Origin of the sequence: Bradyrhizobium cajani, assembly GCF_009759665.1 — a bacterium.
In the GTDB taxonomy this organism is placed as follows: Bacteria; Pseudomonadota; Alphaproteobacteria; order Rhizobiales; family Xanthobacteraceae; genus Bradyrhizobium; species Bradyrhizobium cajani.
This window is the reverse complement of sequence record NZ_WQNE01000018.1, coordinates 115,343-166,722: the sequence shown is the minus strand read 5'-3', so window position 1 is coordinate 166,722 and position 51,380 is coordinate 115,343. Positions and strand designations below refer to the sequence as shown.

Genomic DNA, 51,380 nt, shown 5'->3' with positions numbered 1-51,380 from the left:
TGCCGCCGGCGGCGTTCTCGCCGTTGCCGTAGCTGTTGGTGTTCGTGTTGAAGCCGCCACCAGCACCGCCGCCTCCGCCGAAGCCGCCCTGTGCACCGGTGGTTCCGGCTTTCCGGGAGGCGAGATAGGCGTTACCGCCGCCGCCACCACCGCCAAAGGTGCCGGAGGCCGGGGACGATCCGCGATACGACGTCGCCCCTGCCCCGCCTCCGCCCGGAAGATTCGACAGGCCGAGGCCACCGCCCGCGCCGCCCGCATAGCCCCAGCCGGTGTAGCCTTGGATCCCCCCCCGGCTATAGAAATGTTGCACCCCGGTCGTGGAGCCAAGGGCTCCGTCGGTGCCCATGCCGCCGCCGCCGGCACCGCCTTGAAATGTCCAGGCGGACGGGTTCACGCCGCCGCCGTCGCCGCCATGGGCCGCGTTATCGACGAAGGTCACGTTCGCGATCGTCGCCGTGGCACCCGCCGCGACGAACAGGCCGCCGCCAAGTCCGGCGCCGCCGCCGCCACCGCCGATGCCGCCGGCACCACCCTGCGCCAGCGTGTGCGCAATCGTCATGTCCTTGAACGTGACGGTGCCGGCATATTCGAAGAAGCCACGATGGGTATTGGCGCCGTCGAGCGTGAAGCCAGCACCATCGACCGTCAGTTTGCTGCCGCTGGCGAGATTGATGGCGGCAAGGTCCGAGCTCAGCGACGCCAGCGAAATATTGCCAGCGAAATGGATAACGTAGTTGAGATTCGCGCCATAGGCGTTGCCGCCCGAGCTCATTGCCGTCAGTGCGGCGTTGAGCTCGGCCGCGGTGCTCACCGTGAAGCTGGTCTGCGCCAGGCGGATGTTGGTGCCGCCATTGCCGTCCGCGACCACAGCAAGGTTGAGATCGAAATGCTGGGCCGGATCGAAATGCAGTGTCGCCACTGCGGTGCCGCTGACATTCTTCAGCGTCACGAGATTGTTCGCATCGATCGTGTAGGAGGTCGCGACAACCGATCTGAGATCGATGGTGTCGCCGACATCGAAGCCCTTGATGGTGACCGTGGGCACCCCGGTGTCGAACACGGCGGTGATCGCGTGACCCTGGGCGAAATTGAACGTTCCTGTGCCAGTGACCGCGGCCCGGAACTCGAAAATGCCATCGTTGGCGATGGTCATCGCGCCATTGTCCGCGATCGCGTTGACGATGGTGCCGGGCGCCTCGAACTTCAGCGTGCCGTTGTCGACGATGGCGCCGGTGCCGACGCTGCCGCCAGCCTCGACCTCGAGCGTGCTGCCGCTGTCGATGGTGGTGCCGCCGACGTAGCTGTTGGCGCCGGCGAAGTGCACGGTGCCACTGCCTGCGATCTCGACGTGGCCGCTGCCGCCATTGCCGCCCTGGTCGGCGATCGTATCGGCAATGACGGTATCCTCGCCTGCAGTCGGCGCGAACGTGATGCTCTGGTTGCCCTGGATGAAGATGCCGGAGCCGAGCGCCTGTCCGTCGCCTCCGCCGCGGTTGCCCAGCCCGCCCGTGACTGAGTTGCCCGAGACCGAGCTGCCCGCAATCGTCAGCGAACCGCCTTCCTGCACGAACACCGCGCCGCCAGCACCAAGGCCGCCACCGCCGCCGGCATTGCCGAAGCCAGGGCCTCCACCATCACCGCCGCCGAACCCGCCAGCGCCCCCCGGGTTGCCGCCGGAACTGCGCCCGCCGCCGCCACCGAAGCCGCCGGCACCGCCTGTCGTTCCCGACCCATTACCGAAAGAGCCCGCGGCTCCGCCACCGCCGCCGAAACCGCCGTCGCCGCCGACGCTGAAGGCTCTTCCCATGGTGCTGCTCAGGTAGGCCTTCGCACCGCCACCGCCGCCCGCGCCGAAGCCGCCATGCGCACCCGGAGTGAGGCTGCCGCTGCCTGGCCATGAGCCGCCGGCAGCGGCCTGCGAATAGCCCGCATGCCCCGGGACGTTGATACCGAGCGTACCGCCCGGGTCCCCTTGGGTGACGTTGTAGAAGCCGCCGCCCATGCTGTAGCTGTGATTGACGAAAGCGCCGCCGCCGTTGGTGCCCATGCCACCACCGCCGCCACCTTGGCCTGAGCTCGAACCACCCCCCCAGTAACCTCCGGCGCCACCCTTGGCCGCGCCGCCCGTGAACGTCACGGCATCGATCGCGACGGCTGCGCCCGCCGCCACGAACAGGCCGCCACCGAGGCCCGCACCACCGCCGCCGCCTTCGGTACCGCCGGCGCCGCCCTGGGCCAGCGTGTGCGCGATGTTCAGATTGTTGATCGAGACGTTGCCACCGAACACGAACAGGCCGCGATAAGCATTTCCGCCGTCTAGCGAATAGCCCGCGCCATTGATGACGAGATGGCTGCCGCTGGCCAGATTGATCGCGGTCAAATTGGCACCGAGCGAGGCAATGGAGATGTTGCCTGCGAACTCGATCGAATAGTTGGTGTTGGTGGCAGCAGCTCCGCCACCCACGCTGATGGCGAGCAGCGTCGCGTTGAGCTCCGCCGCGTTGTGGACGGTATAGACGTTGGACGGCTTGATCACGGTGCCGCCGGAGCCGTCGGCCGAGAATGCGAAGCCGTAGGTCGGTCCGCTGAAATGCAGATCGACGCTATGGGTACCGTCGGTGACGTGCAGAACGCCGGTCGACGAATTGAACGACTGGGAAAACTGGCCGGAATTGTAGTTGATCCCGACCAGATTGATCGCGTCGGTCGCGCCGCTGAAGCCCCCGATGGTGCCGGCAAAGCTCGCCGGCGCATCGATCTTGAGCGTGGCGAGAGCGCCGTTGAAAGTGATGGTCTGATTGGATCCGACGCCCGCGCCGAATTCGACCGTGCCGCCATTGCCAATGGTGACCGCCCCGGTGCCGGTGACATTGCCCGCAACCAGCAGCTTGCCGCCGCCATCCGCCTGCAGCGTGCCGGTGTTGGTGACGTTGCCGGCGAGATCGAGCGTACCCGCCTTGGCGTCGATGACGCCGCTGTTGTTGACCGCCGTGCTGACGATCGTGGTGCCGCTGCCGGTCTTGTCGTAGTTGCCGGCGACGTTGAGGGTTCCGCTTCCGGCGCTCGATGCGATGTTGAAGGCGCTCCCGCCGGTCGTCGCATCGGTGAAGGTGACGCCGGCATCGATCTTGAAGGCCGCACCGTTGTTCAGTTGAAGCGTATCGCCGGAGAAGGCGCCGGTCTGGCCGGATCCGCGCAGCTCGAGCGTCCTGCCGTCGAGCGTGAAGGTCTCGTTATTGGCATCGAAGAAGGTTGCGAGCCCATTGACGATCGTCGTGCCGCTGCCGCTCTCGGTGCCGCCCGTGAAGGTCGCCCCGTTGGCGTCGATCAGCGTGCCGGTGCCGGACAGAGTGCCGCCGGACTGGGTCAGGCTGTTGATGGTTTCCGAGACGGCGCCGAGGTTGATGTTGCCCGGCAGCACGAAATCATTGGTGACGGCGACATTGACCAGCACCGGCACGCTGGTCACGCTGCCGTCGGTCGCGGACACGGTGAAGCTCGCGGCCGGGTTCAGCGTGCCGTCACTGACGAAGATCACCTGGCCCGCGGCGAGCTGTGCCTGGGTGAAGCTCGTGATCGCAACGCCGGGCGCATTCGACAGCGCCACGTAGCCGCGTTGCGTGCTGCTGACGTTGAAGATGAGCTGGCTCGCGCTGTTGTCGACATCGCTGACGCCGAGGTCGGCCGTGGTGATGGTCGTCGCCAAGCCTTGCAGCAGCGCCGCCGCATTGTCGCCGGATAGCACCGGCGCATCGTTGGCTCCGGTGATCGTGATGGTGATGACCTGCGCGCTGCCGTCGCTTCCCCTCACGGAGAAGGTGTCGGTCATCGTCGCGCCGGCGGCGAGCGCCTGCACCGTGGAATTGTTGTTGTCGAGCGTGTACCTCCAAACGCCGGCCGAGGACACGGTGTAGGTGCCGTAGCCACCGGTGCTGGCGGTCTGCGCGGCGACGGCCACGAAGGTGACGGAGGACGTGTCGGGATCGAACAGCGTCAGCGAGCCGGTCGCGGTCGGCGTCCCCGGCACCGCGTTGGCGACGCCGCCCGCCTCGATGACCGAACCGGTCGTCGTCCCACTCATCGTGGCCGGATCGTCGGTACCGAGGATGTTGATGGTAACGGACGAGGTGGTGCCGTCCGAACTCGCGACGGAGAAAACGTCGGTGTAGGTTTGCCCGCCCACGAACTCGTCATGTGCCGAACTCGCGACGTAGCTCCAGGTGCCATCCGTGGCGAGCGTGAAGGTGCCGTACTGCCCGGCCGTGCCGGCCTGCGCGACGAAGGATTGCGGACTGTCGGGGTCCAGGATCGTCAGCGTGCCGCCGGTCGACAGCGGCGCATTGGTTTCAGCCAGATTGCGCGTCACCGCCGATATCACGGCGGCATCGTCGGTGCCGTTGATCGTGACCGTGACGACCTGCGGCGTGCCGTCGATGGACGTGACCGTGAACGTATCCCTCAGCGTGCCGCCAGCATTGAGCGCCTGAACCGCGGCATTGCTGTTGTCGAGTGTGTAGGTCCAGACCCCGGCCGACGTGACGGTGTAGATGCCGAAACCGCCGAGGCTGGCTGTCTGTGTCGTGACCGGCGTGAAGGTGTTGGCGGGATTGTCGACGTCGGTGTCGGTCAGCGTGCCACTCGCGCTCGGCGTCCCCGGCAGCGCGTTGTTGAGGCCGCCTGCTTCGGTCACCGAACCGGTGGTGGTGCCGGATATCGAAGCCGCGTCGTTGCTGCCGAGGATATTGATCGTGACGGACGAGGCCGTGCCGTCCGAGCTCACGACGGAGAACGTGTCGGTGTAGGTCTGCCCGGCCACGAACTCGTCATGTGCCGAACTCGCGACATAGGCCCACACACCGTCCTGAGCAACGGTGAAGGTGCCGTAGTGCCCGACCGTGCCCGCCTGCACCACGAAGGTTTCGGGATTGTCGACGTCCTGGATCGTCAGCGTACCGCTGGTCGACAGCACAGAATCGGTTTCGGTCAGGTTGACCGTATCGGCAGACAGCACCGCCGCATCATTGGTCCCGTTGATCGTGATCGTGACCTGTTGCGCGGTGCCATCGATGGTCGTGACCGTGAACGTGTCGGTCAGCGTCCCGCCGGCATTGAGTGCCTGAACCGCACTGTTGCTGTTGTCGAGATTGTAGGTCCAGACGCCGCCCGACGTCATGGTGAAGGTGCCGTAACCGTGGTCGCTCGGCGTGGCGGTCCCGACCGCCGTGAAGGTGTTGGCGGGATTGTCGACATCGCTGTCCGTCAGCGTGCCGGTCGCGTTCGGTGTTCCCGCCACCGCGTTGTTGACGCCGCCCGCTTCCGTCACCGTGCCGGTGCTGGTGCCCGAGACCACGGCCGGATCGTTGACCGCCTGCACGGTGATATTGACGGTCGCCACGTTGGAATCGGCGAGACCGTCATTGACCTTGTAGGTGAAGCTGTCGGTGCCGTTGTAGTCGGCAATCGGCGCGTAGCTGAACGAGCCGTCGGCATTCAGCGTCAGCGTGCCGTGGGCCGGACCGTTGACGAGGATCGCGTGGAGCGCATCGCCGTCGAGGTCACTCGCCCCGGCGAGCATGCCCGCGCTCGGCACCACCAGCGCATGGTCCTCGTCGGTCGTGTAGCTGTGCGCAACCGCCACCGGCGCATCATTGGCGCCGTTGATCGTGATCGTCACATATTGCGTGGAGCTGGTCGCGGTGCCGTCGTTGACAACGACCGCATAGGTCAGCGTGAGCGTCTGGCCCTGCTTCAGGAAATCGAGGTCTGCCGCGCCCGGCTGGTAGGTCCAGCCAAACGTCGTGGCGGAGCCGGTCGACAGGTGACCAGTGGAGTCGATCGCAAAGGCGGCATTGTCGGTGAGCGCCAGCGCGCCGGTCGGCAGATTGAAGGCGTGCCCGTCGAGGCTCACCACGGGTGCGCCGACCACCGAAGCTGTCAGCGTGTCGCCAACGTCGCGGTCGCTAGCCGAGATCGAGCCCGCCAGCGAAATGACCTGCGCGTGAGCATCGGCCGCCTCGTTGACGGCCGCGGTGTCGCCCGTCACCACGGGCACGTCGTTGGTGCCGGCGATGGTGATGGTCAGGGTCTGCTGGTTGCTGGTGATGAGCCCGTCGCTGACTTCGACCGTGTAGGTCAGGACCAAGCTCTGCCCTTCGCGCAGGAAATCCAGGTTGGCCGCGGACGCATCATAAGTCCAGCCGATGCCCGCAGTGCCGCCGTTCGAGGTGCCCGCATGGAATGACAGTGCGTTGTTGATCAGCGACGCCGCCCCTGCCGGCAGGGCGAAGGCGTGGCCGTCCGGAGTCACGACCGGCGGGCCGGCGATCGAAGCCGTCAACGTATCGCCGACATCGGGATCGGTCACCGGCAGCGTGCCCGTCAGCGTGATGTGCTGCGCGGAGGCGTCAGCGGCTTCCCTGGTGCTTCGCGATGCATCGGCCAGAATCGGTGCATCTTCGTCGCCGGTGATCGTGATGGTGACGTTCCGGCTCGCCAGTCCGCCATGACCGTCGCTGACGGTCACGGCATAGGTTTCCGTGACCGTCTGCCCGGCCCGCAGGAATTGGACGTCCGCGTTGTCGACGAGATATTGCCACGTCGCCTGCCCGCCGAGGCCATTGACGGTATCGGCAGTCAGGTGCGCGCTCATGGTCCCGAGCGCCAGTCCGCCAGCGCGGGTCGAGCTGACGAAGGTGGCCGAGACGACATGTGCATCCGCCAGATCGACGTCTGTGAACGCGATCGCACCGCCGGCGTGCAGCCGCCCCTGGGGATCGAGCGCCGTATCCTCCTGCATCGCGCCCGTCGTCTGCGCAGCGTGGATAACCGGCGCGTCGTTGACCGCACCGACCGTCAGCTCGCGGGTGGCGACGGCCAAATCGTGCCCGCCGTGATCGGTGCCGTCCGGGTCCTGCACCGTTACCGTCAGCGTTCGAGTCAGTGGCGACGGATTGTCGCTGATATCGGCGTAGAAGACCGCACGCAACGCAACCGCAAAATCCGCGATCGACGGCTGCTGGCCGGCTCTGGCCGTCAGCGTCAGCGTGCCGGTCGCCGCATCGAACCTGCCCTCGATCAACGCCGTGTTCGCAAACGTCAGGATGTCTTCGCCCGGCCGATAGTTGCCGGTGATCTGGATCGTCGCCCGGAGCAAAGTGTGGCTGTCCGGATCGGACAGCGTCAGCGCCGGTGCAACCGCGACCGGCGTTTGCTCGAGCGCAACCAGCGCCGATCCGGCATTGAGAGCCAGCGACGGCGCATCATTGACCGGCGGTCCGGCGTTCGATTCATTTTCGGGACCGGCTCCGCCGTTTCCACCGCCGGGCGGATGGAAGGCGATCTCTGCACCAGTGTTCACCGGCGTGCCGTGAACAGAAGCTCCATTCGGCTGAGACGACGGCAGGTCAGGCCCCGGACCGTACGAGCCGAGCGGCGACGACGAACCGCGCGTACCGGCGCCGCCGGGCGCGACGCTGCTGTAGCGCTCCGCAAGGTTCTTGATCTGCAGAATGCTGGTCAACGCGTCCAGCTCGCCTGCCCTGTCGGCGTCCGTCTTCGCCTGCTCGCTCGCGGCAATTTGAGTTGGACCGGTCGGCTTCAGCTCCAGCTTGCCACCTTCGCTGCTGATCGTCGCGATGGCGTTGCCGTTCCGATCGTACGCCGTCGCCTGATGCTGCCCGTCATTCTGATGAAAGATGGACAACGTGACCGATCCATCATCCGGCGAGATCTCGCCGCCGCCGGCCGAACCTGCAATCTTCGCCGAGCCGACCGGCGTCCCGACCCGCATGTCACCCGACTGGGCAATCTTGCCGGAGGCGAAAGTGAACGATCCCTGGACGAGATCGAAAACCTCGAGATTGACGCTTCCATGCGGGTCGAACTTGAATTCACTCAATACGAGGCGCGAACCATGGCCGATATGAAATGCGCTGCCGTCGTTGAAAACCAGTCCAGCCGAGCCGCGGCTGTCGGTCTGAACCACATCTCCCTTGAGCAGCACGTCGCCATTGTTGAGCGCCACGACAACGCCGTTGCGCAGAACCGTCACCTGGCCTTCGACACGTACCGCGTGTCCGATCACCTGCATCGCCGGCGAGGGAGCATCCTTGGCTGCGTATTGTCCGGGTGCGACAGGCCCTGCCAGGGCAGCGACGATTTCGCCGCTCAGCGTCGCACCATCGGGCGACCGCAGCGCGTGCAGATTCTCCGATTTGAAATAGCCGGCAACGACATGGATCTTTCCGTCGGTCCCGATCAGCCTCAGGTCATCGCCGGCACGCTTTAAATCGGCTCCGAGGAGATGCGTATCCTGAATCGTGACGGCTGATGCGTCCGGCGCGCTTTCGACTGAAAGCTCCTGCGAAATAGAGAGCGAAAAATGCCGATCGTCACTGCCGACATGCAGCATTATTCATTCCATCCGAAAATAGGCCACGTAAAACGGTTGAGGGTCACCGCCGAAGAAATTCGATCGACGCTGTCGTCGCGCCTTCCATCTAGCGATGGATGAAAGCAATGCTCTTCGTGAAATTCCCAGGACGATCACCGAGAGTTTCCGACGCCATTCTCTAGCGGCGGGACTCTCGACCGCCATTGGTATGGTATTCGGCTCCCGAAGGCTGCGAACGGGCATTCACATGCGCCCTTTTTCATCAGTTGTGATTACCGCCCGAGGCGTACGAAACGCCGAAGAGCCGTTCATCACAAATCGCGATATGAATGAATTCTCGTTGCGCGCACGAAATTCAGCTATGAAATTCGAAGCATGCAGCGATATGATTCGCCGGGCGTTTTCCGTCGCGGGTATTAACGGCCCTCGTTTCTCCCGAGTTCGGGAATTGCGGCTGGAGGCGTCTTCTCATGAATTTCGTGGCACCGATCGCAGACGGAACGCGGCGCGCGCTTCCTAAACACCTCAAGAGCCTCGAAGCTCAATCGATCGAGATCATGCGCGAAGTCATCGCCGAATTCAGGCGGCCGGTGATGCTCTATTCGATCGGCAAGGACTCCAGCGTCATGCTTCATTTGGCGCTCAAGGCGTTCTACCCCGCAAAGCTGCCGTTTCCACTGTTGCACGTCGATACGACATGGAAGTTTCAGGAGATGATCGCGTTTCGGGACGAGACCACGCGCCGCCTCGGCATCGAGTTGCTCGTCTACGTCAACCAAGACGGTCTTGCACGCGGCATTTCGCCGGTTACCTCAGGTTCGTCGGTCCACACTCAGGTGATGAAGACCCATGCACTCAAGCAGGCGCTCGACCTCTACGGCTTCGATGCGGCTTTTGGTGGCGCTCGCAGGGACGAAGAAAAGAGCCGGGCCAAGGAACGTATCTTCTCCTTTCGCTCGCGCGGACACGTCTGGGATCCCCGCAACCAACGTCCCGAACTGTGGAATCTGTTCAACACCCGTATCGGGCCCGGCGAAACCGTTCGCGTCTTCCCACTCTCGAACTGGACCGAACTGGATGTCTGGCACTACATCCAGCTGGAGAACATTCCCGTGGTGCCGCTCTATTTCGCCAAACACCGGCCGGTCGTGGCACGCGGCGGCTCCTGGATCATGGTCGATGACGAGAGACTGCCCCTTGTTGCGGACGAGCAGCCGGAATCGCGGCGAGTTCGATTTCGAACGCTGGGTTGCTATCCCCTGACCGGAGCGATCGAGTCCAGCGCCACAACATTGGAAGATATCGTGTCGGAGATGAGGGCGACGCGAACTTCGGAGCGGCAGAATCGCCTGATAGACGGCGATGAACCCGCATCAATGGAGCGTAAGAAGCGCGAAGGCTATTTTTGATGGAGAGCCGCGAGTTTCCGGCTGAGGCGCCGAGCAAGGACCTGCTTCGTTTCCTCACCTGCGGATCGGTCGATGACGGAAAGTCTACGCTGATCGGCCGCCTCCTCCACGACTCCAGGCTGATCTTTGAGGATCAGCTCTCCGCACTGGCGGCGGATTCGAAACGACACGGCACCACCGGAGACGACATCGACCTCGCACTTCTCATGGATGGACTGGAGGCCGAACGGGAGCAAGGGATCACGATCGACGTTGCATATCGCATCTTCTCCACACAGCGGCGTTCCTTCATTGTCGCGGATACGCCTGGCCATGAGCAATACACGCGGAACATGGCCACCGGCGCATCGACAGCGGATCTCGCCGTCCTCCTGGTCGATGCGCGCAAAGGTGTTTTGGCTCAAACCCGGCGACACTCCCTGATCTGTTCGCTGCTCGGCATACGCCATGTGGTCCTGGCCGTGAACAAGATCGATCTGGTCTCCTATCAAAGCGACGTCTTCGTTCGCATCGTCGACAAATACCGGGCCTTCGCCGAAGAGCTCGGCTTTTCGTCGATCGTGTCGATTCCGATCTCGGCCCGACACGGCGATAACGTTGCGAACGTGTCGGACAACACGCCCTGGTATCGCGGGCCGAGCCTGCTCGACCATCTCGAAACCATTGATGTGACCGGTGATACGGTCGACGACCCGTTCCGCTTCCCCGTGCAATGGGTCAACAGACCCAATCTGGATTTCAGAGGCTACGCCGGCACGGTAGCATCCGGGACGATCAATGTCGGTGATCCCGTCGCCGTGGCCAACTCCAGCAAAATCTCAAGAGTGAAGGAACTTCTGACCGCAGACGGCGCTCGGACCTGCGTCCACACCGGCGACGCGATCACGATCACGCTCGCGGACGAGTTGGACATCGCCCGCGGCGATCTGCTGGCCAGTCCGGACTCTCCCCCCGAAGTCTCGGATCAGTTCGCTGCACATGTCATCTGGATGAGCGACCAGCAACTCATGCCAGGCCGATCCTATTTGGTCCGCATTGGCACCCGGACGACGCCTGTTACTGTCACCGGGATCAAGTACAAGATCGACGTCAACACGCGCGAACATCTGGCCGCGCGTACGCTCGGCCTCAACGATATCGCGTTCTGCAATCTGTCGACTGACACCCCAGTCGCGTTCGACCCGTACCGGCAGAACCGCAAGACCGGATCATTTATCGTCATCGACCGCACGACCAATCATACCCTCGGTGCGGGCATGATCGCGTTTGGCCTGCGGCGCGCTTCCAATGTCCACTGGCAGGCCACACTGATAGGAAAGTCGGAGCGCGCTGCGCAAAAGCACCAGAAGCCAGCCATCATATGGCTTACCGGCCTGTCGGGTGCCGGCAAGTCGACGATAGCCAACATCGTCGAACGACGCCTTCACAGCGACGGCCACCACACCATGATGCTGGACGGCGACAATCTGCGCCATGGCCTCAGCCGGGACCTCGGCTTCACGGAAGTGGACCGGGTTGAGAATATCCGTCGCGCCGGAGAGGCGGCAAAGCTCCTGGTGGATGCAGGCCTGATCGTGCTCTGCTCGTTCATTTCTCCGTACCGCACTGAGCGGGACATGGTGCGACGTCTCGTGTGCGACGGAGAATTCATCGAGGTCTTTGTCGACACACCTGTCGACGAATGTGCACGGCGTGATCCAAAAGGCCTCTACGCCAAAGCGAAAGCCGGCCAGATCAAGAACTTTACCGGCTTCGATGCCCCATACGAACCACCGGTAACCCCCGAAATCCACTTGCAAACGATTGGTCATCAGCCCGAGCAATTGGCAGACCTGATCGTGAAGAAGCTGGCCGCGCTCGGAATCGTATAGGCGACGAGTTGATGCGACGTCCGAACAGCGAGTTCAGATCGCGACATCATCATGTCAGTGTACCAATGCTTGCTGCTCTCTTGAAGCGGCTCGCTCGCATCATTCGCCCGAATACGCCCTGCCATGCAACGACAATAAAGATGGCGGCGAGCCAGGAAGGTCAATGCCGAGCATGAATGTGCTAACGAGATGGATCTAGCGTCGGCACGGATGGTCCACCCCACAACAGAGTGTGAACGACCGCATCAAATTGGACAAACCTTCGGATCGAGCTGACCGGAAGCCGTCAAACAAGACATTGAAGCACAGATCGCCCGCACGAGAAGTTCATCGTCCCTAAAAAGTCTCTCTAGCATATCGTCCCCCTCAATACCCCACCACGAATTTCGCCTTCAGCAGAAGCGCGCGTCACTGCGTTGCTACGCTTCGCTCGAAGGGCTTATTTTCAGTGATGAACCTCGCGGCCAGCACCAGAGCGCCCATAGAAAACTCCTTTCCATGCGCGGCGATCATGCGCTCCGAAAGTTCCGCCAGCTCCTTGAAAAATTGATCCTTGCTTTCGGCTTCGTTGAGCGATCGGGTAGCGGTCATAACGTGTCTCCTTGTGAGGCTTGCAAGGCCCTCTGGCTTGGTACCGGATCAACTTACTTGAAAATGTACGGGGGAAACGTCACGATCGCCGCCTCCCCGTCGCTTGTTCCAAATGCAAGATGCTGGCCATCGCTAGACCAACGCAGGGTCTGGACGGCACCTCGACCAGGCGACCTGACGATCAATTCGTCGGATTGTCCGATCCTTGCGACCGCGACCGTGCCATCGGCGTAACCTGCCGCAACCAGGCGACGCTCTGGGTGAATATCCGCCGTCTCGACGAGAACGAACCGGGCGCGACCCGTAGCGAGATTCGTCGGCTGATCGCTTTCATCTTCAAGGCTGAGAACGTCCCATGCGATCATCCGATAGGCCCCGCTCGTAACAAGGACGCGTGAGTCCGCACTCCACGAAAGAGATGCAACAGCTGCGGGATAGGTCGGAATCCTGACGGTTCGCGCATCGGCGAGACGCACCAAAACAATACCTGTTTTCCCGGCTGATACGGCCAACCAGCTCCCATCAGGGCTCCACGACAAGGCCGAGACTGAGCCCAACTCAAATGAGGTGGAGGGCTCGGGTCGTGGCCCGAAGCTCCGGACGAGCAGACGACCGTCGGCTGCAATCGCAAAGTGCCGACCATCCGGCACTACAGCCATTGCCGAGGCATGCCCTCCGACCCGCTCTTGCAGCCAGGCGACTTCGCCATTGGAATCGTAAAATATGATTGACCCGCCGGAAGCGGTCAGGATGCCTCCCGCCGGTACCGGAGCAAGGAGATCGATAGGCGCCTCGTGGCTCGACACCACCCGCGTGACGCCGGACGCCGACACGCGAAGCAGTCTGCCGTGATCCGTGGCAATAAAGTCCGAGGTCCCGAGTGCAGAAAGATGTAGCGGAGCATCGCTGATTATCACTTTCGTCAATGGCGGCACCGGCTTCCGCCGCGGTGAAATCGTCGCCCGCCCCTCATCGAGCGCCACGCGACAGCGATCTTGCGCCGGCTCGGCGTCAGTCAACGGAGCTATCGCCAGGGCGCCATCGGCGAGCGCGAACGCAACACCCTGTCCCGCGGGATCGAAGACCGTATTCGTAACGGCCGTACCCACGGTCCAATGCCGCCCAAGCAATTCATAGAGCGTCGCGCTCTCTGCTTCCATCGTATCCATCGGTCGCCTCACGTTCGGGTCGTCTCATTTACCGGCGGCAATCCGCCTGTCTAATTCTTCAAGGCGTTGCTCTAGCGCGGCGCATTGAGCGTCACATTCTGCCATTCCGGTGTTTGCTTTTTGCAAGCGCTCACGCGCGTCGGCGAGCGCCTTGGCCAGTTCATGCGAACCGCCGGAGGTCGCAATCTCTTGCTCGATGCCCTGAATCTCGAATTCCGCGCCGCCGCTAAGCTGACAGTTGAGCAGATTGCGCGATTGAACGGCCGACATCTCCTGAACGACCTGCAGCCGCCAGGTCAGCATTTCGACAACGGTCAGGGGACCGGCGCTCATACACCACTCTCGATCTGGCGCAGGATCCGCTGCAAGCCACCCACGCCCGATACGAAGTGTTGCTGCGCATCATTGATGTGACATTGCAGCGAGTCCCATAGATCGACCCTCAACAACCGCGATGGATCGCCGGCCATGGTCTCGAGCGCCTGCAGACCGAACTGATGCCGCAAACCGATGCCCTGCAAGACGAAGTCCGTCAGTTCGCGTGCATGCGTTTCGATAAATGGACGCAATAACGGATGCGCGCCATAGTTGATGCCGCGCTTCGCAAGTTCGGTCTCGATGAACACCACGAAATGCCTGACCAGTAGATTTTGGCTTTCGCCAACCAGGTGCACCATGAAGGTTACGTCGCGGTCCGCACGCGAAAGGATCTGTGACGCGAGCGCCGCCGCAGCAGACTCCTCGCCCCCTTCTGCCCGTCCCAGAGCGTCGCCATGCCGGATCCCGTCCTCAGCTCCGCGAACGATACTGATGCAATTTGCGATACAGCGTGGCACGTGAAAGCCCCAGCTTCTCGGCGGCGGCCGCAATGTTGCCGCCGGCGTTTGCGACGGCCCTCTCGATGGCGCGACGCTCCATGTCGTCGAAGCGCGCGATCTCGTCACCTTCCGGCGTTGAGCCATGGCCCGTCGGCGAGGGCATCGAGGGTGGCTGAGCTGCCGCCTCCACGAAATCCTCGGGCAAGTCCCTGGGCGTAACCACGCCGGTGAGCGTCATCAACACGAGGTTCTCGATCAGGTTGCGCAGTTCGCGTACATTCCCGGGCCAGCTATAGCGCCGCAACAGTTCCTTCGTAGCTGCCTCGAAGCGCAGCGGTTGGGTGCTATAGGTGTCCGCAAATTGTCGATTGAAGTGATCGATCAGGACTTCGACGTCGCCCAGGCGCTCCCGGAGCGGGGGAATGGTGATCTTGACGACGCCGATCCGGAAATAGAGGTCCTTCCGAAAACGTCCCTCCACCACTTCCTGCTTTAAATTCCGATTGGTCGACGCCACGAGCCGGACGTCTACCGGACGCGGCTTGTTGTCGCCGAGGCGGTACACCGCACGCTCTTCCAGCACCCGGAGCAGGTACGGCTGAAGATCCAGCGGCATCTCGCCGATCTCGTCGAGGCTCAACACGCCACCATTGGCAAATTCAAAGCGGCCGGGCTTCCCCTCTCGTGTGGCGCCGGTGTAGGCGCCCGGCGCATGTCCGAACAGTTCACCGCCAAGAAGCTCTTTCGAGACCGCACCGCAATTGAAGGCGACGAAAGGCTCCTTGCCGGTCTTCTGGCTGGCGGCATGAACGAGACGAGCAAACAGCTCCTTGCCAACTCCCGTCTCGCCCTCGAGCAGAATAGCCGTCCGGCCGAGTGCCGCCCGTTCAACCTTTTCGACGACATCCTGCAATGCTTCGCTGCATCCGATAATCGCTTCCTTCGCCGACAAGAGGGCTGCGCGCGCAATCGGCGAAACTTGGGACGCGGGTGAATTCATCCGCGGCCTCGATGCGAGCACGAGCATTGCCCCCTTCACAATACCGTCGACGAGCAATGGCTCAATCCGCTGTTCGCGCAATTCCTCCGGCAGCCCATTGGCCAGGTCTTGAGCCAAGCGACCATCGCTGCTCGGAAGAATCCGATTTCCGATGCTCAAGTCGCCGGACTGCGCGATCCGTCGCCAGCGAACCGACGCCATGTCATTGTGATGAACGACCCTGCCAAACCGGTCGAGAATCACGACTCCGTCGCTGCTGCCCATCCCCGGCATCCGCGAAATGCTGGCCTCGAGCAGCCGTATTCTTTCAAGGCGAATCTTTTCCGAGAGCGCGAGCTCGATGTGATTGGCCGCGATTACCGCCAGTGCGACGTTGTGCCGGTGAAAGATCGCCTGAGGTCCGGAAAAATCAATGATGCCTATGATGCTGCCGTCGATCGGGCTGCGAATGGGGCTACCGACGCAAGTCCAGGCTTTGATGCCTTCGGAAAAATGCTCGGCAGCATGGACATGGACCGGTTTTCCCGTGATGAGCGCAGTGCCGATGCCGTTAGTGCCGGTCACCGTCTCACCCCAGGCGGCGCCAACCTCGAGGCGAATATCGTGCCCTGCATCAATCGTCCGCTGATCGCCGCCCACATCGAGCACGACGCCGTTCCTGTCGGTGATGACCAGCATGGTCGCGGCGTCGCCGAGCACTTCGGCGACGCGGCGAAAGGTCTGAGCGCTCGAACCCAGCAAGTCATCGTTCTTCAGACGCAACTCGTAGAGATCGTCCGGCGAGGCCACGAGATTGCTGCCCTTGCAATGCGCATTGACCCCGGACTTGACGCTGCGCTGCCATGATTCCTCGATGACGCCGCGCACCAGCGCGTTCTCGCGCCTGAGGTCGCCGGACGTCAGAAAGTTTTCCCACGCCCTGTTGGTTTCTCGCTCATCGTACGGCTGCCCCTGCTCGACATCCGTGACGCCCGGAACCTTGTAGCCTTCCAGGGAAAACGGCGGCTTAGCCATGAGCGTTTCCGTCAGCATTGGAGCACCATACGTAAGTTGGCAAACAACCCGATCGGCAGAAACGACCTGAACCGGCCCTGATCGGGATCGTCACCCCCACAGGCCCGGCTCGCGGAGATCATTCGGCGCTCTTAGCGACGGCATCCAATCCGAGACGGCCCGAGATGACTTGTTCCAGGCGCTGCTCGGACGTCTCGTCGGGCACGCTCGCGCCCTCAAGATCGGCGAGGACTTTCCGGATTTCCTCGTCCAGCGGTTCGAAGAGCCCGTTCTCCCGCGTTGCCAGGGCGAAGTATCGCGATTGGCCCTTTCCACGCAATTCGCCGACAAAATGGAGTTGCCGTCCCGACGCGAGATCTGCGATCACGACACGGCCGTTGAGGCTGATCCGCACATAGGGTTCCGCCTCTCTCGGACGGCCCGGCGGCGTGTACCACAGCTTGCCTGATGGCTGGGGCTGAGGAGGAGGCGTGGGATTGCGCAACTCCTGCCAGCGCCCACCAGTGAGATGATTGGCGACTGCGTCGATCTTCGTGCGGTTCTTCTGAATGAAGTCCTTTGCCGCGGTCTCCTCGCGGTGCGGGCCATCGCGCTTTGAAATGATGTGGACCATGGTCTCCTCCTCACCCGATCAGTCGGTTGGCCGTGGAGGCTTGTTGTACCGCCTCCTTTCGGCCATGCCGGAGCTTGCAAGATTGTAGCCCGATCTAGATCATTGTCACCGTCCAATCGCGCGATCACGGAGCTCAAGCTGTCGCCACCATCTCGCGCGTCACTCTGGCCACGGTATCCGGCGCGGCGGAATACGGCGCGGCGGAATACGGACCGCCTACACATGCCTCATGCGCGCCCAAGCTTCTCTGCCCCGCCGCCCAGTGCTGGTCCCTGTGTCGGATCGACGTACTCCGGCACGTCTGCAACCAGCGTGTTTGTAGTCAGCACCAGGTTGGCGACCGAAGCCGCGTTCCGAAGCGCCGTGTATGTCACTCGGACAGGGTCGACGATGCCGGCCGAGACCATGTCGAGGAACTTGCCGTTGGCAGCATCGAAGCCGACACCCGTCGGCGCGCACTGCAAGTCGGCCACGACCTTTGCCGCATCGTGGCCCGCGTTCCGGGCAATGAACGCGGCGGGGCGGGACAATGTCTCACGCACCAGCTTGATGCCTTCGCCCAGATCGCCATTGATGTTGCCGAGCGTGCGGGCGACCACAGGCGCGCATTGTGCCAATGCGGTGCCACCACCCGGCACGATGCCCTCCTCGGCTGCCGCACGCGCCGCACTGAGTGCATCGTCGATCAACTGGATCGTCCGCTTCTGCTCCACAGGCGTGACACCCCCGGCGAAAATCACGGCTGTCCCGCCCGAGAGCTTCGCCAGCCGCTCCTTGAGCTTGTCCTGTTCGATGTTCGGTGGTGCCAGATCGTATTGCTTGGCGACCTGCTGGCGCCGCGCGGCGATCGCCGCATTGTCACCCCCGCCGCGAATGATCACGGTTTCGCGGGCACTGGCCCGAACCTGGCGGGCGGTGCCGAGATCGCCAAGGCCGGCCTCTTCCAGCCTGCCGCCAAGCTCGCGGGCGATCACCCGTCCCCCCGTTATGATGGCGAGATCGTCCATCATCGCCTTGCGCCAGTGGCCGTAGTCGGGCGGATTGACTACCAGCACCCTCCCGCGGTTGCCGTCACCAAGCAGCGTCGGCACGACTTCCGGCGCTATCTCTTCAGCGACGATGACGAGCGGCCGCCCGGTCGAAGCGACCGCTGCGCGCACCGCCGACAGCTCGCCCGGCGTCCTGATCTTCAGATCCGTCAGAAGAATGTAAGGCTGATCGAGCACCACCTCCATTTTCTCGACATCGGTCACCATATGGTGCGAAATGTAACCACGGTCAAACGACATGCCTTCGACGACCTCGAGCGTCGTATTCGTCGTCAGCCCGTAATCGGAACTGATGATGCCATCCTTGCCGACGCGCTCCACGGCCTCCGCAATCAGCCCGCCGAGATGTGCATCGGTCGACGCAATTGTCGCTACCGCTTGGAGCGTCTTGCAGTCTGAGACGGCAATTGCCGCGCTCTTCAGGGTCTCGACAACGACCTCGACGGCCCGGTCAATACCTTTGCAGAGATCTACAGCCTTGGCGCCGCGCTCCAGGGCAGCAACGCCTCCTTGAATGAGACCATTTGCAAGCACCATCGCGGTCGTCGTACCATCCCCGGCGACTTCGTTGGTCTGCATCGAGACCTCGCGCACCACCTGGGCGCCCATGTTCTCGAAGCGATCGGGCAACTCGATCTCGGACGCGATGGTGACGCCATCGCGTGACACGATCGGTGTACCGATCGGCCTGTCGACCATCGCATTCATGCCCTTGGGCCCGAGCGTCGACTCGACGGCAGCGGCGAGCTTCTGGACTCCACGCGCAAGGGCGCGACGGGCCTCTACGTCATGCAGCAGAACTTTTGGCATTGCGTTCACTCCCCACGTGGTCTCGTGTTTGTCAGGTCGGGCGGACTTGCTGACCGCTCCGTTGTCGGCAGTCGCAGACGCGTCTCACGCGGGCGCGACAGTATGTTTTTCGGCGGCGGCCTCCAGTCCGATGGTCGGGCCGGCACAACCACTGCCACACGCACCGCAGGTGGATGCCCGTTCCGGACTACCACCATCGAATTCGCGATAGCGGGAGGCTAGAAGGCCCCTGCAAAGCGAGCTGTTGAACTCCATATTGATCCGCACCCCCCGCAACCGCTGGAGATACGAGACCAGCTCGTGACGCCTGATGGCCAAGCCCTCGTAAGTAACGAAGGCGCGATCGTCTGGAAGATGGGCCAGATGGCGCTCAACCAACAGCTCACGGTAGCGCAACTTCCGGCGCGCGACTTCTCCCGACCCAAAGTCGACCTCATCGTAAGCGCCTAGAGTCATCCGGCAGATCGCCGAATCCTCATAACCCAGTCCGCGCAACGCCAGCATCATGAACTCCTGGCGCCGCTCGAACGCCTTCCGGCGGAATTTCTCGCGCAAGTCGTCAAGAGATCCTCCAGGCGCAAAGTCCTTGAGGGCTTCGGCGAATGACTTTCCCCCGCTGACGCCGCGATTGATCTCCTGGGCGACCATGTGATCCCGGAGCTGCGGTCGCGCTTCCCGAACCCACGGCAACGCTGACACCGCTTGACGCATGTCGTCGGCCATGAGGAAGGCGAAGTTCGCCGAACACCAGTAGGTCGGCAGGCGAAAGACGATGTCGACTCCGCCATCGTCATGGACATTGACGAGCTCGACGAATCCGAGGTCGGTCACGGACTCGTCAAGTTCAGGATCCGTGACCGTTGCGAGGCGTGTCCACACCTCGCTGGTTCTCCGGTCGCGATGTGGAAGGACCTCGTCCATCCTCGTCACTCCGCCGCGACCGCGTGAGCTTTTGTCCCCAGCTTCGCCTTCTGCGCTTCGACGTCGACGCCATAGAGGCGCGCGGCGTTGAGGCCCAGGATCTTCTTTTTTGCCTGCGGAGTTAGATCGACGCCGTGCTCCTGCTTCAGATCCTCCGGCAGCTCGAAGTTCCAGAACTTTTCGACCAGCCAGCGGGGCGTCCAGATCGCGTAGTCGCTGCCGAACAGAAGCTTGTCTTCGCCGACCCAGAACAGGAGTTCGCTGCTCACTTCGGCGAAATAGCGCGGGCGCCCATGGATGAACGGCAGCGCCACTGCCAGGCCACCGTAGACATTGGTCTCCTGAACCGCGATCCAGCAGAAATCGTCAAGCCGCGGCAGCCCACAATGCTCGATGATGAAATTGAGGCCCTGGAGGTCGGTCGCCGCGTGATCGACGTCGTGAACGTCGAACGCATCCTTGTCCAGCGGGATGATCGTTGGGCCCTTGTGGACATGAATGTTCTTGATTCCGAGCTTCTCGCAGAGCTCGAAGCAGCGATAGGCGTTGGGGTCGGTGAGCTTCCAGCCGCGCGAGTCGCCTTTCCACTCGGCCGTATAGAGCTTGACGCCCTTGATACCGAACGTCTCCTTCATATAGTGAATGTATTCAAGCGCCCGTTCACCATCGCGCGGGTCGAACGCGCCATTGACGATGAAGCGATCCTTGTACTTCTTCGCCATCTCGGCGTTGCGGTCGATGGTGTTGAAGCCGTTCTTGTAGAATTCCGTCAGGTACGTCGACTGCACGATGGCCATGTCGTCCGGTCCATCGATGAACAGATCGCGATACATCTGTTCGGCGCTGTATTTTTCGAACTGCTCCTTGGGCCAAAGCTTGTCCTTCGGACTGAGCGACGTGTGGTAGGCATAGAAGCAATCAATGAACTGCTTGCCGTGGATGTTGAGCTGGTTCGCCGGGCTGCCGTCCCAGAAATGGGTGTGACCGTCGATGACGAACACTTCCTCGCCAGTGGGGGTTATGAACATGAAAGTCTCCAAGGTTTATAGATGCTTTTTCATCGATGTCGGGAACGGCCGACCGCGCGAGAAAATGGTGGAGCTGCAATCCGGGTGGACGCAGCCCCACCCAGTCTCGGGAGAAAGGTTCACTCGATATATTCGAAGACCTCGTCCATATTGCCGAACAGCGTCACCGTATTGTCATCGATACGCACCATCCGGCCATAGTGCGTTGAGGTATTCACCTCGAAAATCTCGGCCGTCATTTCCTTGCCGAGAATCTCGCTGATTTCATCCATCTTGAAGATCAGCTTGCCCTCCCCGTCGATGCGGATCAGAGCGGGTTGATAGGTCACGGTCACGTTCGGCTTCTTCCCCATGAATTCGGCGATGGCGCGCGCTTCAACGCTGTCGTTCATGGTCACACCGCACTGATGGGAGATCGTCTGTTCGAAACGAAGGTCTCCCATCTTCTGGAAGATGTTTTGGTTGGTGGCAGATCTGGAAGCAACGGACATTGCAATTTACTCCTTGGGAAAAGTGAGGCCGAGTTCGCCGAGAATCTTCTTGATGCGTTCGACCGACTGCGCGCGGGCATCGGCGTACTGCACCGGCTTCGAATGCGGCTGCGACCAGATCGGCTGCAGACCAGCGGCCGCCTTGTTGGCGAGCGCCACATGCTTGTTCACCCAGCCCTGGAACAGCTTCTTGTTGTGGGCTGCGTGCTGATTGTCGGTGACCAACAGATGCATCAGGTCGATCGTGTTCGCGAGATTGCGCTCATAGTCGGCCTCCGCCGCCGAGATGACGGGCGGCGTGATGAAGTCGCCATTCGACGAGGCCGTCTGCATGAGGAAGCCACTGCGGAACAGCTCGCCGACGAGCGGCTCGAACACGATGTTGGTGGCAAAGTACTGCTCGAGATAGTCAGGCGATCCCATGATCGACTCAATCGCTTCCCGCGTGCCTTGCCACCCCTTGTCTTCGAGCCAGGTGCGTTTGCCCGCCGCATCGTCGAAGCCCTGAATGTCCATTCCGATCTCGGCGAGATAGAGCGTGATGTCCTGGGCCAGGCGAAGCTTGTAGGACGAGTTTGTCAGCGTCGCGTTGTTGATCATCTGGGTATAGCCGTAGCGCTGGGCCTGCATCAGCGACGTGCCAAGCCCGAATTCGACGTGCTTCCACGCACCGAGATGATTTTGCAGGATCTTGATCCATGCTTTGTCGAACGACTTCGGGGCGCCTGACTTGCGGCCATTAGCGATCACCGCCTGAACCATCGCCTCGATCTTCGACTGGCGCTGGTAGTGCGTGCGCTCCCATTCCTGGTCCGGAGCACGGAAGGCATGCCAGTTCGCGCTCAGCGCCTCCGTGTTGTCCTTGGTATAGGCGCCCTTCCCGTTCGGGAAAGAAATGATCCAGTCCTGCAGCAGATAGCGCTCCGGATCAGGCTGGACGTCAACAGTCACGTCCTCGTAGTGCGTCGCCCGCTTGCTGCGTGGCTCGAAATACCGGTACTTGCGGCTGTCCGAGTCAGGAAATATTGCAGCGCCGGCTGCGCCGGATCCGACTGAAACACTTGGAACGGCAGTCATAGCCTCTCTCCTCCCATTGGTGGCTTTGCATTCGCTAGGTCGACACGCAGAACGTCTCAGTTGGTGGCCGGTGTGAACTTGTCGAAGAAGACGCGGTCCGATTCGACATCATTCATCTGCAAGACTGGCGTCAGTGCCTCGATCATCGGCGATGGCCCGCAGGCATAGACGTCGACGTCTTCGCCATAGCCCGAGCTGCGCAGGTGTGCTCCGACCGCCTCGTGCACGAAGCCTTTTTCGCCGTGCCAAGTCGCGTCGTCGGCCGAATGAGAGAGTACCGGTACGAACTTGAACTCCGGATGCTTCTCGGACAGACCGGCTAAGCGATCGAGATAGAACAGGTCGTTTTTCGTGCGGGCCCCGTAGAAGAAATGTACGGGACGCACTTCGCCGGAGTTGAGGTGATCGTGCAGGATCGACCACAGCGGCGACATTCCCGAGCCGCCGCCAACCAGGATCATGGCTCCGGTTTTGTTTTCTCGTCTGAAACAGGTGCCGTAAGGTCCCTTGATCCCGACCCTGGTTCCGACGGCGAGGTCTCCGTCGAGCCGGGAGGAGAAACGTCCGTTCGGGTACTTCTTGATGATGAATGCGAGTTCTTGGCTTTCGCCCGGCGAATTTGCCATGGAAAACGAGCGCGTAATCGTCTCTGCCCCCGGGAGCGTGATGTCGACATATTGACCCGCCCAGAACTTCAGAGGTTGCTCCAGCGAGATTTCGAGCCGCCGAATATCGTGGGTCAGCGCGGAGATGCTCGTCACTGTGCCGGTGAAGTCCTTGACGGGGATCGACTTCGAAAGCACCTCCTCGTCATAGTTGAGGAGCTCCACCTCAAGATCCGAGTAGGCTAAGGTTCGGCACAGCAGGATATAGTCCTGACCACGCTCCATTTCGTTGAGGGCAAAGGTCGAATATTTCTTGAGCTCGACATCACCGCCGGTGAGTACGCATTTGCACGCCGAGCATTGTCCCTCCTTGCAACCGTGCGGCAGCGCTATGCCCTGGCGGAACGCGGCGTCGAGAACGGTTTCGTTCTCCTCGACCTCGAATTCTATGCCTACCGGTTGCAGGCGAACGACATTAGCGGGCGCGCCCATAGGGGCCTCCTCAAACCAAGGCTTGCGAAATTTCCGGTGATTGACAGGGAAGGAGCCAGCCGGAGCCGGCTCCTTCCGTCTCGCTTAGTTGCAGGGATTGATGGTGAATCCCTTGCGATAGTCTGCGAGATGCGCCTCTCGGTCGGCCGGGCTCATCTCCCGCAGGGTGAGCAGCGGGCTCTTGAGAATGTGGCCGCGGACATCGTCGAGCGTCCACATCTCTTTCTCGTCGAAGCGCAGGTGCGGTTGGGCGACCAGGGTCTTGCCGTCCGTACGCACGAAGCCCAGATCCTTGATGGCGTCGGCGATATCCACATTGTGATAGACGCTTTCCCACTCGCGGCGGCCACTGAACCGTCCCATCGCCGGGGTCGGACGACCCTGATACTCGCCGGCGAAAGCTTCGACCGCCGTCCAGCGATCGATCTCGTGGGCGAAGGTGTAGAGCTTGCCGTCGATCTCATCCGTGACGATGTCCTCTCGGATCAGGCAAGGCACCAGGCACGACCAGCAACGATGCGGATAGACATAGCCGACATCGCTGTTGAAGAGGATGTTGGTCTGCCCGCGATGCGACAGCTTCTCGTACCACTTCCAGAACTCGCCGAACTGAGCGTACCAGCCCGGGTACTTGTGCTCGAACCACTCGAAGTCCTTGTCGGTCTGAGCCTCGATGCGCCAGAAGTTCGCCGACCAACCGACTGCGAAGAACTGCGCGACCTTGTGGACGTAGTGCTTCTCGGTCAGCCGTTTCCAGGCGGTCTGCACGTCGTCATGATGGATCTTGATGCCGTACTTCTCGAGCGGCAGCATGTAGGTCCGATAGTAGTCCTCGAAGATCCAGCGGTGCCACATCTCCGCGTAGGACTCCTTGGTCTTGTCGCGGTTGGTGGTGCCGTACTCGATGAAGGTTCCGATCGCGGCGTCGACGATGGCGTGGTTCTGCCAGAAGGCATAACGCATGTCGCGCTCGAGCAGCAGATGGTTCTCCGGCTCCTTCAGCATCGACATCAGCATCGAGTGGCCGTTGCCGATATGGCGGCTCTCGTCCGACTGAACCGAGAGGAAGACGGTCGGCAGCGCGTAGTCGCCGTTGCGGGCGGCTTCCGACGGCATCGCGACGAACAGCGTATTGGTGAACGCGGTCTCGGCAACCACGGTCAGGTAAACGTTCGCTGACGTGATCGCGTCACCGGTGATGAAGCCTTCACCGAACTGACGGCCGATGGTGGTGGCGTAGCACTTGCCGAACGCCTCTTCGGTGATGTCGAACCCGGCCGGGTCGATGTAGTTCTCCATGTACCATTTCTTCAGGTTCATCTGGATCGTCGAGTGGCGAAACTCGTCGACCATCTGCATGGTGAAGCCAGTGCGGAGATCCTCGCCGGGCGCAAGACGTCCAACCATGGCCATCGACCGTGCAGCGGAGATTTCCGGGAACGGGATGATCGCCAGGAACAGCTTCATCCACTCGACCCATCGCGGCTCGACGTTGCGGAACATGTCGCCGCGCAGGGCAGCATCGAGCGCGCCATAGACGCGGTTGTCCTTTTCCTCCTGCATCGGGAAATAGGAGCGAAGGACCTGCTTCATCGGATCCTTCGGCGCCTTCGCGATCTTGTAGTCCGTGGGGAAGGTCATCGCTTCCTGGACGTAGGAAGGATTCCACCCGAGGTCCGCAATCTTCTTTGCAGCCTCGCCGACGGAAATGCCGCGCTGGGCGGTGATCTTGTTGAGTGTTAACGTTCCAGACATCTAGTCTATCCTCCTGATCGGGTCAGAGACCACTTCGATATTCCGCCTGCCCAGGACCTCGACGGGCCGGGCAGTGCTTACCCGTGCGTTACGGGCCACCTCGCGGCCGCTCGCGCGACCGGACGTTTGATATCGGCAAGGGTCTAGGATGACTGCGGAGCACCCCGGGGATGACAGGGGCGATCTTCGGACCCAGCGGCCCCGATCGCAAATGTCCCATCCCGCCTGAAGTGCGCCTTCAGCTGAGCATCCCCTTCCCTCGTTCTTTTCGCGGCTCGCCCCAGACGGAGCAGTCTGCGTTGTTGTGCCCAGGAGCTTTGCAATGGGCGTGCCAGCACGTCTTGGGGCCCGGCCAAGTGATTTCCAATTGGGTAAGTGGGAAAATGAGCGAAGGCAGAGACGTCGCAATGCTTCGGTCGCAACTGACCGAGATGCAATTTGCGACATGAATTGCAAAATGAGAATCTCAGCCGCGCATGATTGCGCCGCAACATTTGCGTCGCAATATCGATCGGTCGGCTTGTTTGGATACTGAAATTACTTTGTTCGCCGTTAATCGAAGCGTGTTTCGGGACAGGCAACCATGCAGCTTCGCACTTGGCGATCGCCGTTCTTGCGAGCTGGTTCGTTGTGGACCCGCTTGAACTAGCGATAATCGTCCACAGCGGCTGAGTTCTTTGGTTGCCCAACTCTCGACATCCAGCGTCCGGAGTAGAGGGCGTAACAATCATGATCGCAAAAGGGCAATCCGGTACTAAATTCTCTCAGATAGTTTGCGTGAATTGGCTCGCAGCAAAGCATGCAAAACGTTTTTTGACATGGCGTCCTGCCGTTCACCAGGATGAACCTCACGTGGCGCCTCCCAATGCGAAGCATGACAATGCCACCATGTCGTCGTTGAAAACCTAGACGGCTCGCAACCAGCGGAGCCATCTATGGTCACCCTCCCTACGTACTCTGAACCGGTCGACGCACTTACTGGAGCAAAGCGCCGTTCGCCAGCAGTAGTAACGGATAAGGCCAAACTTTCCGCCGCAGACGGCGCAGCAACTCGCTGAGCCGTGGTGAGGATTCTTCGAGCTCTTGCCCATTCTGGCCTCCTGTCGATATCAATCATTCTCCGAACTTCCACACAGCACCGCGATCACACGCGAAGTGCGGCGTCGGCGATGGTGCTGGCTTGCCAAGTCTCGCGGCGGATACGGACGCCAGGCGCAAGAGTTTGTCGCTGATGTGCGCCTGAAGGCGAAGCGGCTCGTTCTTGGCCGTATCGGTGTGCTTCGCCAGGGAGTACCTGCACAGGAGGTGTGCAACGGGCGTGCCAGATCGATCGAAGGCCTCTTTCGGATCGTCTCCCGAGCAGCGGAAGACGGAGCTGGGCAACATGGGGTATTGGCGATATCGCCCTGAGACCGGTCGCGTTGCAAATTGCGACGACGATGCAAAATGAGACGCTGTGCGACCCGCGCGAGTATTCGTCAGCCCGCGGCGTTTGCGCTGCAACATGGGCAGTCCGCGCGGATATCTGGGCGCAGACGGAGAGACGTCAGATCCATCGCGAGGAACGCATTCTCGCGATGGATGACGCTGTCCTGAATCAAGGAATTAAAACAGCACGTCCATGAATCTTGCCGGCGTTGAGATCGTGCAACGCCTTGTTTGCATCCGCCAGACGATATTCGGCGGTTGCGAGCTCGACCAAGCCTCGATCCGCGAGTGCCATCAACTCCGTTAGCTCGGCCCACGTGCCGACCAGATTTCCGATGATGTTCTTCTCGGTAATCACCATGTCGACGGTCGGAACACGGATGTCCTCACCATAGCCGACAACGTAATAGCTGCCCATCGGGCGGGTCATCGCCAGACCTTTGGATGTCGTGCCCTTTTCGCCGACGAAATCGATCACCGCTTCCGCGCCGTTTCCGGCAGTCAGAGCCAGCACTGCTGCCACTTCGTTGCCGTCAGCCTTCACCAGATGATCGGCGCCTGACTTTTCTGCCAATTTCAGCGACTCTTCGGACTTGTCGACGACGATAACGTCGGCCGCACACATCGCCTTGAGACACTGGATTCCGATGTGGCCCAATCCACCAGCCCCGATAACGACGCAGGATTCGCCCGGCAGAAGGTGGCGCGTGGCCTTCTTGATTGCGCGATAGGCCGTAAGGCCCGCATCCGCGTAGGGCGCCACATCCTTCGGAGCAAGCGTCCGCGGCAGCGGCACGATGTTGCGTTCCGAGGTGCAAAGGAATTCTGCGTAGCCACCGTTGCAGTCGAGACCTGGAAAAGTGCCGGGACCGTGCATGTCGAAGCCACGGCGACAGGCCAGACAGGTGCCGCCGGTGATCTTCGGATGAACGATGACCGGGTCGCCTCTCTTCAGGCCGTCAACTTCCTTGCCAACCTCTTCGATCCAGCCCGCATTTTCGTGTCCCATGATGATGGGTAGCAGTTTATCGCCGGTCGGATCCATGTGCGGCTTCCAGACGCCCTCGATGATATGAAGATCGGTCCTGCATACGCCAGCGCCGCCGATACGGACGATGACGTCCGTCGATTTTGTCAGCTTGGGATCAGGCACTTCTTCTTCGCTGACCCACCGGTCGTTGGACAGCTTTTCGTCATACGCTCTCAATACTTGGGCTCTCATCATCTCCTCCGTCTCCCAGCGAACTTCGCTTCGCTGTGGGCGATCGGGGCCTCAGCATTTTTCGTGCCAATAGACTTTACTGGGTGCTCGACTAGGCGCCTTTGAGGCGGGCGCAGCTTCGTTGCATCGCACCACAAGTATCATCACTCACCGAGGTACAGCCGGTGACATTTAATCGGCGCGGTTGAAGCTGAAGGTGGTTCGCGGAATTTGCATTCTGGAGTGCGAAAGCCGCCATGTCCTCTCGATCAATCGGGACATCGGCGACCCCTTGAGCATCGCGCGGTGAGGCCGGGCGGGAAATTTCGCAACTACTCGGTTTCCAAACCAAGGACCTTACGGCGGATGAGCGGAGGCACGCTGCAACGATGAAGCCGCAATCGCGCGCGCGCCGCTCGTTTTGATCGGAACGATCTCGCTCTTCCGCCCCGCCGAGTCCGGCGCGAGCTGCCGACCGAAGACGAGAGAGTTCCGTCCAGGCCAACGCGGCCCGGATCCATCTTAGCCTTTCGGCACCATCGACTTTGGCGGCGACCTTCATCGCCGCTGCGGCCTGGCGCTCGGGATCGTACTCGATGTCCACGGCCGCAAGGATAGTCACCGATCGTAAACGATCACGCCTCGATGGGACCCGTAAGAGTCCGGGTTACAGACGCGGCAGCGTTTACGTCATCCGAACCCAGGCGCCCTTGGATGCCGAGGACTTCACCGCGGCATCGATGAACTTCACGCCTGCCAGGCCATCCTCAACCGTTGGGAAGACGACCTCGGGACCCGGCATTTCGCCGACTCGTGCCGCGCGGATGGCGCGCGCTGCCTCGGCATAGATTGTCGCAAAACCTTCCAGGTAACCCTCGGGATGGCCGGAGGGGATGCGGGTGACGCGGCTCGCCTCGCCCGAAGCGCCGGCGCCACCGCGCGTCAGGAGCTGCTTGGCCTGGCCGTAGGGCGTGAACCAAAGCTGGTTCGGATTCTCCTGCGCCCATTTGAGACCGCCCTTGCTGCCATGGACGCGCAGCGTGAGGCCGTTCTCATTGCCGACGGCGACCTGACTCGCCCATAGCATGCCCTTGGCGCCGCCCTTCCATTTGAGAAGGATCTGGACATCATCGTCGAGACGCCGCCCCTCGACAAAGGTCGAGAGTTGGGCGAGCAGTTCGTCGAGCTCGAGCCCGGTGACGAAGCAGGCAAGATTGTAGGCGTGAGTGCCGATGTCGCCGATGCACCCGCCCGCGCCAGACCGCGCCGGATCCGTGCGCCACGCCGCCTGCTTGTGGTCGCTTGCTTCCAATCGCTCCGTCAGCCAATCCTGGAGATATTCGGCCTGCACCAGCCGGATCTCGCCGAGCTCGCCATTCGCGATCATGGCGCGGGCTTGTCGGATCATGGGATAGCCGGTGTAGTTGTGGGTTACCACGAACACCCTGCCCGTCTTCCTGACCAGCGCCACCAGCTCCTCGGCCTCGGCAACGGTCGTCGTCAGTGGCTTGTCGCAGATGACGTGGATCCCGGCTTCAAGAAAAGCCTTAGCGACCGGGCTGTGCATGTGGTTCGGTGTCACGATCGAGACCGCCTCGATGCAGTCCGCTCGGGCGGATTCAGCCTTCACCATCTCTTCGAAAGAGCCATAGGCCCGATCATCGGCGATGCCGAGCTCCTTCGCCGATGTCCTGGCGCGAGCTGGATCGGACGCGAGCGCGCCGGCGACCAGCTCGAACTGGTCGTCGATGCGAGCGGCAATGCGGTGGACGGCCCCGATGAAGGCGCCCTGTCCGCCCCCGACCATGCCGAGCCGAATTCGAGCATGACGACCGGTCTCGTTGCTTGCCTTAATTGTCATTTGCTCCTCCCGCTCAGCACAGGCCCAGCATTTTGCGGTTCGCTGCGTCGTCAGTGCTGGAGCCAGCGAAATCGTCGAAGGTCTTCTCGGTTACGTGGATAATATGGCGCTTGATGAACTCCGCGCCCTCGCGCGCGCCTTGCTCGGGATGCTTCAGAGCACACTCCCACTCGAGCACCGCCCAGCTCGCGTAATCATGTTGCGTGAGTTTCGAGAAGATGGCGCCGAAATCGACTTGGCCATCGCCGAGCGAACGGAAGCGACCGGCACGGTCGACCCAGCTCTGGAATCCGCCATAGACGCCTTGGCGGCCCGTCGGATTGAACTCGGCGTCCTTGACATGGAAGGCCTTGATGCGCTGGTGATAGATGTCGATGTAGTCGAGATAGTCGAGCTGCTGCAGCACAAAGTGCGAGGGATCGTAGAGCAGGTTCGCGCGATTGTGGCCTTTTACTCGATCGAGAAACATCTCATAGGAGACGCCATCGTGAAGGTCCTCGCCGGGATGAATCTCATAAGCGAGATCGATACCGTGCTCGTCCGCATAGTCTAGGATCGGCTGCCAACGCTTGGCGAGCTCGTCGAAGGCCGCTTCGATCAGGCCGGCCGGGCGCTGCGGCCATGGATAGACGTACGGCCAGGCCAGCGCGCCGGAAAAGGTCGCCTGCACGGCAAGGCCGAGCCGCCTCGAGGCCAGGATCGCGCGCTTGACCTGGTCGACGGCCCATTCCGTGCGGGCCTTGGCATTGCCACGCACCTCGGGCGTCGCGAAACCGTCGAACGCCGCATCATAGGCCGGGTGAACGGCAACGAGCTGGCCCTGGAGATGGGTCGAGAGCTCGGAGATCGCGAGCCCGTGGCGCGCTGCGATCCCTTTCACCTCATCGGCATAGTCCTGCGACTCCGAAGCTTCTTTCAGGTTAAAGAGCCGACCATCCCAAGTCGGAATCTGGACCCCCTCGTAGCCGAGCGAGGCGGCCCATGCGCACATCGAGTCGAGGGAGTTGAACGGCGCCGCGTCGGCAGCGAACTGGGCGAGGAATATCGCCGGTCCCTTGATCATCTTCATCGAATGTTCCTTCTCCCTGCTTCGGCAGGGCAAGTCGGCCAAGCACGATACTCAACCAGACCTTGCCTCCCCTGACCAGTCCCAGGCGTGAGATGGAACGGTCCACAGCAGCCATTCCCAATCGGCCGGGTCGTCCGTCTCAGAACATCTCCTCGGCCAGTGCGTCATGGCGTCGGTGTGGCGGTAGACCGGCTTCCCGCAGTCGCCCGAAGATGCTGCTCGCGATCAACAGAACGTGCGCGATCGGTTTTAGACCAGGTCGCCGAAGCCGATCGTTCAGCTGCGCAAGGCTGATGCGCAGCGCCCGTGCCGCCGCCGAGACATTGCCGCAAACCCGCACCAGGGTCGCGTCATCTGGGAGCTCCTGAAGAGATGGCCGACATCGATCGCACCGCCCTCGTCGGCATCGACACGCCCGTGCCCGATCAGGCTCTGCAATTCACCGATGCTCCGAGGAGAGGTTCCCGCTTAAATTGAATACCTCCATATGGGAATCATTAGCTTGCGAAACAGCGTTCACAGCTCCAATCCATTGTTGGAAGGATCGGACACCCGTCATCTGAAACTGCCTCATCGACCGCAACGACCTCCTCTCCCGGATCGACGCACACCCGACAAGGTCGTAGCTATACACCCCGAAGTCCAACAAACAGCGTTTCGAATTCGGTATCTGCCCGATAGAAAACCGCGGGCCGCCCCAGCGGCGCCTCGATCGATATTTCTTGGCCGCCGGCAAATGACTGGCCCGTCCAGACGTGAATCCAGTCGGCCCCCGCCGGAAGATAGAGCTTCCGCTCATCTTGTGATGCCTGCCAGACGGGTGCGACCAGCACGTCCCGACCATAGAGATAGCAATCCTGAACGCCGTAGGTCCGCCGGTCTTCCTCATGATGCAGGAACAACGGGCGCTGGACCGGGAGGCCCCGGCGAGTTGCTTCCAGCGACAAACTCCTGAGATAAGGCGCGAGGTGAACGTAGATCGCGGTCATCCGAGCGAAATGCGAAAGGACCGCCGGGTCGCCATCGATCTGCAAATTGTCATGGGGCCTATTGCCTTCGTGGCTACGCATCACCGGCGTGAATGCCGCCATCTCGGCCCAGCGCATGAGGAGTTCGGGCGTGCGGACATTTCCGAACAGGCTCGTATAGCCGCCGATATCGGAATGGTGAAACGAATTGCCGAGCAATCCTGATGACAGGGCGGCGCAGATGACCGTGACCAGCCCGTCATGCCGCGAAAAGTCAACCGATTGATCGCCGGCCCAGAGCAACGGGCACGACTTCTGTATACCCGTGAAGCCAGCCCGCATGAAGAACACTGCCTCACCGGTCCGGCCGCGACTCGCCACCGCCTTCGCGTTGACTTCAGCCCATAGCGTTGGCCAATGGTTGTGTGCAAGCCTTGCGTCGGTCCCGTTGGCGAGACGCACATCAACCGGTAGATACTCGCCGAAATCGGCCATCCAGCCGGACAAGCCATAATCGAGCATCCTCGCGCCGATGATCTCTTCGGAAAACCACGCCGCAGCGTCTGGATTGGTGAAATCAACGATACCGCAGAGAAATTCTCCGAAATCGATCAGGGCAATTCGCCCTGAAGCATCCTTGACGAAGTAATCCGCAGCCTCAGCCTCCTTGAACAGGACGCCATCCTCGCAGAGATACGGATTCACATAACCGAGGAAGTGGATGCCCTCGCTGTTTAATTCAGCGATGTGCTGTCGCAGGCCGGGATACCGCATCTCATTTGCCTGCCAGTCCCAGAACAGTCGCGCGCCGAAGGCAGTCGGCCGAATCCCGACCCAATCCTCGCACCACAGACCGGCAACCTTGACGCCCTCTTCACGTATCTTTGTGAGGCGATTGAATGAGTTTGCTCCATCCTTCAGGCCGATTATCGCACCGTTGTAGATCCACTCCGGAAGTGGTGGCTGGCGCCCAAAACGGCTGGACAGGATCTCTACCAGTTCGACGAACGATGGCGCCGCAAACAACTCGATGCGCTCCGGAACAGCCCAGACCTCGATCTCGTGAAACGAATTATCGCGAAAGTCGAAAGCGCTGAAGGCGAATGTTCCGACGTGAAGCGCATAGCGCGCCGAGGAGACATAAGTCGGCTGGGGATAGTACGTGTGATAGTAGTCGCCGCCCGCTTGGCCCGCCGCGTCCGCCTTGAATGTGATCTCGGTGGTCTTGTCGCGCCCGACGCCTGGTTCCGAGCTCCACAACGGAAACCGCCGCCCGCGCAGGTCAAAGTAGGAAAATTGCTCGCCTCCGCCCCAGACGTTCTCGTCCCGGTCGGCAACAAGCCGCAGCCAAAATCGATTTACGGACGGATCAAGGGCCCGTAGCACCAGTGCATTGCCCTCGAGCGTAACGCCAAGGCGCGGGGGGTGCCCCTTGGCGGCGGCAAGCACGATCGTTTCTCCATCTATCTCGGCATGCGCTAGCGGACAGCGTTCGGCGAGGCGATCCTCAATCTCGAAGTGACCGCGATGCATCGTGATGCCATCGTTCCCCTGGCCGACAAAGAAGCATGGCGCTGCGGCACTGTGTGTGAGAACCCGGCGGCCACAAATGGAAACCGCGAAGCCGGATTGAGTCGTCTCAAGTTTCAAGTCCATTGCTCTTCGCCCCTTCAGGTCAGGCCAGCATCGACGACGAAGTTTGCTCCTGTGCAGCCCGCACTCTCGTCGGAGGCGAGGAACAGCGCTACGCGCGCAACGTGCGTGGCATCGAGTCGAAATTTGAGCGCCTGGCTCTCAATGAACTTCTGATTACTTTCGGGCGTTGCCCATAGCCGCAATTGACGTTCGGTCACGATCGCGCCCGGCACGATGCAATTGACGCGAATGCCCGCTGGGCCCAATTCGCGGGCAAGCGTCTTGGTCATGCCGTTGATTGCGGCCTTCGCCGCTGTATAGCCGACCATTCCCGCGACCCCGCGCATCCACGAGACTGATCCGAACATGATGATCGCTCCGCGGCCGGCCTCGATCATCCGCCTGCTCACGGCCTGGCTGGCAAAAAACTGATGATCGAGGTTTAACGCCAGCGTCCTCCGCCAAGCCTCAGGGCCAACGTCGGCCATCGCGTGACGATCATCGCGGGCGGCATTGTTGATGAGCACTGCGACCGGTCCATACTTGTCCTCTACGCGCACGATCGCGGAGCGGAGCGCCGCTATGTCGGTGATGTCGCAAGCAATGAACTCCGCTCCCGTGGCGGCAGCGGTCGCCGGCCCCGCCTCCTGGTCGATGTCGACGAAAGAGACGATCGCACCTTGGGACGTAAAGGCCCTTACCATTTCGGCGCCGATTCCAGACGCCCCACCAGTAATCAGCACGCTGCGACCAGCCAATGAGGCATAACGAACCGAATCGTAAACTGTCATTCCGGGAACCTTGTTCAGCCTTGGACATCAGAATCGAACGCGGCTTTTCGATACCCGGACCATCGACACGCATCGCGAACAAACCGCTGCTCAGTGGATACCAGCGCAGCAGTTCTTCGCATTCGATGGCCGCGATCGAGCATCGTTGCTGGACCTCATCCCTTGAGGCCGCCCGCGGTCAGCCCCGAAACTACGCGCTCCTGGAAGATCACAATCAGGATGGCGACAGGCACGATACCAACGACGAGCGCTGCGGATATGACCGGCCACGGAAACGCAAACTCTCCCTGATAGAGCTGGATTCCGACAGGCAGCGTCCGCAGCCCCGGATTGGAGTTGAACGATAGGGCGAGCAGGAATTCGTCCCAGGAGTTGACAAAGGCAAGGATTCCGGCGGTGAACACGCCGGGTGCCGAGAGTGGAACCACCACCTTGAAAAGCGCGCCAAATCGCGTACAGCCATCAATCATGGCAGCATTCTCCAAATCGCGCGGAATCGCTTCGAAGAAAGACGTCAGCACTAGGGTGCAGACCGGCAGGCTCAGGACGGTGTAGGGCAATATCAGCGCCGTCCAGGTGTTGAGCAGATTAAGTGCACGCATCGTCTCGAACAAGGGCACCAGCAGCGTCACCAGCGGAAAGGTTGAGACCGCGATGATGACAGACATGATCAATCCCCTGAACCGGAGATTCAGCCGCGCAAGCGCATAGGCCGCCAGAACCGAGATCAACAGGGTCAACACGGTCGAGAGCAGCGCGACCATGACGCTATTGAACAGGAACGTGAGCAGCGGTTGATCGGAGAACGCCTGGCTGTAGTTCCGCAGCGTCGCCGCGTGCGGCAGCCAGGTGATCGGCTTCAGCGTGAGCTCCGCCTCGGTCTTGAACGAGGTCAGCAGAATCCACAGCGCCGGGAACAGGCCGTTCACGACGAGAATGAGCGCGGCGATGGCCCGCAGCGGTTTGCCGGACAAGACCGAGCCGGGAGCGGAGAAGACAGACGTGCTCATGATGCGGACTCGCTGCCGCGGATCATGCGCAGATAGAGCGCCGTGACACACATCGAAAGGCCGAACATCACCACCGCAAGCGCCGATCCGTAACCGAGGTCGAGAAACGACACGGTGTTCTGATGGATGTACATAGCCAACGTCGCAGTTGCGGTGCCCGGCCCGCCCCCCGTCATCATGTACGGAATATCGAAGGTCTGCAGGGCAGTAATCGTGCGGAAGATCAGCGCCACCACGATCGTGGGCTTTAGCAACGGCAACGTGATCTCGAAGAACTGCCGCACACGCCCTGCCCCATCGACGTCCGCGGCCTCGTAAAGCGAACGCGGAATGGTCTGCAATCCCGCGAGAATGATCATTGCCATGAAAGAGGAAGCCTTCCAGATGATGGCGAGGCAGATCGCGGCGAAAGCGAGACGCGGCGAATTGAACCAGATCACGCCCGGCAGGCCGATCCGATTGAGCACGTCGTTGACCACGCCGTATTCCGAATGGAAGAACCATGCGAAGATCAGCCCCGCGAACGCAAGCGGCAGCGCCCACGGAATCAGGAGCGAGAGCCTCACCGGCCATCGCATCTGGAACGGCAGATTTGCGAGCAGCGCAAGTCCGAGCCCGACCAGTAGCGCGCCGGGCACCGTGATCAGCGTGATCAGGATCGTGTTCCAGGTCGCCTGCCAAAAGACGGGATCGTCCAGCATCTGCTGAAAGTTCGCGAGTCCGGCGAAGCGCGCCGGCAGGCCCGACGTCAGCGACAGGTCGAGGAAGCTCGTGTAGATCAGCCGGCCCACCGGGTAGACGATCATCACGCTGAGCAGGATCGCGGCGGGCGCCAGGAGCAATACGGCAAGCGTCGTTTCGTCCGGATCGAGCCAGCGCGACAACCTCGCACGTCGCGCATCGACGCGACCGGCTGCGTTCTTGGACGTGGATGTCATCGCCGTTAAGTCCGATCCGGATTGCACACAAGACGACGCAGCAGTTCGCGACCGCGAGCGGGATGCGAAACACACCCGCTCGTCGCCGGATCATGCCTTAGCGGAGGATCCGCTTCAGACGAGCCTCGATCTGGGCTGCGCCGTCCGCCGGCGTGGTCACGCCCGCAAGCACAGCGTTGACCGTGGTCCGGATCGCTTCACTGACCTCGTTGTAACGCGGCGTCACCGGACGTGGCTTCGCGGTCTCAACAATCGGCTGAGCGTCGGCGAACCACGGCACCGCCTTGATCACGTCCGCGTCCTTGTAGAGCTTGCCGTAAGTCGGCAGCAACGAGCCCTTGATGGCCATGATTTTGGAGACTTCGGGACTCGACAGATATTCGACGAGCTTCTTCGCCTCCTCCTGATGCTTGGAAAAGGCAGAAACGCCCCACTCCCAACCTCCGAGGCAAGTCGCCTGTTCGCCGCCGGTGACCGCCGGGAGCCGCGCGACGCCGACCTTGCCGACCACGGCAGAGTCCGCGCCCTGCGTCATGGCCCAGGCGTAGGCCCAGTTCACCGCGAAGACGACGTTGCCAGCCTGGAATTCCTTGCGCGTATCGTCGGTCGCAACCTCGGCAATGTTCTTCTTGGCGACACCACTATCGGCGAAGTTCTTCCAAAGCGCGAGCGATTTCGCAGCGGCCTCACGATCGAAATCGAACTTGCCGTCCTTCACGACCACCTTGCCCTGGCTCCAGTATGGTACGAGGAATGTGCAGACCGCACCTTCGATCGCCTTGCCCTGGAACGAGAGACCCTGCAGACTCGGATTCTGCTCACCATCCGCGATCTTCTTAGCGGCGGCAGCGAGCTCGTCCCAGGTCGTTGGCGGCTGGAGCCCGTATTTGTCGAGCAGGTCCTTGCGATAATAGAGGAACATGGAATCCGCAAAGGCGGGGAGCGCCACCACCTTGCCGTCAACGGTGTTCGCCTCGGCATAAGCGCGGAGATAAGACGACATGTTTTCGCTTGCGATCGGGCTGGTCCAGCCCGCAGCCGCAAATTGCGCCGGCCGTATGACGTCGAGCATCAGCACATCGAGCGAAGAGTCCTTCGCCGTGAGGACCGTGTTGAGATATTGCGCCTGCAGATCCGAGGTCGCGCCGCCCAGTTCGATAGCAACTTTGACGCCCGGATTGCGCGCTTCGTATTGATCGAGCACAGTGCGCCAGATGCCGGGCTGCCCCTGGCTTGTGACGAAGATCTTCAACGTGGTTTCGGCGCACGCGCCGGTTGCGAAGGCGAATGCTCCGAACCCGAGCAGCAATCCTGCTATCCTTGAAATGCGCTCCAAATTCATGCCGTCCTCCCGAATAAGACCGCCGCTTGCTCGCGACGTTACTGGCTTGTGGTTGATGGCCTCGCTGCGCACCTGTTAGTGCAAGGCACGCTCCGTCTCAGCATCGAACAGATGGATCTTCGCGGGGTCGAGGCCCAGCTTGAACGCCTCTCCGGGTCGCGGGCGCAACTCGGGCGGCAGCCGCGCGGTCAAAGTCGCGCCGGCCACCGAGAAATGCACCAGCGTATCGGAGCCGAGCGGCTCGACGACCTGAACCTCGCAATTCAGGCCGATATCAGACGTCCCGGATGTGAAATGCTCGGGCCGGATGCCAACGATGAATTCGCGCCCATCGGCCGCCGAGATTCCGGTGCCTGTCAAAGCCGCCAGGGGCAGACGGTTGCCGTCGGCGAAATCGAGATAGCCATGGGCAGCCCTGGCCTTGGCGAAGTTCATCGACGGAGAGCCGACGAAGCTGCCGACGAAGACGTTGGCCGGATTGTTGTAGACCTCATCGGGCGTTCCGATCTGCTCGATGTCGCCGCCGCGGAGGATGACAATGCGATCGGCCAACGTCATCGCCTCGACCTGATCGTGGGTTACATAGACGATGGTGGTCCCGATCGTCTGGTGCAGCCTCTTGATTTCCGTGCGGACCTGACCGCGCAGCTTCGCGTCAAGATTGGACAGCGGCTCATCGAACAGGAACACCTGCGGCCGCCGCACGATGGCCCGCCCCATCGCAACCCGCTGGCGCTGTCCACCGGAGAGCTGTCCCGGCCGCCGGTCGAGAAGATGGGTGATGCCGAGCATCTCCGCCGCGCCCCTGATCTTTGCGTCCGCTTCCCCCGCGTTCACGCCCCGCACCTTCAGGCTGAACCCCATGTTCTCGCGCACCGTCTTGTGCGGGTAGAGCGCGTAGTCCTGGAACACCATAGCAATGTCGCGCTCACGCGGCGGCAGATCGTTGACGATACGATCGCCGATCCGGATCTCGCCGCCGCTGATGCTTTCGAGTCCGGCGATCATGCGCAGCGTCGTCGATTTGCCGCAGCCCGACGGACCAACCAGCACCACAAACTCGCCGTCGATGATCTCGAGGTCGATGGCCTTGACGACGCGAAACGCACCGTAGCTCTTCTCAAGCTTGCGAAGGCCGACCGAAGCCATGAGTCCCGTTCTCCCGTCCCGCATCCCTACGGCCGTTGAGGCCGCGGCGCAAATGGTAGCGCTACGATTTTTTCAAATCAACAACCCAGAAAACGCCCCGCCATCTTCAGCTCAAGGCGGCATATATATTTGATTTAGCTCGTGCTTTTTCCTGACGAGCAGAATGTGATTGTATCGCGACAGAGCCTCGGCTAGATAGCAGCGCTATTATTTTGGAGCTACCAGGGGAATGGCGGCACCAAAGCCCACACGCACCCGGCGCAAGATGCAACGGGTCACGATCATGGATGTGGCGGCGCGCGCCGAGCTCTCGCCGTCCACGGTGTCCCTCTATTTCAGAAAGCCCGATGCGGTTTCGGCGGCGGCGAGTGAGTCGATCGCACGCGCCATCGAAGCGCTCGACTACGTGCCGAACCTGATGGCCGGCGGCCTCGCTGCGGCCTCGTCGCGCGTCGTGAGCATCGTTGTGCCATCTGTCCGCAATGCATTCTTTGCCGAGACCGTCGCGGCCATGCAGGAAGAGCTCGGCAAGCAGCGACTGCAGATGATGCTCGGCCACACCGAATACAAAGAGCACGACGAGGAAGGTCTGGTCCGCACAGCACTGTCCTGGGCTCCCGCCGCCATCGTCTTGACCGGCCTCTCCCACAGTGTCGCGACGCGCCGGCTGTTGCGTGATAGCAAGGTGCCGGTTGTCGAAATCTGGGAGCTCGGTTCCCAGACTATGGACATGGCGGTCGGTTTTCACCACGACCAGGTGGGTCACGCCGCCGCGTCGCATCTCGTTCAGCGAGGACGCAAGCGATTGCTGTTTCTTGGCGCCCGCCTGCACGAGGATCGTCGCGCAGCACGGCGCGCCCAGGGCTTCGTCGAGACGGCGCGGAAAATTCCGGACATCACTGCAGAGATCATCCAGCATCCTGCGCCGGCGAGCGCCGAGGTTGGCGCCATGCTGCTCGGCGAGGCCCTGCATCGCTTTCCGAACGTGAATGGGATTGCCTGCTCCAATGACCACATCGCCCTCGGCGTGATCTTCGAGTGCCAGCGCCTCGGCATCGCAATCCCCGACCGCCTGTCGGTGGTGGGCTTTGGCGACTTGAGCTTCAGCGCAGCTTCGAATCCGTCCTTGACGACCATCCGCCCGCCCGGCGACCTGATCGGGAAGGAAGCCGCGCGGCTGATCATCGCAAGGATCTTGCACTCCGACGGCGAGCCAGCACAGACAGTCATCGATACGCGTTTCACCCTGCTCCACCGGCAGAGCAGTTAAGTGCTCGCCCTCGCAACCCAACTTCACAGTCACATCACTCGAAAATGCGGCCATCGGCACTTGCGGTCGATCGATTTTTCTTGATCTCCCGGTGCGCAGGGCGCCTTCTAACCTTTTGAAAGATTTGAACTCTCACTCCAACCCATCATGGGCAAGCTTGAGCTAGCTCCAGCAACCGATGTCCAATCAGAGCCCTTGCAATCCAACAATGACAACGCAAAGACCGCGCCTTTGCGCAATTGGGGAAGGATCGCAAAAGGGGCGTGGGTTTTTGAAGCCCAACCCTGCGACAGATGATACCGCCGCAGGCGGCTTCGCTTAATCCCGCTCTACAGGTCCGATCAGCGCCGACTGCCGGCTCGATTAGTCTCGCTCATTTCGGCCCAGCCGTTGGCGACGTACTCTGGAGCCTGCCGCAGCACCTTGATGGGATTTGCGCAACTTAAACCGGTCGTGGAAAACCTCCGCCTCCAGTTGCTGTTGCAGTCCGGGCCGCCGTCGGCTTCATTTCAGATTTTAAATAAGATTGGAGAATGCGAGATGATGGATGTCAAGAGTCGCCTTTAATGCTAATTGACAGTCGTCAAGCGCATGGCTTACGGCTTCCGCAAAGAGATATTTTCTTCAAAATTTGCGCTGCATTGCTCGGAAATTCATGATGAGACGATGACTCTGCACCAGCCCCTGAGCGATGGCGTACCCGCCGCCTCCGATCTATCCGCGCTTGCGATCGACCGTAGCGCTGACTCGCGGCGTCGCAGACATTTGCGCCGCATCCTGGTGCGGGTCCTTCTACTCGCCATGCTTGTCGGCATCGGGGTTGCAACATGGGTGTGGCGCCGGCATGCGCAGATCGTCGTCGAGACGGCGGTGGTCTACTCTGTCTACCCGTCGCAAGCGCTGACACTGTTGAACGCGACCGGGTACGTCGTTGCGCAACGCAAGGCGTCCGTCGCCTCGAAGGCGACAGGCCGTCTCGAATGGTTGGGTGTACTCGAAGGCAGCAAGGTGCACGAGGGTGAGGTGATCGCCCGACTCGAGAGCAGCGACACGCAAGCGGTGCGCGACCAGGCAGCCGCTAACGTGCAGGTTGCACATGCCAACCTCGCCCAGGGGCAGGCGGAGCTCACGCAAGCGGAAATCGCGTTCAGGCGCTCCGCGACCCTCGGCGAGAAGAACATCATAAGCGAGTCGACGCGCGAGACCGCTGAGGCACGCCTCGCCAAGGCGCGAGCAGCGTTTGCTGGGTATGAGGCCGCCATCGCCGCTGCACAGGCCAATCTCCGCGCGTCCGAAGTTGCCGTCGGCCAGACCCTTATCCGAGCGCCCTTCGACGGCGTAGTCCTCACGCGGCACGCCAACGTAGGTGACACGATCACACCGTTCTCGCAGGCGGTCGACACCAAGGGCGCGGTCGTCACCATCGCCGACATGGACTCGCTTGAAGTGGAAGCCGACGTGGCGGAGTCGTCGTACCTGAGCATTCACGTGGGGCAACCGGTGGAGATCCAGCTGGACGCGATCCCTACCGAGCGCTTCGAGGGCGTGGTTAGCCGGATGGTACCGACCGTGGATCGTGCCAAGGCGTCTACCCTCGTGAAGATCCGATTCGTGCAGCGGGACTCGCGGATGCTTCCGGATATGAGCGCCAAGGCGGCTTTCCTTGAGCGTGAAGTCGCCGAATCAGAGCGCAAGCCTGTTCTTGCAGTGCCGATGGCGGCGGTCTTCGAGGTGGATGGACGACAGCACGTCTACGTAATCGAGGACGGCAAAGCTCGTCTGCGGCGCGTGGATCTCGGCACGAAGGTGGGCGACCAGATCGAGGTACGTGACCTCAACGCCGGCACGCGAGTGGTGATCCGACCGCCGGAAGATCTTGTCGACGGGCACGCAGTCAAGCAGGCCGCGAAGTGACCGTCCTTCGCGTCTCCGACGCGCCGACCGGGGAAGATGTGCTTATCGCGCTGAGCGACGTGAGCAAGAGCTACCGGCGCGGCGGGCAGATCGTCCCAGTCCTTTCCAAGCTCACATTCGACATCCGTCGTAAGGAGTTCCTCGCCTTGATGGGCCCGTCGGGGTCGGGCAAGTCGACACTGCTCAACCTGATCGCTGGCATCGACAGTCCAGATCACGGCTCCATCGAGGTGGGTGGCGAGGACATCACGCTCCTCCCGGAAGCCGATCTCGCCGACTGGCGCGCGGCAAACGTGGGCTTCATATTCCAGTTCTACAACCTGATGCCTGTGCTCACGGCGCTGGAGAACGTCGAGTTGCCTCTCACGCTCACCAGCCTAGGGCGGCGCGACCGCCGAGACCGCGCGCAACTCGCGCTCAGTCTCGTTGGCCTGAGCGATCGCGTCAAACATTTGCCCTCGGAGCTTTCGGGCGGACAGCAGCAGCGCGTGGCGATCGCCCGGGCGATCGTCACCGACCCCACGATGCTGGTGGCCGACGAGCCGACGGGCGACCTTGACCGGCAGTCCGCGGAGGAGGTGCTCGAGATCATGCAGCGGTTAAACCGCGATCTGGGCAAGACGATCGTGATGGTGACACATGATCGCCGCGCGGCTGCGCGTGCGAGGCGCATCATGCATCTGGAGAAGGGCGATCTTTCTTATCTGGTGGAGCAGCGCCTTGAGTGAGTGCCAATCATGAGCCAATGGCTCACGCTCGTGGCGCGAAACGTCTTGCGCCACCGGCTCCGTACGTCCCTGACGCTCGTCGGGCTCGTAGTTGCGATCCTCGCCTTTGGTTTGCTCCAGACCGTCGTCAAAACCTGGTACGCGGGGGTGGATGGCGCCGTTCCTTCGCGGCTGCTAACCCGCAACGCCATCTCTTTCACGCTGCCGCTGCCACAAGCATATCACAAGCGCATCGGCGCTGTCGAAGGCGTGCGGCGCGTCACCTACATGAACTGGTTCGGTGGCGTCTACAAAGATCCGAAAAATTTCTTTCCCCAGTTTGCGATAGATGCCGCGAGCTATCTCGATATGTACCCCGAGATCCTTGTTTCGGACGAGGTGCGGCGCGCCTTCCTGCGCGACCGCCGCGGCGCGATCGTAGGACGCAAACTCGCCAAACGCTACGGCTTCAAGCCAGGCGATGTGATTCAGCTACGCGGGACCATTTTCCCCGGTAACTGGGAGTTTGTGATCTGTGGCGTCTTTGACGGCCGAGACCCCAAGACCGATACCTCGCAGCTTTTCTTCCGCTGGGACTACCTGAACGAAACACTACGTGTGCGCTCCAAGGCACAAGCTGACCAGGTTGGCTTCTTCGCTGTAGACGTTGTCAGCATTAATCTCGTTGCGGAAGTCAGTCAGGCGATCGACGATGTATTCCGAAACTCGCTTGCCGAGACGCTCACCGAGACCGAGCGAGCTTTCCAGATCGGTTTCGTGAAGCAGACCGAGGCGATCCTCATTTCCATTCGTATCGTCTCGTTCGTGGTTATCTTTATTATCTTGGCCGTTATGGCAAACACCATGGCGATGACGGCGCGCGAGCGACTCCGCGAGTATGCCACGCTGAAGGCCATTGGCTTCAGCCCCGGCTACGTCGCACGATTGATCCTTGGGGAATCCGTGGCCATAGCATTGATCGGCGGCACGATCGCCATCGGGCTCACGCCCCCGGTTGCCGCGCGCCTTGCCGAGCTCTCCGCGACGCTCTTCCCATCACTGATCGTGAGCGTCAACACTGTCATATTGCAGGCACTTTCGGCGTTGGTGGTCGGGGTCCTCGCCGCGGTCTGGCCTATGCGCCGGGCAGCCCGTGTCAGCATCGTCGATGGTCTTCGAGCGTTGGGCTGACCATGCCGCTGCTGCTGGCCTACAGCTTGCGTAACCTGTACGTGCGCAAACTCACCAATTTGCTCACCGCGACAGGCATGGCCCTCGTGGTGTTTGTCTACGCTGCCGTGCTCATGCTTGACTCCGGACTCAAGCAGACGCTCGTTGCAACCGGCGAGGACACGAACGTCATCTTCGTACGCCGCTCTGCGGAAGTCGAGATCCAGAGCCTGATCGACCGTCGGCAGGCCAGGATTATCGAAAGCCAGCCCGAGGTTGTCATCGGAGCCGAAGGCGCGCCGCTTGTATCGAAGGAATCGGCTGTGCTGATATCGCGGCCAAGGCGCGGGGGTAAGCAGGCGAGCAACGTTTTGGTCCGCGGCGTTGGCCCAGCCGCTCTGGCCGTACGTCCGCAGGTGCGGCTCGCCGAGGGGCGCATGTTTCGTCCGGGATCGAACGAGATCGTGATCGGCAGAGCGCTCGCGGGGCGTTTCGAAGACGTCGAGATTGGGTCGAGCCTCAGGTTTGCTCACCGGGAGTGGAAGATCGTAGGTCGCTTCGACGCGGGCGGCAGCGGCTTCGATTCCGAGATCTGGGGCGATAGCGAGCAGCTCATGCAGTCGTTTCGGCGAGACTTTTTCTCTTCGGTCACGGTGCGGCTCGCTGATCGCTCCAGCTTTGATACGCTCAAGGCGCGCCTCGAAGCGGATCCCCGCCTTACCATCGAGGCCAAGCGCGAGCGCATCTTCTACGAGGAGCAGTCACGCCTGCTCTCCGGGTTCATTCAGATGCTCGGGATCACGCTCTCGGTGATGTTCTCGCTCGGCGCGGTCATTGGCGCGACGATAACGATGTACGCGGCCGTGGCCAGCCGCATGATGGAGGTGGGGGTCCTCCGGGCGCTCGGATTTCGGCGCTCGCGGATCCTCGTTGCTTTCCTTGTCGAGGCGCTGCTGCTCGCGCTCGTCGGCTGGGTTGTTGGGCTTTCGTTCGCATCGCTCATGATGCAGGTGAAGATCTCGACGCTCAACTGGACGTCGCTCTCCGAGCTCGCATTTCGGTTTGTGCTGACGCCCGAGATCGTGCTGCGGTCGCTCGTCTTCGCGCTCGTGATGGGCTTCCTCGGCGGCTTCCTGCCGGCCGTACGGGCCGCCCGTATGAAGATCGTCGACGCGCTGCGCGTCGCTTGAGCGTTGCAGCGACCGCTTTGGCCGCCACGGTGCATCTTCGCTCGCCAAAGTAATCGATCAAGCTCCACGTTCCATGCGCCAAGTCTTGGCCGAGGCGCGCTATCTGCTTTGTTGATCGATCATCGTCAACTGACCGTCCCGCACAGGCCCATATCCGCGAGCGCATCGCGCACGAATGACGCCAACTCGGCGCGGGTCGTTGCGAGGTCTGGCACGTAGCCGGACACGGTAACGAACAGCCGTTCGCCGACACGGTGGCTCAGGATAAATAGCACGCCACCCAGCCGTTCAAGCTCCGAGGCTGTATGACGCTCCAGAGTGGACATCTGCAGAAGCAATGCCTCGCCGCAGGGGCGGTTCATGTCCAGCGGCACTTCGCCGACAAGGCTGCATCCAACGGGCAGGTCCGCCGCCCCGAGCGCCTCCCGCTCCAGACGACGCGCCAGCCACGGCGGCACATACGGAATCAGCGGAAACAACGGCGACAAGTCGTCACCGTGCCGGATCAGCGAGGCCAGCGCAGCCTTGAGATCTCGCTGTAAAGCGCGCGGATAGTTGCGGCAAGCATCGGGGTCCGCCATCACCGTGATCGACCGCAGCGCGTTGCCGCGTCGGTCATTTGAATGGCGGTCGCTGACCGGTAGCACCAGCTTCACGCGCCCTGAGGCGTCCACGCGGCCCATCCGGAAAGCGAGCCGTGCTGCGAACGCCATGATCAGCGTGTTACTCGCCACGCCCAGATCCGACGCATGCTGTTGGCACGCTCCTGCATCCAAGACCACCTGCACGAGCGGCACATCCGCTGCCGGCTCAAAGTGGTCGTGGCTGCTTCGAGCGCGCGAGCTCGAACGCGACAAGCCCGCCCTCCCCTTGCGCGACCGCCGCACGAGAGCCACCAGAGCGCGCCAAACGCCAGGCAAGGCGCGCAAGCTCTCAACGCTGTCGCGCACCAGCATCACTGGAGACCATCGCCAAGATGGGGCCGGGAATCCATGGTCGAGACGTCGACCAGCCACCGCGTCAGCGATGGCCCGATTGGCAGCTTGCATGTCAGCGATCGTGTGCGACACCAGCATCGTCAGCGCGCAGCCACCGCCCTCCAGCGCTTGGACTGCCAGGCGCCAGCCTGGTCCGTGCTCGGGATCCACAGGTAGATCGACCAGCACGCGTCGCAACTTGGGCAGACACTCGTTGGGGAGCGGGTCGCGAAACCACGTCACAGGGCCCGGCAGAGGGTTGGCCACCCAACGGTGCCGCCCCCATGGCAGTGGTGAACGCTGCAGAAGACGTCCTAGCAACCCTAGTGCGAGGCGCTCGCTGAACTGTCTCACGGCGGCTTCATCGATGGCGTGCGGACATAACCAGGTGAAATGCAGCGCTGGTCCGCGTCCGAGCGCGCGCAATCCGACGAATGAGCCTTGGTCCATGTAGCACAGAACATCGTCCGCGCCGGGGTCGCTCGCCCCGCCGCCGCGTCCGCGCAGTTTGTTGGCAGAAGAAGGGCTCACCCCTCAATCCCCCTGGTTCTTTGCTGCGGGATGCGGGCGGGTTCGAGCACGCTGACAAACCCGCCAGGCGAAGATCGCCAACCGCCATGGGGATGACACTCGACCGGAAGCGGGTTGACAACGATGAAAACACTGCTCGCGCGTGCGGTTGTCTCGCGCATCTGTGGTGTGGCGGTTAAGAGTCGCAGTCGGTCAGGATAAAATCGAAATGCGGAATCAGCACGAGCCCCTCCGCTATGCGGCTGAATAGTCGTTGTACTTCAGAAGGCTGGGATTGCCGCAGAAAAGCGATCTCTTGCCACCCCTACCGACCTATCAATCGTACGTCAATTTAACTCGATTTTGAATACGCTGATCCTTTATTGGCTGAGAATCCACATGCAAAACCAGCCCCCGAGGGTCGCTGGGATCAGGCGTCAATGATCGCATCGAGTCCAAAGTCGGCGAGCGTTCGCGAAACCACCAGGCGAAGTTTGTCAATCGTGGTCGGTGTGTGTCCCAACTGGCAGGCCTCGATGCAGAGGGAAACGGTCTTGTCGTAGCGCGAGGCCACGACAACGAGATGGCCGTGGGAACGCTCCAGGTCTTGGCGCGTGACGTTGACATCCACAGCTCGTGTCAGCATGTGGCGGCACGGCGCGCCGTCGATGCGCGCGAGTCCGTCCGGCAGCAGGCCGAGGTCGGAACAGCTTGCTGGCAGCTCATCGGCATAATTGAACAGCCGGTTCAAGAGCGTCTTTGCGGTGGTGCGCGGCATCCAAGCGATGGCGGGTAGGAACGACGCCAGTACATCGGTCTGATTTTTCCTCGCGCCGCGAAGCAGCGCCTTCCGCGACGCATTCACGGGCCCCAGGTTCGTGGTCAGGCCTGCGGGCGCGACGTTCATCATATGGAATTCGATCGCCAGCGCTCGTTCGTCGTCCGGCCCACGCCTTCGGTTTATTGGGACAAGCAGACTGATAGCGCCGTCAGAGAAACGGCGGCGCCCCAGATGCGATGCCAGGGACGCCACGAAGCCCGGCAGCAGTGTATTCAAGCCACCACCAAGCCGCTGCTCGCACGCGAGCCAGACACGCGCTTCAACAGTCACCACAACAGCCGGAAGCTCCACGATCGTTGATGGGTCGTGATCTGCTTCGGCGGCTGTAACGGCCGGCCTCTGTATAGGGGCGGCGGGCCCGTGCCAGTTCGCGCGCGCAATCCGAGCGAGTGCGGCAACCGTACGCGGAGCGTCGGCGATGATCTGCCACGCGTCCGATACGCACCCGGACAGCCGCCCGCGGGCGCCTTTAGGCAAGTACGGGCTCGGGACGCCCGTGCCGTTTACGGCAGCCTCGATAGCGCGCAAGGCTCCCATTCCGTCGAGCAGGAGATGCGATCCGACGATGCTCACGGCTGTGCTGCCATCGTCGAACGGCTGGATGGCCATTCGCACGGCCGGGCCTATGACAGGATCTATGGGCGCGCGCGCGTGCTGGTTAGCCCACTGCAGCAGCCGCGATCGTGGCAGCAGGTCCGAACTCTGCTCAGGCAGAATGGGCGCCCCGGCCGGCTTCACCCAACGAGGCCTTCCCCACGGCAAGGGTGACGGCTCAATGAGCCGATTGAAGGACAGTGCGGCGAGCCGTTCATTTGTTCGCGCCAGCGCGGCGAGGTTCACGTCACGGTCATAGAGCCAGAGGCATTGCATCAACTGGCTCCGGCCAGTGACCCTAAACAATTCGTAGGCCAGTTGGTCCAGCCAGGCGAGGCGGTGCCGCGCGTATGTCGCGGCGCCGGGCGTGCTCGTCTCAAGCATCGAAAAACTCGCCAGCGAGTTCGTAGTCAGCCAAGAGCCGTTCGACGAGCGCACGAAGATGCTGAGGCTCCGTTACCACGCCCGGCTGGTAGGTAACGAAGCTCAGGGCGATAAATCCGGGTATGACGCCGGCGAAGAGTGTCGCCACACCTTGACGCGCCTCGATCGCGCGGCGCGAGACCGGACGGTCGATGCCGCGAGCGCAGATTCGATCAGCCGCAGCGCCATCGATCTGGAGCACGTCCTTGGGCAAGTAGCCCAAGTTCGAACAGGTGACCGGCAGGTCAGCGAGCGCGCCAAGCGCCAGATGGCTGGCAGCCGAAAATGCGCATCTAGGCACAAAGGGCACCAAGGGCAGCAGTGTGGCAAGTCGATTGGGTTCGCGTCTCGTCCGCAGCAGCGTTGCCCGCAGACGTCGCTGCAACGTATGCAGGCGCCCGCGCGGTTCGTCGACACGCACCTTCAATGTGGCAAGCGCGACGCCGTTCCCGCCCGTGTGCGACAGACCCTCTCGCTGATTCACGGGCATCAACAAGGTCACATCATCGTCACGGACGCGACCGAGCGCCTCGGCAAACGCCGCTGTTATCGCGGTCAGGAGCGTGAGACGGTTCGCACCCAGGCTCTGTGCTCTGGCGTCCCAGACGGACGTGGGCACGCGTATGAAGGCCGACGGAAACACGACTTTCCGGTCATCTGCGCTTGTCACGACTGGCGATGCGGCGGGCGTGTTGTACTTGGCGCGCGATGTGTATGCTGTACCGGCCAGCTGGGCGAGCGCCCGGAGCGTCGCTGGTGCGTCCCGCACAATGCGTTGGAGTTCGGCACCCAGTGATGCCGCGGCGCGGGGCGCTGACCAGACTGACCATGCGGGATAGGCTGGAGGCCGTCGCTCGCCGCGCGCGGCTTCGCTCACGGCTATTGCGGTCGTCAGTCCGTCCGCGATGCAGTGCGACACCACAAGCGAGACCACTGTGGAGCCGTCGGTGAAGGTTTGGATCGTTAGGGTCCATGCTGGCCCGCGCACAGGGTCCAAAGGAAGCTCCACCTGCGCGTCGGCCCATGCCTGCATCGCCTCAGGGGCAAGCGGCGCCTCCGCGACAGCCAGAGCAGCCGACGGGGGTGGCGAGCTGACCCATTGGTGCCGTCCGAACGGAAGCAGCGCCGGCCGGATCAGCCGCGCCAGATGACCGTGCGCGAGATTGTCACGGAACCGTGTCAGCGCGTCCAGGTCTACGGGCCGCAGATAACGCCACAGCACCTGAATAACCGCATGCTGCCCAAGTGAGGTATGCGCAAGGTATATGCTTTGATCGGCGAAGGACACGAAGGGCGGCGACATACTCGACAAGTTCTCCGGGTGAGACATCGCATGCGTCATCGTTAACGACCGACATGAGAGTACGTCGGTATCAATGCGCCGGCCGTCCGGCGGCATGCGCCCGTAAGCGCTTTGACATAGCGGTGCATCGAGGCGCGGGCTGTCCCGTTTGCCGGATAAGCCGCCGTAAGCGAGAGCCCGCGTTGCGTACGGAACAACCAGACCGCAACCTGCGCGGCCATGCCCTGGTTGATATAAACCCGCCCATTCCCCTGATGCCATTCGCGCGCAATGTGCGCACTGAGTGGAGGAACGTTCACATCCATATAGGATAGCATAACGCCACCTGTGGCGACGGATCGAATCGTCGGCAGCCCGGCGGCCAGTTCAAGTACGAGCTCGATTGGCACGTCGGCAAGGCATAGCCGTTCGTCAAAGTTACGTTGGGCAATGAAGGCGAGTTCAGGAAACATTCGTTCTTGCACGTCGAAGTCGATTGGCACCACTCCCACGCACCAGCCGGTCGTCCTGAAAGCCTGTGGCGATCTTCGCGTGGTTGTGGGAGTGATGACACTGTAGCGCGAGCGCCCAGCCAGTTCCCGTTCGGTCAGGGCCGCGCAGGCCAACAGGCCGCCGATGACCCGCGCACCAGAAGCATGGCACGCGGACTCGAACGCGGCCATGACGGTATCATCGAGAATATCCAAATGTAGATACTCGGCTTGATAGCGATCCTCCAGCACACCGAGCGGCAGCGCGAAAGAGGGCATCCGCCCGTTATTGCGGTGCAGGAACGCGATCCACTGCTTCACCTCAGGATTCGCTAACGTTGTCTTAGCTGCCCGCTGGCGCTGACTGGTGCAGTAATCCAGATAGCTCCCCGGCGATCCGAGTTTGAGCGGCGTCTCGCCGTCGAGCACAGCGCGATACACTGAGCGGATCTCTGTCATCAGGAACGCGATGACGGTCGCGTCGGCGTGCAAATGGTCAATGCTTGCGAAGCAGGTGAACCCGCTCGCGCGCTGGAGAATGCCAAACCGAAAGCAATCCCATGCGAACGGTGTTGGGGTTGCCATAACATGGTTTTGCCAATCCTCCGCGCTCACCTCGCCGAGCGTCGAAGACTCCATCTGGATGGCCGCGGGGTCGGTAAGTACGTGTCGTACTATTGCTTCGCCGCGCTCCTCGAACCAGCTGTGATAAGTGTCGTGCCTGCGCAGATGTGCGGTCACCACATGGGTCATGGCTCTGAGGTCACACCGCCCGGGTTCGTCCCACACAACGACAAGCAGCCGCGCCATCGCCTCGTGCCGCTGCTCACACGCGCGGAAGGCGCGCAGATGCTGTTCCTGTTCGTAGCTCGGTAACGCGGGCGATACCGGTGCGCGTTTGGCGCTTTCTGTCGACGCCGCAGAGGGAGACCAGAGAGTCAGCGTCGCAGGAGGCCCTGACCAGTCGTGCAGCGGACGCAGATCAGTCACGGGCATCTGCTCCGGCTGGCTGCAATTCCTGCATCGCCCCACTCAGAGTATCGGCCAGTGCACGCACAGTCGTCACGTCCACGGCGCGGAGCCGGATGCCGGTGTCGGCTTCGAGCGCGATCAGCAATTGAAGCGTCCCGAGTGAGTCGAGGCCGTAGTCGAAAAATGAGCGGTCTGGATTCACCGTGCGGCGCAAAATGACACCGAGATGCTCGATGATCAAACGCCGCAACAGGGCCGGCCGCTCGTCGGGCGGCGTGCGTCCGAACTCCACGCGCAGGCGGCGCGCCGGATCGCCCGCTGCCTCTGGAGCCTGCGACATAGCCGCTCCGAACGGACTCCGCGCGCATAGCGCCGTCAGCCAAGGCGCACCGTCGAGATGGGCGTATGCGGCATATCCGCGGTCGTGCCGCAGCAGCGTCTCGAATGCGTAAACACCGTCGCGTGGTTCAATCATTCGCGCATCGCCGCGTGCCGAGAGATGTGCACCGGCACCGATGTCCGCCCACGCGCCCCAGGCGATT

The 51,380-nt window shown here is 61.9% G+C and carries 35 protein-coding genes (1 of these 35 cut by a window edge); 7 read left to right on the top strand and 28 right to left on the bottom strand.

Annotated elements, in window-relative coordinates:
* Nucleotides 1–8,410 (bottom strand): VCBS domain-containing protein (locus tag GPL20_RS39985; RefSeq protein WP_157331558.1); only part of this gene is annotated, 8,410 nt, incomplete at its 3' end.
* A gap of 452 nt (nt 8,411–8,862) precedes the next feature.
* Here GPL20_RS39985 and cysD point away from each other — a divergent pair.
* The gene (gene cysD, locus GPL20_RS21835) at nt 8,863–9,801 is read left to right on the top strand and encodes a sulfate adenylyltransferase subunit CysD (RefSeq protein WP_157331557.1); all 939 of its coding nucleotides are present in this window, start codon (nt 8,863–8,865) and stop codon (nt 9,799–9,801) included.
* Nucleotides 9,801–11,672: a sulfate adenylyltransferase subunit CysN gene (cysN, locus tag GPL20_RS21830; protein WP_157331556.1), complete on the top strand. Its 1,872-nt coding sequence runs from the start codon at nt 9,801–9,803 to the stop codon at nt 11,670–11,672. The genes cysD and cysN overlap by 1 nt, the downstream gene beginning before the upstream one ends.
* Nucleotides 11,673–12,080: 408 nt before the next feature.
* On the opposite strand, the gene GPL20_RS21825 is transcribed toward cysN, so the two are convergent.
* The 22 genes from GPL20_RS21825 to GPL20_RS21720 form a co-directional block, all read right to left on the bottom strand.
* The gene (locus GPL20_RS21825; RefSeq protein ID WP_157331555.1) at nt 12,081–12,263 is read right to left on the bottom strand and encodes a hypothetical protein; all 183 of its coding nucleotides are present in this window, start codon (nt 12,261–12,263) and stop codon (nt 12,081–12,083) included.
* A gap of 53 nt (nt 12,264–12,316) precedes the next feature.
* On the bottom strand, nt 12,317–13,432 hold the full coding sequence (locus GPL20_RS21820; protein WP_157331554.1) for a WD40 repeat domain-containing protein: 1,116 nt from the start codon (nt 13,430–13,432) through the stop codon (nt 12,317–12,319).
* 24 nt (nt 13,433–13,456) lie between these two features.
* Nucleotides 13,457–13,765 (bottom strand): hypothetical protein, encoded by a 309-nt coding sequence (locus tag GPL20_RS21815; RefSeq protein ID WP_157331553.1) that lies wholly within the window; start codon nt 13,763–13,765, stop codon nt 13,457–13,459.
* Complete coding sequence (locus GPL20_RS21810; RefSeq protein WP_246250806.1) at nt 13,762–14,109, bottom strand: hypothetical protein; 348 nt, start codon at nt 14,107–14,109, stop codon at nt 13,762–13,764. Before GPL20_RS21810 ends, GPL20_RS21815 begins: the two co-directional genes overlap by 4 nt.
* 112 nt (nt 14,110–14,221) lie before the next feature.
* Nucleotides 14,222–16,264 carry a sigma-54-dependent Fis family transcriptional regulator gene (locus tag GPL20_RS21805; RefSeq protein WP_246250804.1) on the bottom strand — a complete coding sequence of 681 codons (2,043 nt, stop codon included), beginning with the start codon at nt 16,262–16,264 and terminating at the stop codon, nt 14,222–14,224.
* Nucleotides 16,265–16,382: 118 nt separating this feature from the next.
* Complete coding sequence (locus GPL20_RS21800) at nt 16,383–16,877, bottom strand: hypothetical protein (RefSeq protein ID WP_157331551.1); 495 nt, start codon at nt 16,875–16,877, stop codon at nt 16,383–16,385.
* Nucleotides 16,878–17,104: 227 nt separating this feature from the next.
* A complete protein-coding gene (gene groEL / locus GPL20_RS21795) occupies nt 17,105–18,736 on the bottom strand; it encodes a molecular chaperone GroEL (protein WP_157331550.1) in 1,632 nt (543 codons plus the stop codon).
* An 84-nt stretch (nt 18,737–18,820) separates the two neighbouring features.
* Nucleotides 18,821–19,657 carry a metal-sulfur cluster assembly factor gene (locus tag GPL20_RS21790; RefSeq protein WP_157331549.1) on the bottom strand — a complete coding sequence of 279 codons (837 nt, stop codon included), beginning with the start codon at nt 19,655–19,657 and terminating at the stop codon, nt 18,821–18,823.
* Between the two features lie 5 nt (nt 19,658–19,662).
* Nucleotides 19,663–20,685 (bottom strand): amidohydrolase family protein, encoded by a 1,023-nt coding sequence (locus tag GPL20_RS21785; RefSeq protein WP_157331548.1) that lies wholly within the window; start codon nt 20,683–20,685, stop codon nt 19,663–19,665.
* A gap of 119 nt (nt 20,686–20,804) precedes the next feature.
* Nucleotides 20,805–21,176 carry an MmoB/DmpM family protein gene (locus GPL20_RS21780; protein ID WP_027550986.1) on the bottom strand — a complete coding sequence of 124 codons (372 nt, stop codon included), beginning with the start codon at nt 21,174–21,176 and terminating at the stop codon, nt 20,805–20,807.
* A gap of 6 nt (nt 21,177–21,182) precedes the next feature.
* Nucleotides 21,183–22,253 (bottom strand): aromatic/alkene monooxygenase hydroxylase subunit beta, encoded by a 1,071-nt coding sequence (locus GPL20_RS21775; protein WP_157331547.1) that lies wholly within the window; start codon nt 22,251–22,253, stop codon nt 21,183–21,185.
* Nucleotides 22,254–22,309: 56 nt separating this feature from the next.
* The gene (locus GPL20_RS21770) at nt 22,310–23,350 is read right to left on the bottom strand and encodes a 2Fe-2S iron-sulfur cluster-binding protein (protein WP_157331546.1); all 1,041 of its coding nucleotides are present in this window, start codon (nt 23,348–23,350) and stop codon (nt 22,310–22,312) included.
* Between the two features lie 84 nt (nt 23,351–23,434).
* A complete protein-coding gene (locus tag GPL20_RS21765) occupies nt 23,435–25,105 on the bottom strand; it encodes an aromatic/alkene/methane monooxygenase hydroxylase/oxygenase subunit alpha (RefSeq protein WP_157331545.1) in 1,671 nt (556 codons plus the stop codon).
* 1,597 nt (nt 25,106–26,702) lie between these two features.
* Nucleotides 26,703–27,755 carry an NAD(P)-dependent alcohol dehydrogenase gene (locus tag GPL20_RS21760; protein WP_157331567.1) on the bottom strand — a complete coding sequence of 351 codons (1,053 nt, stop codon included), beginning with the start codon at nt 27,753–27,755 and terminating at the stop codon, nt 26,703–26,705.
* A 664-nt stretch (nt 27,756–28,419) separates the two neighbouring features.
* On the bottom strand, nt 28,420–29,595 hold the full coding sequence (locus GPL20_RS21755) for a Gfo/Idh/MocA family protein (RefSeq protein WP_157331544.1): 1,176 nt from the start codon (nt 29,593–29,595) through the stop codon (nt 28,420–28,422).
* 13 nt (nt 29,596–29,608) lie between these two features.
* Complete coding sequence (locus tag GPL20_RS21750; protein ID WP_157331543.1) at nt 29,609–30,664, bottom strand: sugar phosphate isomerase/epimerase family protein; 1,056 nt, start codon at nt 30,662–30,664, stop codon at nt 29,609–29,611.
* 626 nt (nt 30,665–31,290) lie between these two features.
* A complete protein-coding gene (locus tag GPL20_RS21745; RefSeq protein ID WP_256557359.1) occupies nt 31,291–33,288 on the bottom strand; it encodes an alpha-glucosidase in 1,998 nt (665 codons plus the stop codon).
* 14 nt (nt 33,289–33,302) lie between these two features.
* Nucleotides 33,303–34,058: an SDR family NAD(P)-dependent oxidoreductase gene (locus GPL20_RS21740; protein WP_157331542.1), complete on the bottom strand. Its 756-nt coding sequence runs from the start codon at nt 34,056–34,058 to the stop codon at nt 33,303–33,305.
* A 155-nt stretch (nt 34,059–34,213) separates the two neighbouring features.
* Nucleotides 34,214–35,068, bottom strand: coding sequence for a carbohydrate ABC transporter permease (locus GPL20_RS21735; protein WP_157331541.1), 855 nt, complete (start codon nt 35,066–35,068; stop codon nt 34,214–34,216).
* Nucleotides 35,065–36,006: a carbohydrate ABC transporter permease gene (locus tag GPL20_RS21730; protein ID WP_157331540.1), complete on the bottom strand. Its 942-nt coding sequence runs from the start codon at nt 36,004–36,006 to the stop codon at nt 35,065–35,067. The genes GPL20_RS21735 and GPL20_RS21730 overlap by 4 nt, the downstream gene beginning before the upstream one ends.
* A 97-nt stretch (nt 36,007–36,103) precedes the next feature.
* Nucleotides 36,104–37,348 carry an ABC transporter substrate-binding protein gene (locus GPL20_RS21725; protein WP_157331539.1) on the bottom strand — a complete coding sequence of 415 codons (1,245 nt, stop codon included), beginning with the start codon at nt 37,346–37,348 and terminating at the stop codon, nt 36,104–36,106.
* A gap of 75 nt (nt 37,349–37,423) precedes the next feature.
* Nucleotides 37,424–38,497: an ABC transporter ATP-binding protein gene (locus GPL20_RS21720; protein ID WP_157331538.1), complete on the bottom strand. Its 1,074-nt coding sequence runs from the start codon at nt 38,495–38,497 to the stop codon at nt 37,424–37,426.
* 229 nt (nt 38,498–38,726) lie between these two features.
* Here GPL20_RS21720 and GPL20_RS21715 point away from each other — a divergent pair, with 229 nt between their 5' ends.
* The 5 genes from GPL20_RS21715 (at nt 38,727) to GPL20_RS21695 (ending at nt 44,748) form a co-directional block, all read left to right on the top strand.
* Nucleotides 38,727–39,767, top strand: a complete 1,041-nt coding sequence (locus GPL20_RS21715) for a LacI family DNA-binding transcriptional regulator (protein WP_157331537.1) — start codon at nt 38,727–38,729, stop codon at nt 39,765–39,767.
* A 573-nt stretch (nt 39,768–40,340) separates the two neighbouring features.
* Nucleotides 40,341–41,681 (top strand): efflux RND transporter periplasmic adaptor subunit, encoded by a 1,341-nt coding sequence (locus tag GPL20_RS21710; RefSeq protein ID WP_246250798.1) that lies wholly within the window; start codon nt 40,341–40,343, stop codon nt 41,679–41,681.
* Nucleotides 41,678–42,409, top strand: coding sequence for an ABC transporter ATP-binding protein (locus GPL20_RS21705; protein WP_254125146.1), 732 nt, complete (start codon nt 41,678–41,680; stop codon nt 42,407–42,409). The genes GPL20_RS21710 and GPL20_RS21705 overlap by 4 nt, the downstream gene beginning before the upstream one ends.
* Nucleotides 42,410–42,418: 9 nt before the next feature.
* Nucleotides 42,419–43,579 carry an ABC transporter permease gene (locus tag GPL20_RS21700; protein WP_157331536.1) on the top strand — a complete coding sequence of 387 codons (1,161 nt, stop codon included), beginning with the start codon at nt 42,419–42,421 and terminating at the stop codon, nt 43,577–43,579.
* A gap of 2 nt (nt 43,580–43,581) precedes the next feature.
* A complete protein-coding gene (locus GPL20_RS21695; RefSeq protein ID WP_157331535.1) occupies nt 43,582–44,748 on the top strand; it encodes an ABC transporter permease in 1,167 nt (388 codons plus the stop codon).
* Nucleotides 44,749–44,873: 125 nt separating this feature from the next.
* Here the strand turns inward: GPL20_RS21695 and GPL20_RS21690 are convergent, their stop codons facing one another.
* The 5 genes from GPL20_RS21690 to pks2 all read right to left on the bottom strand — a co-directional run.
* Nucleotides 44,874–46,256 carry a hypothetical protein gene (locus GPL20_RS21690; RefSeq protein WP_157331534.1) on the bottom strand — a complete coding sequence of 461 codons (1,383 nt, stop codon included), beginning with the start codon at nt 46,254–46,256 and terminating at the stop codon, nt 44,874–44,876.
* 409 nt (nt 46,257–46,665) lie between these two features.
* Nucleotides 46,666–48,054, bottom strand: a complete 1,389-nt coding sequence (locus GPL20_RS21685; RefSeq protein WP_157331533.1) for a hypothetical protein — start codon at nt 48,052–48,054, stop codon at nt 46,666–46,668.
* The gene (locus GPL20_RS21680; RefSeq protein WP_157331532.1) at nt 48,047–49,396 is read right to left on the bottom strand and encodes a WS/DGAT/MGAT family O-acyltransferase; all 1,350 of its coding nucleotides are present in this window, start codon (nt 49,394–49,396) and stop codon (nt 48,047–48,049) included. The genes GPL20_RS21685 and GPL20_RS21680 overlap by 8 nt, the downstream gene beginning before the upstream one ends.
* Before the next feature lie 41 nt (nt 49,397–49,437).
* The gene (locus tag GPL20_RS21675; RefSeq protein WP_157331531.1) at nt 49,438–50,856 is read right to left on the bottom strand and encodes a condensation domain-containing protein; all 1,419 of its coding nucleotides are present in this window, start codon (nt 50,854–50,856) and stop codon (nt 49,438–49,440) included.
* Nucleotides 50,849–51,380: the final stretch of a sulfolipid-1 biosynthesis phthioceranic/hydroxyphthioceranic acid synthase gene (gene pks2, locus GPL20_RS21670; protein WP_205751190.1), read on the bottom strand. Its footprint extends 5,744 nt past the window's final position; 532 of the gene's 6,276 nt are visible here — the last part of the coding sequence; its start codon lies off the right edge, out of view; the stop codon is at nt 50,849–50,851. Before pks2 ends, GPL20_RS21675 begins: the two co-directional genes overlap by 8 nt.

Coding starts and splice junctions, on each gene's coding strand:
- cysD (WP_157331557.1), top strand. CDS start 8,863: ATGAATTTCGTGGCACCGATCGCAGACGGAACGCGGCGCGCGCTTCCT.
- cysN (WP_157331556.1), top strand. CDS start 9,801: ATGGAGAGCCGCGAGTTTCCGGCTGAGGCGCCGAGCAAGGACCTGCTT.
- GPL20_RS21825 (WP_157331555.1), bottom strand. CDS start 12,263: ATGACCGCTACCCGATCGCTCAACGAAGCCGAAAGCAAGGATCAATTT.
- GPL20_RS21820 (WP_157331554.1), bottom strand. CDS start 13,432: ATGGATACGATGGAAGCAGAGAGCGCGACGCTCTATGAATTGCTTGGG.
- GPL20_RS21815 (WP_157331553.1), bottom strand. CDS start 13,765: ATGAGCGCCGGTCCCCTGACCGTTGTCGAAATGCTGACCTGGCGGCTG.
- GPL20_RS21810 (WP_246250806.1), bottom strand. CDS start 14,109: ATGGTGCACCTGGTTGGCGAAAGCCAAAATCTACTGGTCAGGCATTTC.
- GPL20_RS21805 (WP_246250804.1), bottom strand. CDS start 16,264: ATGGCTAAGCCGCCGTTTTCCCTGGAAGGCTACAAGGTTCCGGGCGTC.
- GPL20_RS21800 (WP_157331551.1), bottom strand. CDS start 16,877: ATGGTCCACATCATTTCAAAGCGCGATGGCCCGCACCGCGAGGAGACC.
- groEL (WP_157331550.1), bottom strand. CDS start 18,736: ATGCCAAAAGTTCTGCTGCATGACGTAGAGGCCCGTCGCGCCCTTGCG.
- GPL20_RS21790 (WP_157331549.1), bottom strand. CDS start 19,657: ATGGACGAGGTCCTTCCACATCGCGACCGGAGAACCAGCGAGGTGTGG.
- GPL20_RS21785 (WP_157331548.1), bottom strand. CDS start 20,685: ATGTTCATAACCCCCACTGGCGAGGAAGTGTTCGTCATCGACGGTCAC.
- GPL20_RS21780 (WP_027550986.1), bottom strand. CDS start 21,176: ATGTCCGTTGCTTCCAGATCTGCCACCAACCAAAACATCTTCCAGAAG.
- GPL20_RS21775 (WP_157331547.1), bottom strand. CDS start 22,253: ATGACTGCCGTTCCAAGTGTTTCAGTCGGATCCGGCGCAGCCGGCGCT.
- GPL20_RS21770 (WP_157331546.1), bottom strand. CDS start 23,350: ATGGGCGCGCCCGCTAATGTCGTTCGCCTGCAACCGGTAGGCATAGAA.
- GPL20_RS21765 (WP_157331545.1), bottom strand. CDS start 25,105: ATGTCTGGAACGTTAACACTCAACAAGATCACCGCCCAGCGCGGCATT.
- GPL20_RS21760 (WP_157331567.1), bottom strand. CDS start 27,755: ATGAGAGCCCAAGTATTGAGAGCGTATGACGAAAAGCTGTCCAACGAC.
- GPL20_RS21755 (WP_157331544.1), bottom strand. CDS start 29,595: ATGACAATTAAGGCAAGCAACGAGACCGGTCGTCATGCTCGAATTCGG.
- GPL20_RS21750 (WP_157331543.1), bottom strand. CDS start 30,664: ATGAAGATGATCAAGGGACCGGCGATATTCCTCGCCCAGTTCGCTGCC.
- GPL20_RS21745 (WP_256557359.1), bottom strand. CDS start 33,288: ATGGACTTGAAACTTGAGACGACTCAATCCGGCTTCGCGGTTTCCATT.
- GPL20_RS21740 (WP_157331542.1), bottom strand. CDS start 34,058: ATGACAGTTTACGATTCGGTTCGTTATGCCTCATTGGCTGGTCGCAGC.
- GPL20_RS21735 (WP_157331541.1), bottom strand. CDS start 35,068: ATGAGCACGTCTGTCTTCTCCGCTCCCGGCTCGGTCTTGTCCGGCAAA.
- GPL20_RS21730 (WP_157331540.1), bottom strand. CDS start 36,006: ATGACATCCACGTCCAAGAACGCAGCCGGTCGCGTCGATGCGCGACGT.
- GPL20_RS21725 (WP_157331539.1), bottom strand. CDS start 37,348: ATGAATTTGGAGCGCATTTCAAGGATAGCAGGATTGCTGCTCGGGTTC.
- GPL20_RS21720 (WP_157331538.1), bottom strand. CDS start 38,497: ATGGCTTCGGTCGGCCTTCGCAAGCTTGAGAAGAGCTACGGTGCGTTT.
- GPL20_RS21715 (WP_157331537.1), top strand. CDS start 38,727: ATGGCGGCACCAAAGCCCACACGCACCCGGCGCAAGATGCAACGGGTC.
- GPL20_RS21700 (WP_157331536.1), top strand. CDS start 42,419: ATGAGCCAATGGCTCACGCTCGTGGCGCGAAACGTCTTGCGCCACCGG.
- GPL20_RS21695 (WP_157331535.1), top strand. CDS start 43,582: ATGCCGCTGCTGCTGGCCTACAGCTTGCGTAACCTGTACGTGCGCAAA.
- GPL20_RS21685 (WP_157331533.1), bottom strand. CDS start 48,054: ATGCTTGAGACGAGCACGCCCGGCGCCGCGACATACGCGCGGCACCGC.
- GPL20_RS21680 (WP_157331532.1), bottom strand. CDS start 49,396: ATGTCGCCGCCCTTCGTGTCCTTCGCCGATCAAAGCATATACCTTGCG.